A 56,805-nucleotide genomic window follows, 5' to 3' on the forward strand; every position below is an offset into this window, starting at 1 on the left:
GCCCTCCGCCCCCGCCGCGGCTCGCCCTCCCCCGGGGCCCCCCCCCCCGGCCCCCCCCCGCGCCGCCCCCCGCCCCCCCCCCCCCCCCCCCACCCCGCCCCCGCCGCCCCCCCCCCCCCCCCCCCCCCCACCCCTCAGTCCTGCACAGTCACCACTGCAAGCCCGGAACCACGCGCGCGACGCGCGCCGCGGGGGAGGGCAGCGCCATGAGCGGCATGATCACCGGCGCCAGCGCGGACAGCGCGCCGCCGGGCGCTTCGGCAGCGGGCGACGGATCGGCCGGACGGCGGTCCGAGCCGCCCCGCGCCGCGCGGGACTCCCCGAACAGCCGGAAGCCCTGGTGCATGATCTGACGCTTCACCGACGGCATCAGCAACTCGACCGCCTGGGCGAAGGTGCCGACGGGCGTGTCGATGCGATGCGGCCGGTCCTCCAGCGCGCGCACCACGATCGCCGCGGCCTGATCCGGATCCGGCACCGGAAGCGAGCGGTACAGGTCGGTCGGGGCGATCATCGGGGTCCGCACCAGCGGCATCCGCACCGAGGTGAACGTGATACCGGCATCCCGGTTCTCCACCGCCGCGATGTCGCTGAAGTTGTCCAGCGCCGACTTGCTCGCCACGTAGGCGGCGAACCGGGGCACCTTGGTCTGCACCGCGATCGAGGAGATGTTGACCACGTGCCCGAAGCGGCGCGCTCGCATCGACGGCAGCAGTCCCAGGATGAGCCGCACGGCGCCGAAGTAGTTCACCGCCATGGTGCGCTCGAAATCGTGCATCCGGTCGGTGGAGTTGAGCACGGAGCGGCGGATCGAACGGCCCGCGTTGTTCACCAGGTAGTCGACGTGGCCGTGGTCGTCGAGGACGCACTGCACGAGCTTCTCGACCGCTTCGGAGTCGGTGATGTCGCACGGGTAGGTATGCGCGACACCGCCCTCCGCGCGCACCGCCTCGGCGGCGGCCGCCAGGTCGTCGTGACCGCGGGCGACCATGAGGACCGTGGCGCCGCGCCGGGCGACGGCGTGCGCGGTGGCCAGTCCGATACCGGAGGACGCTCCGGTGATGAGCACGACCCGCCCGGCGAGCGGGTCACCGGTGACCGACACGCGGCCTCGCTGCGGGTCGAGGTGGTCGCGCCAGTACTGCCACAACCGCTCGGCGTAGCTGTCGAACGACGGGACGGTCAGACCGGAGCCGCGCAGCTGGGCGCGGGTCGAATCGCTGATGAACTCCGCGGAGAACGAGGTGTGCGGAGCGACTTCGGCCGGGATGCCCACCTGCTCGAGCAGGAAATCGCGCACGGTGGTGACGCCGGGGATGTGCGCGAGGCCGCTGAGCGCCAAACCGCTGCCCGGCACCGTTCCCACGCCGGTCGGGGCGCCCGCCGCGGCGGCGAGCGCGCGATACACCTCCCCGAAGGGCTGCGGCTCGGGGTTGACCAGGTGGAAGGTGCGTCCGTCCAGGCCGGGGCGACGGATCAGTTCGCTCATGGCGGCCGAGACGTAGTCGACCGGAACGATATTCGTGGCGCCGAGATCGGGCAGCGGCAACGGCAGATCGGACGGCAGCGTGGCCAGCCGCGCGATCGCGCCGAAGAAGTAGTAGGGGCCGTCGATCTTGTCCATCTCGCCGGTGCGGGAATCGCCCACGACGATCGCGGGCCGATAGACCCGCCAGCGCACGCCGCGCGCCTGGCGGACGAGTTTCTCGGCGGCGAACTTGGTGCGGTGATACGGCGAGGTCAGCTGCTGTCCGAGGTCGAAGTCCTCCTCGAAGAACTTGCCTTTGTGGTCGCCCGCCACCGCCACGGAAGACACGTGGTGCAGCACCGCGCCCAGCTCGCGAGCCAGGGCCAGCACCGAGCGCGTGCCGGTGACGTTCGCCGCGTGCGCGGTGTCCTCGTCGGCCGTCATGTCGTAGACCGCGCCCAGATGAACGATGTGGTCGGCCCGTGGCGCTTCGCACGCCAAACCGAGCCCTTCGGCGGTGAGATCGCCGATCAGTGCGTAGACCCGCTCGGCGCCGCGCCAGCCCGCCGCGATGTCGGTGAATTTGCCCAGTGACGTCTCACGCACCAGCACGTGGACGATCGCCTCGGCGTCGTTGTCCAGCAGGTCTTGCACAACCCGCCTGCCCAGGAAACCGGTCCCGCCCGTCACGATGTAAGTGGCCATCGCACTCTCCTGCTGTTCAGTCGAACCTTGTTGTCGCACAATTCATCCGGCATGCGGCAATGGATGCGGACAGCGTCGATTCGGCCCCCAGCGACAGACGTCGGGCCGAAAGTAGGAACACCTTCGTCCTGACTTATTACTCAACAGTAATCGACCGCGTGCGGCCCCGGCAAGCGATCATGACCCGTTCACCCTGTGGGACTGGTCACCGTCGGCGCAGGTCAAACGGTATGTGTTACAAAGATTTCCAGTTACCCGAGTTCTGGTCGAGTGTCCAGCAACTGGGCAGCGTCCGGTCTCGCTACTTCTTCTCGACGCGGGCGGGTGGCGTCTGCAGCGGAGGCTTGTCGCGCAGAAACGTCTCGAAGGCGTCCAAGTCGGTCGGGCCCACCGCGGTATCGGCTCCCTCGGTGAAGACGGTGAATCCGTCGCCTCCCGAAGCCAGGAAGTTGTTGGTCGTGATGCGATACGTCGCGACGGGATTCAGTGGCTGACCTGCGATGCGGACGCTGTCGGCGATCACCTTCGCGCCTGTGGGGGCGGTGTCGGAATAGGTATAGCTGATCCCCGCCGGAGACAGAATGGTCGATTTGCCGGAGTTGTTCCACTGCTGTTCCAGCAGGCGCAGGATCTGGCTGCCGGTCAGCGTGAGCGTGACGACCTGGTTGCCGAACGGTTGGACGGTGTAGAGGTCGCCATAAGTGACCGGCCCCTGCTTCAGATCGGCGCGCACGCCACCGGGGTTCATGAAGGCGGCGACGGCGGCGGCCGGACCCGCCGTGACCGACAGCATGGAATCGGCGATCACGTCGCCCAGGGGCGAGGTGCCCGCCGGTCCCGGGTCGTGCGGGAGGGCGTTCGCGGCCGCGCCGACGACGCGGCCCGCGCGCGGCCGGGACTGCTCGGTGTAGAAATCGATCAGCGCGGTCGTCTGAGCGTCGGGTGTCACCTCGCGGGTCACCACGCGGTTGACCGCCGAGGCCTGCACGCCGTCGCCGCCGAAACGCAGCGTGACGTCGGTGACGAGCCGCCCGTACGAGGCGGCCTGGGTGATCACCTTGCCGCCGATGGTGCACACATAGGGCTGGTGGCTGTGGGCGGTGAACACCGCCCGGACCGCGGGGTCGATCCGCTCGGCCAGTCCCGTCACGTTCGGGGTGACGTTCGCGCAGCCGTTGTAGTCCAGGGCCGCGTTCCGCTCCGGCCGCTGGGAACCGCCGTCGTGCACCAGCGCCACGATCGCTTCGGCGCCCGCCGCCTTCAACTCCGGCACGTAGCGATTGATCGCGGCGGCTTCGTCGCCGAAGTGGAAGCCCCGGATGCCTTCGGGCAGAACGATGCTCGCGGTTTCGGGCGTGACCGTGCCGACTACGCCGATCCGATGGCCGCCCACCTCGAGCATGGTCCACGGGCGCAGCGCGGGCGGTGGGTTGCCCTGCGCGTCGATGACGTTCGCCGCGAGATACGGAAATTTCGCGCCGGTGAACGGAGCGCCGGGAGAACATCCGTCGAAGGCGCACCCGCCTTGTTGCAAGCGCGCCAATTCCAGCACGCCGTCGTCGAATTCGTGGTTGCCGACCGCGGAGGCGGCCACTCCCACGTTGTCGAGGAAGTCGATCGTCGGCTCGTCGTGGAACAGGCTGGAGATCAGCGGGCTGGCCCCGATGTTGTCGCCGGCCGCCACCACCGCGCTGGACGGATAGGCGGCCTTCAGCCGGGCGAGATGAGTGGCGAGATACGCGGCTCCGCCCGCGTCGTATTGCGCGATCCTGCCGTTGGACCCGCTCGGCGGCTGCAGGTTGCCGTGCAGATCGTTGAAGCCGAACAGGTGCACCTCGTCCGGTTGCGCCGCACGCAGGTCGTTCGTCGAGATCAACGGCACGATCCCGGCCGCCGTCGAGGAGCCGGGACCGGCGCCGGGGTCGGACGTCGTGCCGCAACCCCCCACCAGACCGACACCGACAAGACCGGCAAGAACCACGGCGATGCGGCGACGCGCTCTCATATCACGACTGTCCCACGTCGGCGACGGTCGCGCACGACAGCCGAAATGCCGCCTGCCGCACGGCGATGCACCGCGCCCGATCCCGCTACTGCGCGGCCGGGAATTCCTCGGCGAGTTCCTCGAAGACCGCGGTGTTCATCGCGAAGGCGCGCCTGCCCTCGTCGAGCACGCGGCGGCGCTCCAGGTCGTCGAGCGGCAGCCGGTCGAGCAGGGCCCGGTATTCCCGCTTGAACGCGGCGGGATTGCCGACTCCGTCGAAGACGTAGAAGCGGACGCCGTCGCCGCGATGGGGTAGGTCCCACAGCTTCTCCGCGGTGCCGCGGATGACCTGTCCGCCCGACAGGTCGCCGAGGTAGCGGGTGTAGTGGTGGGCGATGTACCCGGCGGGCCAGTCGCGCGCGCACTCGTCGATGCGTTCGGCGTAGGCGGCGGTGGCGGGCAGCGGCTCCAAGCCGGTTCGCCAGCCGGCGCCGAGCAGATGTGTGAGGTCGCGCTCGAGTTCCGCGGTGCGGGCCAGCTCGGGCCGGATGAACGGCCCGGCCACCGGGTCGTCGGCCAGCGCCGCCCACCGCTGTTCGAGCGCGCGGTAGATGAACCAGAGCTGGCCGGTGTAGCGGTGATACGAGTCGACGCCGAGCGATCCGCCGAGCATGTCGCTCATGAAGCGGGAGTTCTCCGCCTCCGCGTGCTGTTGCGCGGTGGCGGTGCGGATCTGCGCCGAGAACGGTACTGCCTCCGACATGTCCGGACCACCTCACCTCACAGCGGGGCCGCCACCGAATCGCGGGCCCTGACCAGTTCGATAAGAGATTACCGGTCGGAAGTTGCGCGCGCATGCACCTCGCGGGTCAGTGCGCGGGCGTCGATCGGCGGCGGCGCCGGACGATCGGGCGGCGCAGCGAGCCGAACCGGCGCAGTATCCGCGGCCTGCGCACGGTGCGGTCGCACCATTCGCCGAGAGTCACGCCCGCCGCCAGCGCGCAGCCGATGCCGACGGCCGCGAGCAGCTGGTTGCCCCCGATCAGCAGTTCGTCGTTGAGCAGGGCGTAGAGGCCGCGGTAGACCTTGAGGCCGGGAAGCAGCGGAGTGATGCCCGCGACGGCGACGACCAGCGGCGGAGTCAGCGCGCGGCGGGCCATCAGGCCACCGGCCAGGCCGACCAGCGTCGCGGCGACGCCGGAGGAGATCACCGGGCCGAAACCCGCCTCCTGGATGAGCAGGAAGCAGATGATGCCCGCGGCGCCGCTACCCGCGGCCGCGGCCAGCGCCCGGCGTTCGGCGTAACAGGCGAGCGCGAACGCCAGGGCCGCCACCGCACCGGCCACGATCTTCACCGGCAGGTCGGTGATGTCGCGGGTGGAAGTCAGGTACACCGGGGGCACGGTGGCGTCGACGAGATCGGCGATGCGCAGGGTGAGCGCGATACCCGCGATGATGCCCCCGGTCATCATCATCACCTCGAGCATGCGGGCCGTGGCCGTGATGGGCGCGCCGGTGATCGCGTCCTGCACCGAGCCGACCAGTTGCAATCCGCTCAGCAACACGGTGATTCCGGCCGCGATGATCAGGGTCGGGTCGACGTCGATCCGCAAGCGCGCGGCGAGGCTCGCCAGCACGATGGCCGGGATCGCCGCGATAGCGCCGCCCACCATGTGCTGGAAGAAGAACGGCAGCCCGTAGCGATTGAGGACGCGATTGGTGCGGTCGATCGCCGCCGTGGTCGCGAAACTGACCGCGGCCACGAGGGCGCCGCCGCCGAGCAGCGCGGCGATCGCCGCCGCCATCAGCGACCACGCCGCGGTGGCGGTCCAGCGGTGGTACGGGTGCGGCGCCGAGGTGATCGCGTCGAGCGCGGCGCGGGCCTGAACCGGTGGGACCACTTCGTGGCGGATCCGGCGGGTCAGCCGGTCGACGGCGGCGAGCCGGGTGAAATCCAGGGCGCGGTAGTGCACGATCCGCATCGTGCTGGCCGGTGGCAGCGCGGCGCCACGGTCGGCCCAGATGCGGATGGCGTCGTAGGTGACGTCGATGCTGCACCGGGACAGCCCGTAGGTGGCGGCGATGAACCGCACCGTCGTGGTGGTGTCCACCACGCCGGTGCCGGAGGCCAGCACCACTTCGCCGACCCGGACCGCGAGGTCGAGGACTTCGGCGACCCTGGCGTCGTCGGTGAGGTCGATCGGCTGCAACGGCGTTGGCGCGGTGACGATGGTGTCCGCGGTCGCCTGCCGGTCCGCGACCAGCATGCCGACGGCCTGGGTGACGACCGGAATCGGCCGGGCACGCCGCAGGCGAAGCCCGCGACGCCAGCCGAGGTGATCCACCCGTCCGGTGGTGACATCGCCTACGGAAGTTGCCTCAGGACTCATGGAGGCGAACCTAGTCATCCGATGTCTTCTCGGCATCCGTGCGGGTCGCGGGGGGCGCGCCGGTCGCGATCACCCCTTGGTCGGACCGTCGGTTCGTGATAGAACTTGTTCTAATTTCGGCGATGGGAGCGTGCGGTGCGGTACGGAATCGTGTTGTTCACCAGCGATCGGGGCATCACCCCGGCGGATGCGGCGGTGGCCGCCGAGCGTGCCGGATTCGACACGTTCTATGTTCCCGAGCACACGCACATTCCGGTGGTCCGGGCCGCGGCGCACCCGCGCACCGGCGATGCGAGCCTGCCCGACGACCGTTATCTGCGGACTCTGGACCCGTGGGTCGCGCTCGGCACCGCCGCGTCCGTGACCGAGCGCATCGGCTTGTCCACCGCGGTGGCGCTGCCCGCCGAACACCATCCGATCACGCTGGCCAAGACCATCGCCTCGCTGGATCACCTGTCCGGCGGCCGGGTCAGCCTCGGCGTCGGATTCGGCTGGAACACCGACGAACTGGCCCACCACGGCGTGCCTGCGGGCAAACGCAGAACGGTGCTGCGGGAGCATCTGGAGGCCATGCGCGTGCTCTGGACCGAAGAGGAGGCCGGCTTCGACGGCGAGTTCGTCACCTTCGGCGCCAGCTGGTCCTGGCCGAAGCCGGTGCAGAAGCGCATTCCGGTCCTGCTCGGCGCGGCGGGTACCGAGAAGAACTTCACTTGGCTGGCGAAGTACGCCGACGGATGGATCACCACGCCCACCGAGGACGACCTGGACCCCAAGATCGCTCTGCTGCGCCGGATCTGGCGCGAGCAGGGGCGTGCCGACAATCCTGAGGTCATCGCGCTCGCCGGGCGGCACGACGCGGAGCAGCTGGCGCGCTGGGCCGAATCCGGTGTCACCGAAGCCGTTTTCGGACTGCCCGACCGTTCCGCGGAGGACGTCCGGGCCTACCTCACGCGCCTGGCGGGAAAACTGGGTATCAAGCACGCTGGGTGACACGCGCGGCGTGACCAACCGCGTCCGCGGATCACGACAAGGGCTCACCAGGGCACCGGCCACGACGATAGCGCCCGCCGCGACCAGCAGCCATCGTCGTCCCGGCTCCGCGCCCGCGCCCGCGTCGGCCGCCGGTGGCGGGGTGGTGCGCGCCGAAGACACCGTCCGCAAACGCCATCCGCCTAGACCGGTCCGCCCTCCTGGTCGCTGACGACCGTCAGGCTCAGCCGGATCGGCACCGGCGGCGCGCGTCCTTCGTCGGCAGCACGGCGTCGGCGCTGGTGTAGCGGCCACCGCCAGGGAGCGGCGCGGCCACGTTCGGCGAGCCACCATCGGTCACGGCAAATATCCTGTCGGCCGTTCGGTGCGGCCGGGCTGTGCCCACGCGCCGGGCGCAGCGAGCGCCGCCTCAGGCAGGCGGCGAGCCGAACGGCCCGCTGACGAGGAGTGGCCCGCGCGAACAGGTTCGCGCGGGCCACGGAGGACGCTGTCAGCGCAGGTCGCGGCTGCGGAATGCGGTGATGCCGACGGCGAGCAGCGCCGCGGCGGTCGCGAGCAGCCACAGCAGCGGCTGGGCCTGGAATTCGGCGCCGGGCACCTTCGGCGGGTGGACGAACGGCACGAGATCGAGCATCCAGTGCGGCAGGCCGTCGAGCGAGCCGACGAAGAAGATCACCACCATGGCGCTGAGCACGCCCCACGCGACCGGGGCGAACCGCGGAGCGAGACCGTAGAGCGCGACCGCGATGCCTGTGACGACCCACACCGCGGGCACCTGCACGGCGGCGGCGGCCGACGACTGGGAAAGTTTCGTCCCGAGGTCGCCGTCCGCCGCGCCGTAGACGATGCCGATCGCCACGCCCGAGACCAGCAGTGCGGCGGCGGGGCCGAGCAGCGCGAAGCCGATGTGGCTCAACGCGTAGCGGACGCGGCCGACGGCGCCGGACAGGGTGGCCTCGACCCGGGCGCTGGTCTCCTCGTCGTGCAACCGCAAGGCGGCGGAGATCGAGTAGGCGGACGCGGCCGCGGCGAGCATCGTGAGCGCGTAGGTGATGAAGGACTGCTGCAGCTGCTGTGAGCCGCCCATCCGGGTGACCATGTCCCGGAGGGACGCGCTGCCGTCGAGCATGTCGCCGACGCTGTTCACCGCGCCGCCGATCAGCAGGCCGTAGAGCGCGAAGCCCACCGTCCACGCCAGCAGGGTGCCGCGCTGCAACCGCCAGGCCAGACCGAACGGACCGGACAGGATCGCCGCCGCCGCGGACGGCCCCGGACGCTCGGCGATGAGCCCGGAACCGACGTCGCGGTTGCCGAGCAACGCGTACGCGACGCCGGTGCCCAGCACCGCGAGGGCGGTGAAGAGCAGCAGCACCCACCAGCGTTCCCCGGCGTACGGGCGGATCTGCAGCGACCAGCCGATCGGCGACAACCACGAAAGCACACCGTTTCCGGCGTCACCGACCGCACGTAGCGCGAAGGCCGCGCCGAGCGCGCCGAAGGCCACGCCGCGCGCCACCCGCGCACCGGCGCTGACCTGGGCGGCGACCGCCGCGACGGCCGCCCAGACGATGCCGGACGCGGCCAGGGCGGCGCCGAAGGCCACCGATCCCGCTCCGGGCAGGTCGATGCCGTAGAGCGACAGGGCGCACACGATCCCGGCGAGCAACGCGCCCGAATAGGTCATTATCAAGGTCGCGGTGAGACCGGCGAAACGCCCGATGCTGGTGGCGCTCACCAGTTCCGCACGTCCGGTCTCCTCCTCGACCCGGGTGTGCCGGATCACCGTGAGCACCGTGGCGATGGCGATCATGGTGTACATGGCGCCTGCTTTCCAGGTGCCGATCGACCCGAGCGCGGAGCTGAACACCGGGCCGTACATGGCGATCAGCGCGGGACTGTCGGCCGTGGTCCGCGCGAAGCTGTCCAGTGACGCTTGGTTGTCGTACAGACCCTTGATGCTGGCGACCTGGAACGCGGGCATCAGGCCGATGAGCAGCGTCCACAGCGGCAGCACGATCCGGTCGCGCCGCAGGTACAGCCGCAGCAATCGCCCGGTGCCCGCGAAGTCGCCGGATACGCCGAATACCTGCGCCGCCGTGGCGCGGCCGGCGATGGCGGTGGTCATGCTCGCACCTTCTCCCCGGTGGCCGCGCCGGACTCGGCGCCGTGGCCGTCGACGTGGTAGTGCCGCAGGAACAGCTCCTCGAGCGTGGGCGGCGTGCTGGTCAGGCTGCGCACGCCCGCGTCGCCGAGCACCCGGATGAGCTCGCCGAGGTGCTCGTTGTCGACCTGGCAGCGCAGCGTGTGGTTATCGAGTTCGATGTCCTCCACGCCCGGGATGCGGCTCAGATCGCCCGCGTCGCCGGTCAATTCGGCGGTGATCGACGTACGCGACAGGTGACGCAGGTCCGACAGCGACCCGCTCTCCACCGTGCGCCCGGCGCGAATGATGGTGACCCGATCGCAGAGCGCTTCGACCTCGGACAGGATGTGGCTGGACAACAGGACGGTCGCGCCGCGCTCTCGCGCCTCGTGCACGCACTCCCGGAAGACCTGCTCCATCAGTGGATCCAGCCCCGAGGTCGGCTCGTCGAGCAGCAGCAGCGGCGCGTCGGAGGCCAGCGCGGCGACCAGCGAGACCTTTTGGCGGTTGCCCTTGGAATAGGTGCGCGCCTTCTTGCGAGGGTCGAGATCGAAGCGCTCGATCAGCTCATCGCGCCGCTTCTCGTCGAGACCGCCCCGCATCCGGGAGAGCAGATCGATGGTCTCCCCGCCAGACAGCGACGGCCACAACGTGACATCGCCTGGCACATAAGCCAATTCGCGGTGCAATGCGACCGCGTCGGCCCACGGGTCGCGGCCGAACAGTCGAGCCTGCCCGCCGGTGGCGCGCAGGATGCCGAGCAGTACCCGGATGGTGGTGGACTTGCCCGCGCCGTTGGGGCCGAGAAAGCCGTGGATCTCGCCCTCGGTGACGGTGAGGTCGAGGCCGTCGAGCGCGGTGACGTGACCGAAAGTCTTGCGCAGATCGCGGACTTCGATGATGTCGGACATCACTTCTCCTTGGTGAATGTGTCCAAGATCGTGGGATCGGTGAGCAGCCCTTGGGTGTAGAACTCCAGGGCCGGTGGGGTGAGTTCTTCGCTGAGTTCGCGAATCGCCTTGCGGTAGTCGATCGTCTCGTCGCGGTGCTGGCGCATCTGCATGTACAGCATGGTTGCGCCGACGTTCAGCATCATCAGGTATCGGGCGCGCGCCGCCGGGTCGCGGCTGGGTTTGATCCTGCCCGCCTCGACCGCCTTCTCGAGGTATCCCTCGGCATCTGCGGCCATGTGCTCGAACAGTGATTCCGCCATCGGTCCGCCTGCCTGCAGGCTACGCACCATGTAGGCGACCAGCGGCGCGTACGACTCGATCTCGGCCAGGGCGTCGAGCATGCCCGCCTTCACCGACGACGCGGTGATCGCCTTGACCTTCTCGTCGCGGATCAACTGCAGCACCCGGTCGTCGCAGGCGGCGCGCAGGCCGTCCTTGGACCCGAAGTGATGGTTGACCAGGCCGGGGGAGACGCCGGCGGCGGCGGCGATCTTGCGGACTCCGACCTGGAATCCGTGTTCGCCGAACACCTCGATCGCGGTATCGCGAATGCGCGCCGCGGTGCTCAGATCGTCGGCGGATCCTTGCGGAACGGGCTGTTGGTTAAACACATGTTCAGTATATTAAACAGTCGTTCAACGGTCTAGCAAGACCTGTCGCCGACTTGTCGCGCATCACGGTTTGCCGCCCGTGTACGGGGCTATCGTCGAGACATGACTAGCGGCACGGCAACGACGGCGGACCACCTACGCGCGGCACTCGACGGCCCTTGGGCGGCCGTCCGGGACGAAGCCAGGACCTTGCTGGCCGGGGAGGAGTTCACCGCCGATCCCTACCAGGACTACAAGGCCGCCCGGGCGCGCGTGCTCGAGCAGATGAAGGCGATCTCCACGATGGGGTTCGCCGAGCGCGGCTTCCGCCGGGAGAACGGCGGTACCAGTGAGCCGGGCGCGGCGGTGGTCGGCCTGGAGATGCTCGCGTACGCGGATCTGTCGTTGTGGGTGAAGTCGGGCGTGCAGTGGGGTCTTTTCGGCGGCGCCGTGGAGAATCTCGGCACCGAACGGCACCGGGAGTTCATCGAGCGCTTGATCTCGCTGGATCTGCTCGGCTGCTTCGCGATGACCGAGTCCGGGCACGGCAGCGACGTCGCGAACCTGGAGACCACGGCGACCTACGACCCGCAGACCCAAGAGTTCGTGGTGCACTCGCCGACGCCGTCGGCGCGCAAGGACTACATCGGGGGCGCGGCCGAACACGCCAGGATGGCCGCGGTGTTCGCGCAGCTGATCACGCAGGGCGAGAACAAGGGCGTGCATTGCCTGCTGGTGCCCATCCGCGACGAGAACGGCGCCGACCTGCCCGGCGTGACCACCTATGACGACGGCCTCAAGGGCGGCCTGCCCGGCGTGGACAACGGGCGCATCGTCTTCGATCACGTGCGCGTGCCCCGGGAGAACCTGCTCAACCGCTACGCCGACGTGGCCCCCGACGGCACCTACAGCTCCGAAATCGACAACCCCAGCCGCCGGTTCTTCACCACGCTCGGCACCCTGGTGCGCGGCCGGGTGAGCGTCGGCGGCGCCGCGGCGGCGGGCGCGCGCGTCGCCCTGAGCATCGCGGTGCGCTACGCGCTGCTGCGCCGCCAGTTCTCTGACCCGGACACCGGGGTGGAAACCGTGCTGCTGGACTACCGCAGCCACCAGCGCCGTCTGCTGCCGCTGGTCGCGAAGTCGTATGCGCTCGCGTTCGCGCAGAACGACCTGGTGCGGCGGATGCACCTGGTGCAGACCGGCCAGAATCTCGAGCCGGGCGCACAGCGCGCGCTGGAGAAGCGCGCGGCAGGCCTCAAGGTCGCGCAGACCAACCACGCCACCCGCGCCATCCAGGAGTGCCGCGAAGCGTGCGGCGGCGCGGGTTATCTCACGGAGAACCGGCTGGTGACCTTGAAGGCCGACACCGACGTGTTCACCACCTTCGAAGGTGACAACGTGGTGCTCACCCAGTTGGTGGCCAAGGAACTGCTCACCGCCTACGCCGACGAGGTGCGCGACCTGGACGCCCTGGGCTGGGTGCGCTTCGCCGCGACCATGGCCGGTGACGTGGTGCGCAAGCGTTCGGGCGTGCGCCAGCTGATCCAGACCCTCCGTGACCGCGGCGACGATTCCATCGATGAGGGCGATCTGTCCCGCCGGGCGGTGCAACTGCAATTGTTCGCCGACCGTGAGGACTACCTGGTCCGCACCGCGGCGCACCGGCTGCGCGCCAGGGCCGAGGAGACCGGCCCGTTCGAGGCGTTCAACAATGCCCAAGACCACATCCTGGCAGCGGGCTCGGCGCACATCGACCGGCTGGTGCTCGAGGCGTTCATCGAAGGGATCTCCGACATCGAGGACCCGGCCGCGCGTGAACTCGCCGACTGGATGTGCGACCTGTTCGTCTACTCCACCATCGAGGAGAACCAGGCCTGGTACATCATGCACCGGTTCATGTCGGTGGACCGGGCGAAGGCGGTGCGCCGCGGCGTCAACGAACTGGTCGACCGGCTGCGTCCGCACGCTTCGACCCTGGTCGAGGCCATGGGCGTGCCGGAGCGGATGCTGCGCGCGGCCATGCTCGACGACGCGAGCGTCTTCCAGCGGGACCAGCCGATCTCGGCGTCGTCCTAGCGGCAGGGCGGTCGCCCCCGTCGGCGGCCGCTCAGCCCGGTCCGTACGCCGTGAGCGCGGTGACCACGAACCACACGACCCAGACGAAGGCGACGATCATGCCGATGGCCAGGACGGTGCGCATCACCGCGCGCCCGAAGTCGAGGTCGCCGGACTCGCGTGGATACAGCTTCCACGGGCTGTACCAGGGCGCCCGGATGACGAAGGCGGACGCCTGCGCTTCCCGCTCGGCCTGCGCGAGTTCCTCCGCGTAGGCCTCGGCCTGCGCCTGGTTGGGCCCACCATGCCAGAGCGTGATGTCGATCGGGCCGAGGAAGCCCTCGTTGAGCAGTTCCTGCGGCGCGGGCAGGTAGGGCAGGATGCCGAGACCGCGGAACGCGACGGCGACGTCGTTGGCCGTCCAGAGGAACTTCTCCTCCGTGGCGAGCGAGTCGAAGTAGTGCCGCAGCCGGCCCGGGTCGTCGCCGATGATCACGTCGAAACTCGGATCGGCCCACCGCTGTTCGAGTCGCAACTGGGCGCCCGACAGCGGGACGACCAGCGCGACGCCGTGCACGACCCGCTGCCCGAGTCCGCGGGCGGCCAGCCATTCCTGCAACGCGAAAGTGTGCTCGCGGGATTTGTCCAGCGGCGTGCTGCGGTCGCGGCTCTCCGTCGCCACCGGCTCGCCGTTGATCGTCCACTCGCCGTTGAGCGGGACCTCCAGCACGCCATCCTGGCGGGCGACCAGTGCATCGGCCTCGATCACCACGCAGCTGGTCGGGGTCCAGACCACGGCGTCGAATTGGTGCAGCCGATCCTTGTGGAACAAGCTGCAGGTGATCGTCGCGACACCATGCGGACTCCCGGGGTCCTTCCAGGTGCGCAGCCAATCGATCAGCACCCGCTCGGCATTGGTACCTGCGGCGTTCTGGACTCGCACGAGCATTGGCGGCCACCCTTCACGTCGACACTCGACAGTGGACAGGATACGAGGTGCCGCAACGGATTCGCCGCGCACGTGCCGACGGACGGCGTGTCGGGCGCGAGGCACGGCGGCCGGGCTACTCCGGTTCCTCGGCGGCGATCCGGCCCGCCCGCACGGCCCCGGCCAGTTCGGCGTGGTCGGCTTCGGTGCGGTCGGCGTAACGCACCGCGAACGCGGCGACCGCGTCGTCGAAGCGTTCGTCGCCGTCCAGATATCCCGACAGCAAGCGCGGATCCAGCGATCGGGAATGGGCCCTGGCAAGCAGCGCGCCCGCCAGCCGCCCGTAGTCGTCGAGGTCGTCCGCGGGCAGCTCGGCGGGATCGATGCCGCCCTTCATATTGCGGAATTGCCGGACGATGAACGGCATTTCGACGCCGTCGCCGACCGGGTCGAGGGACGTCCAACCGAGCAGGAGATCCGACTCGGACTGAACAAGCCTGGCGCCTCGCACGATTCGCTCACCCTCGTGCCGTACGGCGGACCTCGGCAGGAACGGGGCGAGCGCCGCTGCCGCGGCCTGCTTCACTTGCAGGACCAGCGCCTCGCCGTCGTTGCCGTGCAGCAGCGCGAGATAGCTGCGCAGCCCGACGCTGCCGGTCCCGACGATCCGGAACGCGATGTCGGACACGGCGAACCGGGCCAGGAGATTGCGCCGCGACTCGGGCAAGGTGTCGGCATAGCGCTCCAGCCCGCCGATCACCGCCTCCGCGACGCGCTCGTCCACGGCGGTCAGAATCGGCGGATCGTTGACGAAGCGGTGCTTGCGGATACCGGTCTGGTGATCCTCGAGGTGCTCGGTCCACTTGGCCACCACCTTGGCGCTGGTGTTCTTGCGCGCCTTCTTGGCCGCCTTCTTGAAGTCGTCGAGCAGGTCGTCGGCCTCAGCCCTGGCGAGCACCGACTCGTCGGGCAGTGCGGACCAGGACGCCATGAACGGCATCGCGGCCAGATCCGCCACGGCCAGGCGGTAAGAACGGGCGGCGTCGCGCGCGGCGGTGCGGCACTCGTCCTCGTCGGCGCCCGCCTCCCGCCCGGCCAGTACCAGGCTGGCCGCGAGGCGCTCCAGATCCCACTCCCACGGACCGGGCACGGTCTCGTCGAAATCATTGATGTCCATGATGATCTCGCCGCGCGCGGTGCCGTACAGGCCGAAGTTCGCCGCGTGCGCGTCACCGCACAGCTGGGCGGTGAGCCCACTGTCCGGGCCACCTGCCAGATCGGCCGCCATCAACCCCGCCGCGCCCCGATAGAAGGTGAACGGCGAGGCGATCATCCGCCCGATCCGCAGCGGTATCAGGTGCTCCAGCCTGCCCGCATTGCTCATCTCGACGAAATCGAACACGCTCGGACGCCGTACTCCGGTGGCCGCCCGATCCCTTGCGCTGACCGGAACCCGCTCACGCAACGCGCGTCCGCGGGCGCGCACCTCCTCCGCGGGCACGTAGGAGCGCAGATCGATACCACTGTCTGACACAACGGATCACGCTAGCCGCAGGCGACCGTTCATGCCGCGTGGTGTCGGCCTCACTTCACCTGGGTACGGGGCGGCGCGGGCTCGATCGGCAACCGCAGCGCGCCGGGCGCCTCGGCGGGCACCGCCGGTCGCGCGGGCGGCACCGGAGCGATGCGCCGGTAGGCCGACCCCAGTTCCGGCCGCGGGTCGGGTTCGTCGCGGTTGGGCCAGAACGCCATCGCGCGCTCGGCTTGCGCGGTGATCGTCAGCGACGGGTTCACGCCGAGATTGGCGGTCACCGCCGAGCCGTCCGCGACGTGCAGGCCGGGATGACCGTAGACCCGCTGGTACGGGTCGACCACGCCGCTGCGCGGGTTCTCGCCGATCACGCATCCGCCGATGTAGTGGGCCGTGGCCGGGATGTCGAACACGTCCATGATCAGCCCGTGGGTGTCGCCGTCGACCTTGGCGCCGAACCGTCTGCCGATGTCGTGGGCCAGGGGGATCCAGGTCGGGTTCGGCTCGCCGGTGCCCTGCCTGGTGCGCAGCCGCCCGCGCCGGCGGAACGCGGTCAGCGAGTTGTCCAGCGACTGCATGATCAGCAGGATCACCGACTTCTCCGAGGCGTGCCGTGCGTTCAGGCTGCGCAGGAACACCAGCGGGTGCAGCAGGATCGCCAGCAGGAAGCGCAGGAAGCGGAACGCGCCGCCGTCCACGATCGGCACCGACATCGGGAACAGCGCGTTCTGGCCCTTGCCGTAGTGACACACCTCGACGTGGGTGTCGGGCTCCGGGTGGATCGATGAGGTGATCGCGATGCCCTCGGCGAAGTCGCGGCGGGCGCGGCTGACCACGTTGAGGATGGCCTCGGAGTTGCTCCGGGTCAGTTCGCCGAGCCGGGGCGACAGGTGCGGCAGCACGCCGTCGTCCCGCATCTCGAGCAGCAGCTTCTGGGTGCCGAGCGCGGCGCCGGCGAACACCACCTGCTCGGCGGTGAAGGTTCTGCGCTGCTTGCGGATCCAGCGGCCGGACCGCTCGGTGTCGACGGCGTATCCGCCGCCGGGCAGCGGCCGCACGGCGGTGGCCGTGGTCAGCGGGTGAACCTGCGCACCGGACTGTTCGGCCAGGTAGAGATAGTTCGTGGTGGTGGTGTTCTTGGCGTTGTGCGGGCACCCGGTGAAGCAGCGCGCGCAGTGCACGCAGCCGTTGCGGCGGGGACCCGCGCCGCCGAAGTAGGGATCGTCGACCTCCGTGCCTGGATCGCTTTCGTTGAAGAACACGCCGACATCGGTCGGATGGTAGGTGTCGGCCACACCGAGGTCCTCGGCGATCTCCCGGATCACCTCGTCGGCCGGGGTCGTGCGCGGGTTGGGCGCGACGCCGAGCATGCGCTTGGCCTGGTCGTAGTACGGCGCCAGTTCCGCGCGCCAGTCGGTGATGTGCGCCCACTGCCGGTCGGTGTAGAAGTTCGGCAGGGGCTCGTACAGCGTGTTCCCGTAGATCAGCGAGCCGCCGCCGACACCGGCGCCGGAGAACACGGCGCACTTGCCGAGCAGGCTGATCCGCTGCGGACCGGTGAGACCCAGGCGCGGCGCCCAGATCGATTTGCGCACATTCCAATTCGTGCGGGGGATGTCCTCGGCGTTCCATCGGCGGCCTGCCTCGAGCACCCCGACGCGGTAACCCTTCTCGGTGAGCCGCAGGGCGCTGACGCTGCCGCCGAAGCCGGAGCCGATCACCGCCACGTCGTAGTCGAATGCGGACATGACTTCCTCTCGCTCACCGGCCACATAGTGAGAAATATTCCAAATCATTCTGTCACCGTCGCGCTGTGGCGGAAACCATCCTCGCACGGGCATGCCGCGTCGATATCCGGAAAATTCGGCCCGCGGAGATGGCGAGGAGCGGGGTCGGTGGGGTATGCACGGGGCGTGACAACCGAATCGGGCGCAGCCCAACCGGAGGAACGCGCCGCCGACGGCGGAGTGCGGGGAGTCTTCGCCGACCGCATCCTGACCGTGCCGAACGTGCTGAGCGTGCTGCGCCTGCTGGGCGTCCCGCTGTTCCTGTGGTTGCTGCTGATCGAGCGGGCCGATGGCTGGGCGTTCGCCCTGCTGGTCCTCAGCGGCGTCACCGACTTCCTGGACGGCAAACTCGCCCGGCTGCTCGGGCAGTCCTCACGGCTGGGAGCACTGCTGGATCCGTTCGTCGACCGGCTCTATCTGGTCACCACGCTGGCGGCTTTCGTGATCCGCGGGCTGATCCCGTGGTGGGTCGCGGCGATCCTGGTCGGCCGCGACCTCGTGCTGACCGCGACGTTGTCGGTGTACAAGCGCCGCGACCTGCCCCCGCCGGAGGTGATCTACCTGGGCAAGGCGGCCACCTTCGCGCTGATGTCCGCGCTGCCCTGGCTGCTGGCGGGGCAGATGGACTGGGCTGCCGCCGGTTTCGGGCGCGCCTTCGGCGGGGCCCTACTGATCTGGGGCACCGCGGTCTACGTCTGGACCGGCGTGCTGTACACCGGCAAAGCCATCGCGGTCGCAAGAGCGATACCGGCTGTGGGGCATCGGACGGCGTAGCCGATAGAGTTTGCGTGCAACGTTCAAACGAAAGGACGGCCTGTGACCCAGACCCCCGAGGATCTGCGCTACACCGAGGAGCACGAGTGGGTACGCCGGATCGCCCCGACCCGGGTGCGGGTGGGCATCACCGACTACGCCCAGTCTCAACTCGGTGACGTTGTGTTCGTGCAGCTGCCCGAGGCGGACGCGGAGGTGGTCGCCGCGGACAGCATCGCGGAGGTGGAGTCGACCAAGAGCGTGTCCGACATCTACGCGCCGCTGAGCGCGAAAGTCGTTGCGGTGAACGACTTGCTGAACTCGGAGCCGGAGACGTTGAACGCCGATCCCTACGGTGACGGATGGCTGTTCGAGTTGGAGGTGGGCGATGCGGCGAGTCTCGACGCGACGCTCGGTGAACTGCTGGATGCCGCAGGTTATCAAGGAGTTATCGGGGGCTGAAGCAGCCTTCCCAGTTCTACCTGCACGGGTGCGGCCCGGCAGGGTACGGTCAATGCCAACAGATGCACCCGGCGGCTGTGCCGGGAATCTAGTGACTCGACGGCAGGTCGTGGTACCAGAGGTATCACCTGCTTGCAGGGATAATCAGGTTCGAGGAGGAGAGAAACGGTGAGCGAGAACAAAGACCCGGGTTACGGGGAGACCGCGGCCGAGACGACGTCGGTCTTCCGCGCGGATTTCCTGAACGAGGTCGACGCGTCGCGCTCCGGAGAGCCGACCGGCGAACAGCCGGTCCAAGGGGTCGAGGGTCTGCCCGTGGGCGCGGCCCTTCTGGTCGTCAAGCGCGGCCCGAACGCGGGCTCGCGGTTCCTGCTGGATCAGCCGACCACGTCGGCGGGGCGCCACCCCGACAGTGACATCTTTCTCGACGACGTCACCGTCAGCCGTCGGCACGCCGAGTTCCGTCAGGACGACGACTCCTTCCAGGTCGTCGACGTGGGCAGCCTGAACGGCACATATGTGAACCGGGAGCCGGTGGACTCCTCCGAACTGCAGAACGGTGACGAGGTCCAGATCGGCAAGTTCCGGCTGGTGTTCCTCACCGGACCGCGCGCCCAGGTGACCGACTCGTCGGCGGGCGCGGGGAGTCTATGACGGCGTCGGTGCCGGGTCGCGCACTCATGAAAGGCTCGGAGTCATGAAGGACCTGGCGCTGTGACCGGTGCGGCGCAGTGGGCACGCGGAGGGATGTCGATCGGCTCCGTGCTCGACCTGCTGCGCCCCGACTTTCCCGACGTCACCATCTCCAAGATCCGCTTCCTGGAAGCGGAGGGCCTGATCCGGCCGGAGCGGACGCCTTCGGGCTACCGCAGGTTCTCCGTGGCGGATGTGGAACGGCTCCGGTTCGTATTGACCGCGCAGCGCGATCAATATCTCCCGCTGAAGGTGATCAAGGAGCAGCTCGAGGCAATCGATAGCGGTGCGGCGACGCTCGGCGTGCGGGAAGCCCGCGCCCGAGCGCACTCCGTCCGCCCTGGTGCGCCGGAGTCCGGGCGCGGCACGCCCGATGCGGAACCGGCCGTGCCGGCTTCCGAACGTGGCGTGCGCCCGGTGGCCGCGCCTCGTAGGCTCGGCGTCGTGCCGAGCGAGATCTCCCCGGACGATCTGCGGTTCGATCACGAAATCCGGGTCACCCGGGCCGATCTGCTCGACCAGGCCGGGATCGAGGAGAAGTTCCTTGGCGACCTCATCCGGGCCAATCTGATCACACCCGGCCCGGCGGGGTACTTCGACGCGGACGCGGTCACGCTGGCCAAGACCGCGCGGGCGATGGCCGAATTCGGTTTGGAGGCACGGCATCTGCGTGCGTTCAAGCTTGCCGCCGACCGGGAGGCCGCGCTCGTGGCGCAGATCGTCGCCCCGATCGCGAAGAGCCGGGACGCGGGTGCGCGCGCCCGCGCGGAAGAGACGGTGCGTGAACTGGCCGCGCTGTCGCTGACCCTGCACACCTGTCTGGTCAAGTCCTCGGTCCGGGGCTCGCTCGGGGGCTGACCCCCGAGGGGCCACGGTCCGTAGGTCCCGGCGAACCGACACCCCTGATTTCTGCTGTGCAGACGGATCGCTGGACCGGTGCGGGTTCGCCTAGACTCGTGGTACGGCGAGCTCTGCGGCGGTCATGCCGGGCCGGCGGCGAGTATGGGAGGCAGTGCGATGAGCGAAATGCGCGTGATCGGCATCCGTGTCGAGCAGCCACAGAACCAGCCCGTGCTGTTGCTCCGCGAAGTGGCGGGCGACCGGTATCTGCCGATCTGGATCGGGCAAGCCGAGGCGACGGCGATCGTCCTCGAGCAGGAGGGGGTGACCCCGATCCGTCCGCTGACCCACGACCTGATCAAGATCTTGATCACCGAGCTGGGGCACACATTGAAGGAAGTGCGGATCGTCGATCTGCAGGAGGGCACCTTCTACGCGGATCTCGTCTTCGAGAACGATCTGCGGATTTCGGCGCGGCCATCGGATTCGATTGCGATCGCCTTGCGGGTGGGTTGCCCGATCCATGCCGAGGAGTCGGTTCTCGAGGAAGCCGGTCTCGTCATGCCGGACGAGCGCGAGGACGAGGTGGAGAAGTTCAAGGAATTCCTGGAGTCGGTGTCTCCCGACGACTTCAAGGCGACCGATAGCTGAAGTAGAGGTCGAGACTTTCCCCGCGCGTCGCGTTTGGCTCGATGACGCCGCGGGCTGGACAATCGTGGGGAGTAATCTCGACAGTTGGGCCACGACCGTTTCGGCCGAATCCGCACCGATTCGGTCGGTGACGGCGCCGGGTCATCGATGAGGCTGGGAATGCGTCGGCGAAGCAAGGGAGTGGTCAGTGGCAGAGCAATCGCAGGATGTGGTACAGCCAGGACTGTTCCCCGACGATTCGGTACCTGACGACATGGTCGGCTATCGCGTTCCCAGTGCGTGCCAGGTGGCCGGAATCACCTACCGGCAGCTCGACTACTGGGCGCGCACCGGTTTGGTGGTGCCTTCCATCCGGAGCGCCGCGGGTTCGGGCAGTCAGCGGCTGTACTCGTTCAAGGACATCCTGGTCCTGAAGATCGTCAAGCGGCTGCTCGACGCGGGCATCTCGCTGCAGAACATCCGGATCGCCGTCGATCATCTGCGCAGCCGCGGCGTGCAGGACCTGGCGGGAATCACCCTTTTCTCCGACGGCACCTCGGTGTACGAGTGCACGTCGGCCGAGGAGGTCGTCGATTTACTGCAGGGCGGGCAGGGTGTGTTCGGGATCGCCGTGAGCGGCGCCATGCGCGAGCTGACCGGCGCCATCGCGAACTTCCCCGCGGAGCGCGCGTCGGCGATCACCGAGCGTCCGGAGGACGAGCTGTCGTTCCGTCGTAAGGCGCGGATGAACCGCAAGACGGGCTAGGATTCGCACAACGCTTTCACGGCCGGGCAAGGCGTGCAGCCTCCCCGGCCGTGGTGTGTGACAGCGCCGTCGGCGGCGGGCAAGGGCCGGGGCGGCAGCGAGAGGGGGCGCGGTGCAGGCACGCGATATCACCGGGCTCGTCGGGCCGATCGAGCGGATCGACGCGTTTCCGACCGTCGACGAACTGAATTCCTTCGCCGACGCTCTCGCGGCCGGTTACCCGGACCGGATCTCGATCACCGAGCTAGGACGTTCGCGCGGCGGTGACCCGATTCGGGAGGTGACGGTCGGATCCGGCGACCGGCATATCTTGGTCTTCGGCAATCCGCATCCGAACGAGCCCATCGGCATGGCCACGATTCGCCATCTGCTCGGCCGGATGGCCGCGGACGAGACGGTGACCGTGGGCGCCACGTGGCATTTCCTGCTGTGCGTAGATCCGGACGGAACGCGGTTGAACGAGGGGTGGTTCGCCGGACCGCACACCAGAACCGGCGTCGCCCGCGGCTTCTACCGGCCGCCCGCGGCCGAACAACCGGAATGGTGTTTCCCCACCGAATGGCGCGGCCGGCGCGTCGGGGTGCCGCTGCCGGAGACGAAGGCGATGATGGCGCTGATCGACCGCACGCGGCCCGCGCTGATCGCCTCCCTGCACAACGCGGAGTTCGGCGGCGGTTTCTTCTACACCTCCGGCGGTGATCCCGGGTACTGGTCGGCGTTGACCGCAGGCCTCTCCGCCGCCGGCGTGCCGATCTACCAGGGCGAACCCGACGCGCCGGGCGCCCGCACGCTCGCTCCGGGAGTCTTCGAGCTGCCGCTGTTCGAGGCGATGGCGGATCTGCTGGCGGCCCAGGGCCTCGACTCGGTCACCGCGCTGGGCGGGGGCGGCTGCCGGGACTACGCGGCGCGCTACGGCACGGCGATCCTGGTCTGCGAATTGCCGCTCTGGGTGGACTCGCGGATCGGCGACGGTTCGGCGGGCGACCGAGTGCTGGGCGACCTGCTCGACGCCACCGCCGCCGACTACCGGGCCATGGCCGAGGTCGCCTCCGAGGTGCTCGCTCGCGTCGACGGCGCATTGAGCGGTCGCAGCCCGTTCGAACGGTCGGTGCGTGCGCTGGTCGCCGGGCTGCCGGGTCTCGCCGTGAGCAGACAGTCGGTGCCGCAACGAAATCGGATCGCGACCCGGGGCGAGATCTTCGTCGAGCAGTACGACTGGACCGCGATGCTGCGCCTGCGGCTGGGCGGCATGCTGCTGCGCCTGCTGGAGGACGAATACGCGCTCGGCGGCGGTACGGCGCTGGCCGCCGAGCGCGACCGGTTCGCCGCGGTATTCGATCAATGGTGCACCGATGTAGAGCTGAACGCACCCGGTGTCGCGGTGCCGCTGGCCCGTCTGGTGGGCGTCCAAGCGGAGTCGATCGTGCTGGCGGCTGCGCGGCTGCGCGCCGGACTCGCCATCTGACGAGTGATGCCCGCTCGGTCCCCCGAGTGACCAGAACGACACGGTGCGCGCGGGGTCCGGTGGCGCGCTCCGGCGTGTCGTCGGCTTAGACTGACGGTGCGTCGCCGCCGTGCGGGAGAGCCTCGGTCCGGAAACGAGTCCGAGCGCCGAAGGAGCAGCACCTCCCCGTCAATCTCTCAGGCAAAAAGGACCGTGCGGGCTTCGACGCCTCTGGAAAGCGGCGGCTTCGAGCCGCCCGCCCATGGGGAAAGGGTCTCGGCCGCCGGTCGCGGGACCCGAATCTCTCAGGCGCCACGACAGAGGGGGAGGGCCGGTACCCGTCGACCGCCTGGTCGACCCCGCCCGACCTTGGGAGCTGTTGTGACTCGCTCGTTCGCCGACCGCCATATCGGACCCGACCGGGAGGAACTGGCCCGGATCCTGGACGTCGTCGGCGTGTCGTCGCTGGACGACCTGGCGGCCGTCGCGCTGCCCGCGAGCATCCTGGACGGCGACGGCCTGGCCGGGCTGCCCGCCGCGGGCTCCGAGCACGAGGTGCTCGCCGAACTCGCCGAGCTCGCCGGGACCAACACCGTGGCCACCTCGATGATCGGGCTGGGTTACTACGACACGCTGACCCCGCCGGTGCTGGTGCGCAACCTGCTGGAGAATCCGGCCTGGTACACCGCCTACACGCCCTATCAACCCGAGATCAGCCAGGGCAGGCTCGAGGCGCTGCTCAACTTCCAGACCATGGTGTCGGAGCTGACCGGCATGGACGTCGCCAACGCGTCGATGCTGGACGAGGCCACCGCGGCCGCCGAGGCCATGACACTGCTGCGCCGGGCGGGCCGATCGAAGTCTGCACGCCTGGTCATCGACCGCGACCTTTTCCCGCAGACCAGAACGGTGCTCTACACCCGGGCCGAGCCGCTGGGCCTGGAGATCGTGGAGGCGGACCTGTCCGCCGGAGAGCTGCCCGACGGAGAGTTCTTCGGTGTGCTGGCGCAGACCCCCGGGGCTTCCGGTCGCGTCGTGGACCTGACCGAGTTGATCGCCGCGGCACACGATCGGGGCGCGTTGGTCGCGGTCGGGGCCGATCTGCTGGCGATGACGCTGATCACGCCGCCCGGTGAGCAGGGCGCCGACGTATGCTTCGGCACCACCCAGCGCTTCGGTGTCCCGCTCGGTTTCGGCGGCCCGCACGCCGGATACCTCGCGGTGCGGCAAGCGCAGGCCCGCCAGTTGCCCGGCCGCCTGGTCGGCGTCTCGGTGGACGCGGACGGCTCCGTCGCCTATCGGCTCGCCTTGCAGACCCGCGAGCAGCACATCCGCCGGGAGAAGGCGACCTCCAACATCTGCACAGCGCAGGTGCTGCTGGCCGTCGTGGCCGCGATGTACGCCTCCTACCACGGTGCCGAAGGGCTGCGGGCGATCGCCCGCCGGGTGCACGCGCACGCCGCGGCGATCGCGGCCGGTCTGGACGGCGCGGTGGTGCACGACAGCTTCTTCGACACGGTGCTCGCGCACGTGCCCGGCGGCGCGGAAGCCGTTGTGGCGAAAGCGAAGTCGCGCGGCATCAATCTGCGCTTGGTGGACGCCGACCACGTCGGCATCGCCTGCGACGAGGCGACCACCGACGCGCATGTCGCGGCCGTGCTCGAATCCTTCGGCACCGCGGTGTCGTCCGAGCCGGGGGCGCCCGCGCCGGTCGCGGCGATCGAGAGCCGGATCTCGGAATTCCTGGCGCACGCCGCGTTCACGAAATACCGGACCGAGACCGCGATGCTGCGGTATCTGCGCGCACTGTCCGACAAGGACATCGCGTTGGACCGCAGCATGATTCCGCTCGGCTCCTGCACCATGAAGCTCAACGCCGCCGCGGAGATGGAGGCCATCACCTGGCCCGGTTTCGCGCGCGTGCATCCCTACGCGCCGGTCGAGGACGCGCCCGGCTTGCTGCGGGTGGTCGCGGACCTGGAACGGTGGCTGTCGGACATCACCGGCTACGACTCGGTGAGCTTGCAGCCGAACGCGGGCAGCCAGGGCGAGTACGCGGGGCTGCTGGCGATCCGGCGCTACCACCTCGATCGCGGCGACACCCATCGCGACACCTGTCTCATCCCGTCCAGCGCGCACGGCACCAACGCGGCGTCGGCGGCCATGGCCGGGCTGCGCGTGGAGGTGGTGAAGTGTCGCGCCAACGGCGACGTCGACCTCGACGACCTGCGCGCCAAGATCGCCGATCACGCCGATCGTCTGGCCTGCATCATGATCACCTATCCGTCCACGCACGGCGTCTACGAGCACGAGGTCGCGGAGTTGTGCGCGCTGGTGCACGACGCGGGCGGTCAGGTCTACGTGGACGGCGCGAACCTGAACGCCCTGGTCGGCCTCGCCCGGCCGGGCCGGTTCGGCGGCGACGTGAGCCACCTGAATCTGCACAAGACGTTCTGCATCCCGCACGGCGGCGGCGGTCCTGGCGTCGGTCCGGTCGCGGTGCGCGCGCACCTGGCGCGGTATCTGCCCGGCGACCCGCTGGAAGCGGGGTCGCACGCGGTGTCGGCCGCGAAGTACGGCTCGGCCTCCATTCTGCCGATCACCTGGGCCTACATCCGCATGATGGGCGCCGATGGGCTGCGCCGCGCCACGCTGTCGGCGATCGCTTCGGCGAACTACATCGCACGGCGGCTGGACGAGTACTTCCCGGTGCTCTACACCGGCGAGCGCGGCATGGTGGCGCACGAGTGCATCCTGGACCTGCGCGAGATCACCAAGCGAACCGGCGTCACCGTCGACGATGTGGCAAAACGCTTGGCGGACTATGGGTTCCACGCGCCGACCATGAGTTTTCCGGTGGCCGGTACGTTGATGGTGGAACCCACCGAGAGCGAGAACCTCGCCGAGCTGGACGATTTCATCGAGGCGATGATCGCGATCCGGGCGGAGATCGACCAGGTCGCCGCGGGCGTGTGGCCGGTGACCGACAACCCGCTGCGCGGGGCGCCGCACACCGCGGCGGCGCTGGTGGGGGAGTGGGAACACCCCTACAGCCGGGAAGTCGCCGTGTATCCCCGAGGTCTCGGGCATGCCAGGGCGAAGGTGTGGCCGCCGGTGCGCCGGATCGACGGCGCCTATGGCGACCGGAACCTGGTTTGCGCCTGTCCACCGCTGGAGGCGTACGCGGACTGACCGCCGGTCCGGTCGCGTATCGACCTCACCGCGTGGCGGCCACTTTTGCGTAGGTGTTCGCCAGGTCCGGCCAACCACCCGGACTGCCCACGGCTTCGTGCATGGACTCCCAGCCCGGTCCGTGCTTATCGAAACCGGAGTGCACCAGCGTGACGGCGGTGCGGTCGGGAGCGACGGCCGAGAAGGTGACATCCACGCGGCTGGCCCGCTCCGGATCGGGTTCGTGCTTCCAGTCCAGGCCGATCGCCCAGGAGAACGCGAAGTGGGTCGGCGGCTGCCACACCAGCACGGTGCCCCATGGACATTCGGTGCCGTCGTCCTCGCGACCGAGGCAACGGCCGCCCACGCGCGGCTCGATCACCTCCTCGGCGAGCCGGCCCGCGCCGATATGGTGCTCGCGCGGCCACCAGCTGTCGATGCCGGTGGTGAACACGTCGTAGGCGGTCTCGATGGGTGCGTCGACGACGAGTTCGACGCGTACGTCCTTGTCGCTGGCCCGCTGTGTCATGACTGCTCCTGGTCGGTAGCTCGTTCTTCGGCGGCCCTCCGGCCTGCTTCGTCCTGGAAAGCCGACATCGCGGTGGTCCAGAACCGCGTGAAGTACACGCGTAGCGCGTCGATACCGGTGGGATTCAAGCGGTACACCCGGCGGGTGCCGACCGCCTCGTGGGTCACCAATCCGGCCTGTTCCAGCACCCTGAGGTGCTGCGATACCGCGGGCCTGCTCACCGGCAGATCCGCGGCCAGCTGCCCTACCGCGCACGGCCCCTTGCCGAGGCGCTCGAAGATCGCCCGCCTCGTCGGGTCACCCAGCGCCGCCAGCGCCGCATCTCGGTAAGTCCCCACGAACCGTAAGTATAGACTTACCAATAGCGACTGTCTATAGTGCGAGACGGGAGTTCTGTCTTCGCACGGGCGGCGCGCTACGGCGTGGTGAGCGCCTGGACGACCGCGGAGCCGAAGCCGATGTCGTCGGAGGTGGCCAGGCGGGTGTAGTTCCCGCCGGTCTGCTGCGCCAGGGCCTGGAGGGTCTGGGTGCCGCTGCCGCCGACCACGATGACGTCGACGCGCACCGGCCGGGTGCGGTCGGTCGCCGCGGCGATGTCCGCGGCCAGTTGGGTGCCGGTGACCGTGGAATCGTCGTCGGGTCCGTCGGTGATCAGCAGCACCGAATTGGTGCGGCCCGGCGTGTACCCGGCGACGGCGCTCTTGTACGCCGCGATCAGGGACGGGTAAGCCTGATCCGACCGGCTCTCGCTCGGGCGCACCGCGGTCAGCGCGGTGCCGACCTTCGTGCGCTGGTCGGTGGTCAGCGGGGCGGTGGCGGCGGCCACCCGGTACGGAGTGGTGCCGTCGAGGTTCTTGCCGAAGGTCCACACGCCGAGTCCGAAGTCCGGCGGCATGACCGTCATCGTGGAATTCAGCGCCGCCAGAACGTTCGCCAGACGCGTCGTGGCGCCCTCAGCCGTCCCCATCGACGCCGACACGTCGACCAGGACGGTGGAGCGCACGCCGAGTACCGGATTCGCCAGCGTGGCGCGGACCTTGTCGAGCGCGCCACGGGGCGGGACGGCGGCCGCGGTCTGCGGCGCGGCGGCGAATCCCGCCGTGACGAAGGTCTGCGCCTGCTCGGGCTTGCGTAGATAGTCGGTGAACCGTCCGGCGATGAGGTTCTGCGTCTTGTCCACCCACGCGCCGGACATCAACGCGGCCGGGTAATCGGCCACGAGCGCGGACCCGGCGGGGCGGAACGCCACGACGCCGGGCAGACCCTTCAGTTGCTGCTCGGTAGCGGCTATCGCGTGCATGGGCGCGCCCTGCGCCGTGAGCTCGGTCAGCGCGGCCGTGGTGTCGGACGCCTCGGGAGCGTCGGCGGCGAGCCCGGAGATCGCGGCGACCACCTGACCGGACTGCGCCGCCTGCTCGCTGAGCGGTTCCGCGCCCGAGACCGCGGAGCCGACCGCCGTGGCCGCGGCGAGCGTGGCGTCACCCGCGGGCAGGGCCATCCGTAGCCCGCCCCATCCGTTCAGGCCGACATCGGCGAGCGAGCCCTGCTGCAACCGCGGCAGGTCGGCCCAGGACACGTCGGCCTGCTCCAGCGCGCGACGCAGCTCCTCGGGCACCGCGAGCACGATCGGGCTGGTGGCGATGGGTACCGGCGTGCCCTCGATCAGGCCGGGCACCCGCATGGACTCGATGGAACGGGTCGAATCGGCGATCCACAGCGCCGGCTGCGGGCCGAGCGCCTTGTCCCATGGCTTGCCGCTGGTGAACGCGGCGACGACGGCCGCGGACGGCTGTGCGGTCACCTCGACCCGCGCGCAGTGGTCGCGTACTTTCGGCCGGGTGGCGTTGTAGCTGTCCGCGGCGGCCCGCACCTGCGCGGCGATGCCGGGATCGGCCGTCACGGAGAGCGTCGCGGGCCCCTCGACGCATTCGGCCGCCGCCGCACTGTCCTGGTTCGCCGCGCGATCGCGCAACTGGAACCAGACGACGACGATCGCGGCCAGTAACGCAACGACGACCACTGCGATAACCGGACCTTTGCTGACGCCCCGGGATCTGGTTGCGCTGCGATGAGTGCCCACGCGGTCAGTGTATGGTCAGCGGCGCCGAACGAAGTCGGCGAGGCTCCCCGATACCGGCGCGGGTGCGCGCGGTCGTGTTGGCCCGCCGCCGTGCCGCACGGCACGACGGCGGGACCACTCAGTGGCGGATCACCCGTCCGCGGTCGAACTCGTGCCCGCCCCAGACGCCGGATTGCCCGGTGCGTGCGGCGAAGTCACCGCAGGCATCCCGGATCGGGCAGCGCGCGCAGACTTCCCGGGCGTAGTCGAAGTCCTGTGACGGGTACGGGAACCAGGCTTCGTGGTTCGGGTCGCCGCGGCAGGCCGCCCGGTGCCACCCTCGGGAATCCGAGAGCGGGAGCAGGTCGGCCAGGGTCGGCTCCGCGACGGCGGTGGTCTCGGCGCTCGTCATCTCGATCTTCTCCTTTCTCGGCTCGTGGTCAGGTCGCGGCGAGTTGCTTCCAGATCCGGCGCTGCTGCCGGATCCGATGGGTAGGGGCCTTCGGCTCCCAGAGCAGGCGCATGCCCGCCTCCTCCGGGGTGCGGTCCGCCTTGGCCGTGTTGCACGGCGCGCAGCAGGCCACGAGGTTGCCCCAGGTGTTCGGGCCGCCCCTCGACCGCGGCCGGATGTGGTCCACGGTGCGCGCCCACCCGGCGCAGTAGCCGCACCGGTTCCGGTCGCGACGCAGCACGCCCGCCAGGGTTGCCCTGCTCTCGTCGTGCACCAGCACGGCGTGCTCGAGGTAGACGTAGCGCAGCAACCGAATGGTCTGTGGCAGAGCGATTTCCACGTGCCGTGACCGGATCGGGAAGTGCGGCCTGCGGTCGGCCACGGTCTCCGCGGCGCCGGCGACCAGCAGCACGACGGCCCGGTCGGCTTTGATCTCGTCGAGCGCCTCGTAGGAGGCGTTCAGGACGAGTACGCCGCTGTGTATCCAGTTGTCTGCGGTTGTCGCCTGATCGGCGGCACGGCGGAACGTCATGGGAATCACCATGTTTCGTGCGAATTCGAGCGAAGGAGGAGAGCGATGCGGCGATCAGCCGAGGATCTGGGGGCGGCTGTCGACCGGTTCGCCGCGCCGTGCGCGCAACGGCCTGCCGATCGCGTCGCCCGCGGCCGACGATCGCGCCGCGAGGGTACTCATTCGCTTCGTCGTCTCCGGAATCACTGCCGCCCCTCCTCTCCACTGCTCGGCGGCCACCTCGAGGTGGTGGCCGGTGTCGAAACACATGGTGGCACAGCGCACCCGCCGTTGTCGGGTCATTTTTCGCCGGTGCTACGAAGGGTGATCCCGGAGGTCAGGCCGGTCGCAGTTCGGCGGCGCCGAAGGAGACGTTGAACCGGTCGCACCAGATCGCGACGCTGGTCAACCGGGCCAGGTCGGCGTCGGCGGGGATGGGGTAGTTCTGGTTGCCCTGGTTGCCTTTGAGCCTGCCCAGGTCGGTGTGACTGCCGTCGTCGAAGACGAACCACCCGTCGCGGCCTTCGCGCACCGGCGCGTCGGTGAGCCAGACGTGCAGGTCGGGGCCGTCGGAGGTGTCGAGGTCCTCCAGTCTCAGCACTCTGCTGCCGTCGGCCAGTCGCAGGATTGCGACGGTGCCCGCGGTGGCGTGCTCGTGCGAGATGAACCTGCCCCGGGCGATGGTGCGCGGCTGGGCTTCGGTCCCGCCCGGACCCGGCGCCGGGGATGCCGACGGCGCGGCCTCCTGCACGGTGGTGTCGGTGAACAGCCGCCATGGCTGGAAAACGGCCAGTCCCGCGCCCAGGCCCACGACCAGCAACGCAACGACGGCCCAGGTGATCGGCGATCGAGCGATGCCCCGTGCGGACGCCATGGATTCTCCTCGGAGTGTTCAGGGAAACTCGCCCCCATCCGATTATGGGGGCGAGCGGGCGTGGCGTCGACGGAAGAACGTCATCCGATCGGGGAGTGTCCGAGCAGGACGTGGCCCGTGAAGTGGGTCTGCTTGGCCCGCGGCAGCGGGTGGAACAGGCAGCCGTGCACGTCGCGGTAGCGCATCTCCAGCTCGCAGTCGCGCGAATAGCCGATTCCGCCGACGGTTTCGATGGCCAGGCGCACGGTGTGCACGAGTGCGTCCGCCGCGGCGGTCTTACGGCTGAGCGTCCGGCTCGCGTACTGATCGGTGTCGGCGAAGCGCAGGTTCTCCGATCCGGTGAACATGGCGTCGACGAGGTCGCCCGCGGTGGTGTGCGCGGTGGCCATCTCGCCGGCCAATTGGACGGTCGGCGCGTCGGCCCGCCCGGCGGCGAGCGTGGTCGCGATATCGACCGCGCCGTCGGCGATGCCGAGGTAGGCCGCCATGACCAGCGGCATCGCCGCGCCGATCACGACGTTCAGCAACGGCGGCCACACCGATGCCGGGCGGGTCAGCGATACCGCCGCGTCGGGCACGAACACATCCTCGAGCACCACGGTGTGCGAACCGCTCGCCCGTAAACCCAAAGTGTCCCAGGTCTTCTCGATCCGTACGCCGTCGGCGGTGAACGGGATGGCGCAATGCAGCACCTGCGGGCCGCTGGGTGCGTCGTCCCAGCGCACGCTGGTCACCAGGACGGTGCCCGCCTCGCATCCGCTGGCAGGCGCTTTGCGCGCGTGCACCCGGTAGCCGCCATCGACCCGCTCGGCGCGGCCGTTGGAGCCGACCCAGTCCGAGGCGCCGGTGCTGACCAGGATCGCACCCGCGACCACCTTGGCGAACAGTGGTGCGGCATCGATGCCGTGGTTGTGCCGCCACACCTGGGCGGCGACCAGGTGGGTGTGCATCGCGAAGGCGACCGCGGTGGAGGGGTCGTGGCGGCCCAGCTCGCGCAGGATCGCGCCCATCTCGCGGTGGGTGACCCCGCCGCCGCCGAACTCGGCGGGGACGAGCGCCGCGGACAGTCCGCTCTCGCGCAGGAGATCGAACGCGGCGAGAGAGATCTCGCCGGAGTGGTCGCGGGCGGCGACCTCGGGATGAAGAGCCTCGCCGACGCGGCGTGCGCGGGCGATCCAGTCGGTGGTGGTGTCGGTGGGGGCAGGAGCTGTAGTGGTCATGTTTCGAAGTTAGGAACGGCCGCGATAACCGGATAGTGCAGAAAGTGGACCGCCCCGGTCCAGAACCCATACCGCGTTCGCGAGGTGCCATGACGACTTCGACGCCGAGTTACGGCCAGTACTGCCCGATCTCCCGGGCACTCGACGTGGTGGGCGAGCGCTGGTCGCTGCTTATCCTGCGCGATCTGCTGCTGGGCACCACCCGGTTCAACGACCTCGCGCGCGGCCTGCCCGGCCTGTCGCGCAGCCTGCTGGCCAAACGCCTGCGGCAGTTCGAGCGAGCCGGGCTCGTGGAGAAACTGGTCGGCGAGTACCTGCTCACCGACGCCGGGCGGGAACTGGAGCCCATCCTGTTCGGCCTCGGCGAATGGGGTGCGCGCTGGACCTTCGGCACGCCGCGCGAGGACGAGCGTGACCCCGCTCTGCTGGTGTGGTGGATGCACACCAGGGTCGACACCTCGTCGTTCCCGGGCCGTCGCCACGTGCTGCACGTGCGTTTCACCGACGACCTGCGCCGATTCTGGATCGTGATCGAGGCGGGGGCGCCCTCGGTGTGCGAATCCGATCCCGGCTATCCCGTTGACGTCGCGATCAGCTCCGATGTCGCCTCGCTGTACCAGGTGTGGCTGGGGCGGCTGCCACTGGCGCACGCGCTGCGGACGGGCCGGGTGGCGTTCACCGGCACGCCCGCGCTCACCCGCCGGATGCCCTCGGTGCTGCGGCTCAGCCCCGTCGCCGGGTACGCGGACACGTCGCACCCGGACGCCGCTACTCGGCGCGCATCCTGAACTCCGGCGGCCTGCTCAGAGATTCCCGCCGACGCGCTCGAGGCGCTGGGCCACCAGTTCGCGGGCCTTCTCGCGCAGCGCGGCCGGTACCCGCTCGGATACACCGGGTCGCCCGGGGCGTAGTTCTTCGGTGCGGACGAACTCCGCGGCCGAGTCCAGCTTCCGCCGGTACTCCGGGTCGGCCTCGAAATCCCAAGCGCCGGTCAGCCTTTCGTGTCCCGCGCGGTACCGGTCACCACGCCGTCGAGCAAAGTGGTCGCGAGGATGTCGGCTATCTCGCCGGGGGAGCGGCCGCCGTGCGGGCGGTACCAGAACGACACCGTGTTCAACATGCCGAGCACGCTGTTGGTGACGACGTGGTCGTCGGTGCGCAACAACCCCTCGGTGTGACCGGCGTCGATGACGCGTTGCCAGCAGTGCTGCACCCGGTCGCGCAGGTCTTGCAGTTGCGCGGCGCGCTCGCCGGTGAGCGCGCCGACGTCGCGCAGCTGGATGGCCACCTCGCGCTGATGCCGCACGATCAGCCGCACGTGACTGTCGATCAGCTTGCGCAGCTTGGCGACCGGATCGCCGGGCCCGTCGGCGATCTGTTCGGCCTCGGTCAGCATGAGCTGCGTGTAGTCGCGCAGGATCTGCCAGAGCAGCTCTTCTTTGGAACCGATGTGGTAGTACAGCGCGCCGCGCTGCACGTCGGCGCGCTCGCCGACCTCGGCCACACCGGTGCCGTGGAAGCCCCGTTCGGCGAACAGGTCGATCGCGGCCCGCACGATCCGCGCCCTGGTGTCGCTCGCGGTCGATTCGGCCGCGGGCGGACGGCCCCGCCTACGGGACGGTGCGGTCATTTCGACGGGTCCAGCACGATCTTGCCCACCCCGTCGGCCCGCTCGGCGAACATCCGGTAGGCGGCGGGCCCGTCGGACATCGGAAGGTGGTGGGTGACCACCGCCTCGGGCCGCAGCCTGCCGCCCGCGGTGAGCTCGAGCAGCGCGGGCAGTTCGTACTGGATCGAGCACAGTCCGATGTGGAATTCGAGGTCCTTCACCTGCGCCGCCATCATGTGGAACGGATAGGCGCGGTTGTGGCTCACGCCGATCACACTGACCCGGCCGCCGTGCCCGACGGCGCTGATCGCCAGCTTGATGGTTTCGTCGGCCCCGACCGCCTCGATCGCGACATTCGCTCCGCCGCGCAGCGTTTCGCGGATCGCCTGCTTCGGATCGTCCGATTCGACCGGCTCCGCGCCGAGGTCGGCGGCGCGCTTGCGGCGTTCGGCCAGCAGGTCGACGCCGAGTACCCGCGCCGCGCCCATCGCGAACGCGGACTGGACCGCCATGAGACCGACCGGGCCGAGACCGATCACCACCACGGTGTCGCCCGGCGCGATCCGGGCGCGCCGGGCCCCGTACCACGCGGTGGGCGCGTTGTCGGTGAGCACGACGGCGGCGGTGTCGCTCACCTCGTCGGGCAACTTCGCCAGATTGCCCGCGGCGTGCGGGACGGCGAGCAACTCGGCCTGGCATCCGGCCAGTGCGCCGCCGAGCCCGTAGCAGGCATCCACCGGCAACGGATGGCGAGCGCACGCGGTGACGATCCCGGCGCGGCACTGCGCGCAGCTGTCGCAACCGGCCGAGGCGGCGACCAGCACGCGGTCGCCGACGGAGAACCCGCGGGTGTACGGCCCCACTTCCACGATCTCGCCGACGGCTTCGTGCCCGACGCCGTAACCGGCGCCGGCGACGAATCCGTGTCCGGCGTAGATGTGCAGATCGCTGCCGCAGATGCCCGCCGCGGTGACCCGGACGATCGCGCCGTCGGGGCCGGGCAGCGCGGGATCGGGCCGGTCGCCGTACGAGATCTGTCGCGGTCCGTCATAAGTCAGCGCCTTCATCGCCATCCTCCGTCGATCGGGAGGGTGGCGCCGGTGCAGAACGCCGAGGCCTCGGTGGCGAAGAACAGCGCCGCACCGACGATCTCCTCCGGCCTGCCGACCCGGCGCAGGGCATTGTGTCTGGTGAGTTCCGCGCGCAGCTCGTCCGGCCACGCCGTGGCGATGTCGGTTTCGAAAGGCCCGCACTGGATGGTGTTGACCCGCACGTTCGGCGCGAACGTCTGGGCCAGCCCTCCGGTCAGTGCGTTGAGACCGGCCTTGGCCGCCGAATAGGGGACCGCGAAGGGTTCCGGCCGGATCGCCTCGATCGAGGAGACGTTGATGATCGAGCCGCCGCCGTCGGCGGCCATCCGGCTGCCGATCAGAGCGGACAACCGGAACGGTCCTTTGAGGTTCACGCCGATGACCTTGTCGAACAGCGCCTCGGTGACCTGGTCCAGGCTGGGGTACAGCGGCGAGAGGCCCGCGTTGTTGACCAGCACGTCCACCCGGCCGAACGTGTCGTAGACGGTCTGCACCAGGGCGTCGCACTGCGACCAGTCGCTGACGTTGCAGGCCACCGGCAGGGCGCGGCGGCCGAACCGCTCGGTCACCTCATCGGCCAGCGCGGCGCAGCCGTCCAGCTTGCGGCTTGCGATCACCACGTCCGCGCCCGCTTCGGCGAACGCGAGCACCATCTGTTTGCCCAGCCCCCGGCTTCCCCCGGTGACGACAACGACCTTGTCGGTGAGTGGCACCTTGACTCCTGCATCTCCGAAAATGTTCCGATCAGTACATTAAATCCGGCGCGCGTTACGATCAAGGGGCTGTCCGGCCGACCGCCGACGGCTCACGACCCGCCGGGCGCAACGAACAGCTCACCTCGGCGTGGCGACGGATTCGGGCACAGGCATGGGCGACCCGGCGCGCGGTTACACCGCTACCCACGGGTAACATGACACTGTTTTCCCACTCGGTTTTCTCGGAAGTGAGGCAGTAGATGACAGAGCGGATTCAGGTCGGCGGGCTCCAGGTGGCACGCGTTCTCCACGAGTTCGTCGAGAACGAGGCGCTCCCCGGTTCCGGCGTGGATTCCGCCGCGTTCTGGGCCGGCGCCGAGCAGGTCATCAATGATCTCGCTCCGCGCAACCGCGCTCTGCTGGCCGAACGCGACGAGATCCAGGGCAAGGTCGACGCCTGGCACGCGGAGCACCCTGGCGCGAACTACGACAAGGCCGCCTACAAGAACTTCCTGACCGACATCGGCTACCTGCGGCCCGCGCCCGCCGATTTCCAGATCACCACCCAGAACGTCGACGAGGAGATCGCCGTGACCGCGGGCCCGCAGCTCGTGGTGCCGGTGATGAACGCCCGTTTCGCGATCAACGCCGCCAACGCGCGTTGGGGCTCGCTCTACGACGCGCTCTACGGCACCGACGCCATCTCCGAGGCGGGCGGCGCGGAGAAGGGCACCGGCTACAACAAGGTGCGCGGCGACAAGGTCATCGAGTGGGCGCGCAACTTCCTCGACGACTCGGTCACCCTGATCACCGGTTCGCACATCGGCTCGACGTCCTACAAGATCGTCGACGGCGAGCTCGAGGTCGGCCTGGAGGACGGCACCAGCATCGGTCTGGCCGACGCCTCCCAGCTGGTCGGCTACCTCGGTGATCCGGAGGCGCCGAGTTCGGTGCTGCTGAAGCACAACGGTCTGCACATCGAGATCCAGATCGACCCGCAGTCCCCGATCGGCAGCACCGACACCGCGGGCGTCAAGGACGTCGTGCTGGAGTCCGCGGTCACCACGATCATGGACTTCGAGGACTCGGTCGCCGCCGTGGACGCCGAGGACAAGGTGCTCTGCTACCACAACTGGCTCGGCCTGATGAAGGGCGACCTCGCCGAGAAGGTCACCAAGGGCGAGAAGACCTTCACCCGCACCATGAACCCCGACCGCGTGTACACCGCGCTGGACGGCGGCGAGCTGGCGCTGCACGGCCGTTCGCTGCTGTTCGTGCGCAACGTCGGTCACCTGATGACCTCCGACGCCATCTTGGACGCCGAGGGCAACGAGGTGCCCGAGGGCATCATGGACGGGCTGATCACCTCGCTGATCGCCAAGCACAGCCTGGCCGACGACGTGCAGCTGAAGAACAGCCGCACCGGCTCGGTCTACATCGTGAAGCCGAAGATGCACGGCCCGGACGAGGTCGCGTTCACCGACGAGCTGTTCGGCCGGATCGAGGACGTGCTCGGGCTGAGCCGCAACACGCTCAAGGTCGGCATCATGGACGAGGAGCGCCGCACCACGGTGAACCTCGCGGCCTGCATCCAGGCCGCCGCCGAACGTGTGGTGTTCATCAACACCGGCTTCCTGGACCGCACCGGCGACGAGATCCACACCTCCATGGAGGCCGGGCCGATGGTCCGCAAGGCGGACATGAAGTCCCAGCAGTGGATCCTGTCCTACGAGGACTGGAACGTCGACACCGGTCTCGCCGCGGGCCTGCCCGGCAAGGCGCAGATCGGCAAGGGCATGTGGGCCATGCCGGACCTGATGGCCGACATGCTCACCCAGAAGATCGGTCACCCGCGCGCGGGCGCGAACACCGCGTGGGTGCCCTCGCCCACCGCCGCGACCTTGCACGCGACGCACTACCACCTGGTCGACGTGTTCAAGCGGCAGCAGGAGATCGCCAAGGGCGGTCGCCGCGCCACCGTCGACGAGATCCTCGAGATCCCGCTGGCCGCCGCGCCGAACTGGACCGACGAGGAGAAGCGCCAGGAGCTGGACAACAACTCGCAGTCCATCCTCGGCTACGTGGTGCGTTGGATCGACCAGGGCGTCGGCTGCTCCAAGGTGCCCGACATCAAGGACGTCGCGCTCATGGAAGACCGTGCGACGCTGCGCATCTCCAGCCAGCTGATGGCCAACTGGCTGCGCCACGGCATCGTCAGCGCCGATGAGGTGGTGGCCAGCCTGGAGCGGATGGCCCCGGTCGTCGACCGGCAGAACGCGGGCGACCGGAACTACCGGCCGATGGCGCCGGACTTCGCGGGCAGCATCGCGTTCCAGGCGGCCAAGGAACTGATCCTGGAGGGCGCCAAGCAGCCCAACGGGTACACCGAGCCGATCCTGCACCGCCGTCGCCGTGAGGCGAAGGCGCTGGCCTGCGTCTAGTCTCCGTGTGTCGCGAATCCCCCGGTCCCGTCGGCCGGGGGATTCGCGCTTTCGCGGGCGACCAGGAGTTTCGACTCTTGTATATCGGTCCGTTACCCTGGGGGCCGCACGAGATCGTCGATTTGTGAGGAAGATTCATGGGAAGCGTTGTGCTCGACATCGTGGCATTGGTCGTTAATCGCGCGGCGATGTTCTGGAATTGGATGGCCACCGGATCGGCGGGCTTCCCTCCGCTGTGAACGTGCGGTCCACGATCTGCTGCGAGTAGTGAAGTCCCCTGGTCAGGTGTGCTGGCCGGGGGATTTTCTATTCCGGCCGGAATCGGGAAACGTTCCGAATTGTTTGTTTTCACACCGGTGGATCTCGCTGCCTGGTGAAGTGCGTAGTCATCGGTGCCGGAATTCGCCGGACATCTGGACCATGCGAACTCGGGCGCGGTCTCCGGAATTGGACCGCGCGAGCTTTCCGCCCGCTTCCCGCGTCGCTGTGATCGTCGGTGCCCCGGGGGATTTCGCCGCCGATCCCGCGCGCGAAGCTCCTGCCCCTCGTATCTTGAACACGTGAACTCCGCAGGGTCCGTGCGCACACGGTCGCGTATTCCTCGTTGGTTCGTTCTGTGGATGGGGCTCCTGACCGCCCTGGTCGCGCTCTGCTGCGCGGCGCTGTTCTGGCAACTCGCGGCGGAGGGCACGTTCCCGACCCTCGTCGTGCTCTGGGCGGTGCTCGGTGTGCTCGGCGGGATCGCCGTCCTGTTCGGACTGCTCGGGCTGCTGCGCTACCGTGCCGTGTTCCACAGCCTCGCCTCGCCCGTGCTCATCGCGGCCCTCGTGGCGTCGGCCCTCTACGACGTCCCGGAGGACACCGGCTGGGGCCTCTCCCGTGGGATCCTCGAAGACCAAGCCGTCGACTGCGCGCACTCCGGCCACCGCAGCCGCCTCGGCGTCTACACGATCACCTTCATCACGCCCCGCGACGGCGGCTGCCTGTTCTACACCCAAACGGGCGACTCGAATTCGGAGGGCTTCGCCTTCTTCCGCGACCCGGCCACCCCGCCGCACCTCGGCCCGCCCGCCACCAACGGCATCGAATACGCCGCTTTCGACGGCCAGTGGTACCGCTTCGTCGACACTCACTGAGCGCGGTCGGCAGATTCGGGGGACGGATCACCATTCGAACGGGAGCGGTCGGCGGGGCTCGATCCAGAGCGCTTCGGCGAGGGCACACAGCGTTCCGTCGCTTCGTGACAAGGCCACGCCGACCGTGTGCTTGCGGCCGTCCGATGAGATCGGCCACCCGTAGGACAGGTAGGGGTCGCCGGCGCGGACCGGTTCGAGCTGCGTGGCGGTGAGAGCGGCGGTGACCGCTCCGGGGCGCAGATCGCGCAGCGCCATCGCGGCCCAGCCGCCGGGGCAATCCAGAGCGGACCAGACGTTCTCGGTGGGCAGCAAGCCATCGGGTCCGGCGAGCGCGGGATCCGGTGTCCAGGCGGCGATGACCATGTCGTGCGTGGACATGGCCCAAGGCGACAAGCGCAATCCACGTCCGGGCGCGCAGGCCGCACCGCAGCCGTAGCAGTGGCTCATCTTGCGCAGCGCGCCTGCGGTCGCGCTCGCCGCTCGAGCCTGTTCCCAGCTGGGCGCGGGCCGCGGCGTGACCGTGACCGTCGATGGGGACGCTTCGGCGAGTACCGCACCGTCGAGGTCGGTGAGTGACGCGCCGCCGGAGCCGTCGGCCGCCAGTACCAGCGGAGTGTCCACGGACACGCCGCGGCGGAAGTCGACGCGCACCTGCGTGGCGCCGCTCGCGGCGGCGAGCAGTCCCGCTACATACCCGCCGAACGCCACACCCGGGTATCCGCGCACGTGCGCGGGCACCTTGATCGCATCGGTCCGAATCATCTGTTGCCCAACCTCTCCCGGCCGACGATCATGACCCGGTTCAGCCGACCATACCGTCGCGGTGTCGCCGGGCCGTCGCCGGGCCACCTGTCGACGCAGGTCGAGGGGACGACGGAATATCCGACGCTCCGCACGCTGTTGCGCCGACATGTGACGAACGCTGGAATGAACGTACTGATCGTGTACGCCCACCCGAAGCCGGACTCACTCACCGGCGCTCTGAAAGACGTTGCGGTGCGCCAGTTGCGGGCGGACGGGCACGAGGTGCGGATCACCGACCTCTACGCGATGGGGTGGAAGGCCGCCGCCGATACCGACGATTTCGGCGCGGCCGAGGAGCCCAACTTCATGCTGGCCTCGGGTGCGGCCTACCGCGACGGGACGCTGAGTCCCGACATCCGCGCCGAGCAGGAGAAACTGCTGTGGGCCGACGCCGTCGTCCTGCATTTCCCACTCTGGTGGTTCGGCATGCCCGCGATCATGAAGGGCTGGGTGGACCGGGTTCTCACCTGCGATTTCGCCTATGGAGCCGGGGGTAAGGCGTTGCCCAGATATGGGGCGGGCGTCCTGGCCGGGCGGCGCGCGATGCTGGTGGTCTCGGTCGGGGGCAGGCAGCCGTCCTACTCCGATCGCGGGATCAACGGCCCCGTCGAGGATCTGCTGTTCCCGATCCACCACGGCATCCTCTACTACACCGGCATGGACGTGCTGCCGCCGTTCGTGGTGCACGACACGATCCGCCTCGACGCCGCGCGCTTCGACGACGTCGCGTACGACCTGCGGCGGCGGATGTCGGAGCTGGCCGAACTGGAGCCGATCCGGTACCGGCCGCAGGGCGGCGGCGACTACGACCGGACTCTGCGTCTCGTGGCTGGTCGCGAAGCGCGGGGAGCGACCGGCTTCGGATTGCACGTGGCGTCGTAGCCGCCCGGGTGATCAGGGCGGCAGTGGGGTCGCTCCGCGCTGGGTGAGCAGCATGCCCATCACCCCCGCCTCTTGGCCTTGCCCATGGATCATGGAACGCGCGATCTCTTTGACCGGCCCGGAGCCCAGGAGACCGTCGGCGGCCTCGGCCATCGCGATACCGCCTTGGTGGTGGCGAAACATCAGTTGAAGGAACAGTATCTCCGCGTTCCGGCCATGTGCCGCTGCCAGATTGTCCAGTTCCGCCGTGCTCGCCATCCCGGGCATCAGGGGCGCCGTCTGCGCGGCCGTCGCCTGATGGCCATGCGCCGACGCGTCCGCGCCGTGCATCCACGCCATCGGGTGTACGGAGCTGGGCGGCGCGTCCGCCAGGCGCAGCCAGCCGAGCATGGTGCCGATCTCCAGGCGCTGTGTGCGGTCGAGTTGTTCGGCCAGCCGGGCGACCGCCGGATCGACCGAGCGATCCAGCCGCTGCACCATCAGCAGCGCTTGCTGGTGATGGGTGGTCATGTCCTGTACGAAGCCGATCTCGACATCGGTGAGCACCGGTGCGGCGGAACGACTTTCCGGAAACACCAGCGGCCGCAGAGCGGCGCCGAGCACGAGCAGCGCGAAGGCCGCCGAGACCAGGGCGGCGGTCGACATCCAGCGCCGCATCGCTACGACCCGACGATCGACCGCTGGTCCGCCGGTGGCGAGTACACGTCGTCGTCCAGTCGCAGCACCATGAACCCGTTGTCCGAGCATGCGACGTACAGCTGTGATCCGCGCCATTCCGGTGGTGAGAAGCACCAGTCGGTGGACACATCGCCGAAGGCGAGGCGGCCGGTGCGCGGGGTGGTGGCGTCCAGGGGGTTGAACTGTCCCTCCAGTACGGCGCGCACCGCCGGAGGGGTGCTCATGAGCGGAACGCCGATGAGCGAGGCGAGCGCGTGCGGCGAGTTCCACAGGCTCATGTTCTGCCCGGTGCGGGCGGGCGGGTTGTAGTAGGCGATCTCGCGGATGGCGTAGGGGTCGCGGATGTCGAACACCCGGATGCCGGAGGAGATCCATCCGCAGGCCAAGGCGGTCGGGTTGTCCTGCCGGTCGGCGGCGCAGTAGTGCGATTCGTAGGCGAAGGCGGAACCACCCATCGACGAACCGATATTGCTGTCGATGTGCTGCGGCAGGTTGATCTCGAGCTTGATCTTGTTGGCCACCCTGGGCGCCGTCTCGTCGGAGATATCGATGAGTTTGACGCCGCCGGAACCGCCTTCGTCGACGGTGTAGAGGTAGGGCTTGCCGTCGTAGAAGACCGGGATGCTGTGCTGGGTCGCCCAGCCGTCCGTCCAGAACACCCGGCCCAGATGGTGCACCTGCGGGTTCGGGTCGCGGCGCTGCACCGCGCTGACGTCGAGGACGGTGAATCCGCCGAGCGCGGAGATGTACATCCGATCGCCGTCCGGGCTGATGCCGAATCCGTGCGCTTCGATGCCCGTCAAGCCCTGCCACACCACGTGCGGGTCGGCGGGGTCGCTCAGGTCCACCGCGCTGACGAAGCCGGGCGCGACTCCGGAGGCCCAATAGGTGTTGCCGTCGGGGGAGAAGCCGCCCTCGTGCGTGGTGATCGGCAGCGGCATCGCCAGATTCGTCCCCGGACCGGGATTGAGCAGCCGCGGATGCGCGCAATCGGAGATGTCGTAGACCGACAGGTAGCCCACACCCTCGCCGACCGGCACGCCGGTGCCGACCAGCAACTTGCGCTCGGTGTTGACCTTGAGGCTCTCCCAGGTGCCCGCGAGCATCGCGGGCTCGGTCAAAGTCGCCGTCGGACGCGGATTCGCCGGATCGGACACGTCGAGCACCTGGACGCCACGGCCCTCGCTGATCAGGTCGCCGGGAAAGAACGAGCCCAGATAGGCGCAATGCTCGAAGCTGGTGGAGGTGATGCCCGCGCCGCGTCCCGCGTAGCCGCCGACGTAGGAGATGTTGCACCGGTAGCCCTGCGTGCTGCGCCCGCTGTCGCGGTCGGCGGCGGTGACATCGCCTTGCAGTCCGCTCTCGGGGGCGGCGCCGGGGCCGCAGTCGGCGCGGGGAACCGAAGTGCGCCCGACGTCGAGGAACTCCTCGACCGCGTTACGAACGTCCGATGGCGGATCGGCCGAAGCGCTCACGGGCAGCAGCACGGCCGTAACCATGCCGATGGTGAGCAGAGCCAGCGGTTCGGCACGGCACAGTCTGGCCAACGGGCGCATCGTCGCGACCCCCCAACTTCGTCGTCGAGATTGGCTACCCACGGTGACTGGGACAGTCACCGCTGAACTGACTGAATGGTAATGATTTCCGTCGGCCCGAGGGTGAGTTTCGTCGAATCGCAGACGATTCGCGAAGTTTTCCGGTCCGCGTGGTCAGCGCGACTGGGTCGGTCCGGTGCCGAGCGTGGCCGAATTCGGGTGCTCCGACAGGAGTTCGTCGCAGGCACCCAGGAAGACGCGTCGTAGTCCGGCTGCGCGTTCCGCCAACTCGGCCTGGGCGCGGACGTACTCCGCCCGCCCCGAGGGTGTCTCGATGCGAACCGGCTGGTAACCGAGGCCGGACAGGTCGTACGGGCTGGCGCGCATGTCCAGTTCCCTTGCGGCGCAAGCCAACTCGAAACAATCCAGGAGCAGCTCCGACGAGATCAGCGGGACCAGCTTGAAGCCCCACTTGTACAGATCCATATTCGCGTGCAGACAGCCCGGCTGTTCGCGACGCAGCTGGTCGGCTCGGGTGAGCGGCTCGGCGTTGCGGCCGACGGCGTCCGGGGTGAAGAAGCGGTAGGCGTCGAAATGCGTACAGCGCAGCGACATCGTGTCGAGCACGCTGTCGGTGCCCGCGCGTCCCAGCCGCAGCGGCACCCTCTGGTGGCGGATGTCGTCGGTGCGATACACCATCGCCCATTCGTGCAGCCCGAAGCAGGACAGATGAGCGGGCCGGGACGCGGTGGCACGCAGCAACTCCGCGACGAACGCGACGGTATCGCGGCGTTTGTCCAGGTATGCGGGATCGGCGGTGCAGAAGCCCGCAGCGCCGGAATCGGTGACCACGTGGTGATACCCGCGCGCATCGCGGTATTCGGCGGCATCGGCCATCCCGATGCCGTATCCCGGATGCCAGCGCCGCAACTGGGCGGGTTTGTGCCCGTAGTAGGTGAACAAGAAGTCGATCACCGGGTGCGACGAACCTTGCGCCCGCCGCTCGAGATAGGGCCCGACCAGATCGTCCAGCCGGACCCGGTGCGCGGCGGCGGACTCCCGCCATCGCGCACCGGACAACACCCGCATGGTCATCGCACCCCGCGCGGGCACGCTGCCCGAATCGTCATTCGCCCACCCGATGCGTTCCGTCTCGGACGGTGCCGACGAATTCCTCCACCAAGTCCTCCAAGGCGACGATGCCGGTGGTGTTGCCCCGGTCGTCGACCACGCGGCCGAGATGGCTGTTGGTGCGCCGCAGCCGCGCCAGCGCCTCGTAGAGCGTGGCGCCCATGCCCACCGTAGGCAGCGGGCGGATATCGGTGCGCGGTATCGGCGTCCCCGGACCGGCGCTCTCGTCGGCGACCTTGTCGAGCACGTCCTTGACGTGCAGGTAGCCGACCAGCGAGCCGTCGTTCGCCCGCACCGGGAACCGGGAGAAACCCGTCTCGGCGACTGCGGATTCGATGTCGCCGAGTGTGGTCCCGTTGCCGCGCAGCGGAATCGATCGGGTCGCGTCCAGCGGCACCATCACGTCGGCGACCACCCGGTCGCTGGTGCCGAGCGCCTGCGTGAGGCGGCGATGCTCCTCCTCGTCGAGCAGCCCCTCCGAGCGGGACTCGCCGATCATCTCGGCCAGTTCCACCGTCGACACGGTGGCCTCCAGCTCGTCCTTCGGCTCGACCCGCAGCAGGCGCAGCGACAGGTTGGCGGCCAGGTTGTACAGCGCGATGAGCGGGCGGGCCAGCCGCAGCCACATCAGGTGCACCGGCACCAGCAGCAGCGCGCTGCGCTCCGGCCCGGCCAGCGCGATGTTCTTCGGGATCATCTCGCCGAACAGGATGTGCAGGATCACCACGATGGTCAGCGCCAGCGCGAACGCCACCGGGTGCAGCAGTTGCTGCGGCAAGCCGAGTAGGTCGAACGGGCCTTCCAGCAGGTGCGCTACGGCGGGCTCGCCGACGCGGCCGAGCAGGATCGAGCAGATGGTGATGCCCAGCTGCGCGGCGGCGAGCATCATCGAAAGGTTCTCGCCCGCTCGGATGACGGTGTTCGCGTTGCGCTTGCCCTGCGCGGCCAGCGCTTCAAGCCGGTCGCGGCGGGCGGAGATGAGCGCGAACTCGGCGGCGACGAAGAACGCGTTGCCTGCCAGCAGCACGACGGTGAGCAGGACGCCGAAGAGGTCACCCATGGCTGTGCTCCTTGGTCGCGAGGGCGTCGGCGTCCACCGGGATCAACCGGACCCGGTCGATGCGCCGTCCGTCCATGCGCTCGACCCGGGCGATCCAGCCGCCGGAGCCGTGGTTCTCCGGCGCCGTCCACTGCTGCGAGCGAGGGTTGGGCAGCACGACTTCGTCGCCGGGCACCGGGATGCGGCCGAGCCGGGTCAGCACGAGGCCGCCCAGCGTCTCGTACTCGCCCTCCGGCGCGTCGTACCCGGTGGCCCGGGAGACCTCGTCGATACGCAGCAGGCCCGAGCAGTCCCAGCCGTCGGAGACGCGCCGTACGTCGCGCTCCTCCTCGTCGTGCTCGTCGCGGACGTCGCCGAGGATCTCCTCGATGATGTCCTCCATGGTGACCAGGCCCGCGGTCCCGCCGTACTCGTCCACGACGAGGGCGACCTGCATGCCGTCGGCGCGGACCCGTTCGAGCACCTCGTCGCCGTCCAAGCTGGCGGGCACGATCGGCACCGGCTGGGCGAGCCGGTAGAGGGGGGTCGTCCGGCGCGCGTGCACTGGGCGGGTGAAAGCCTGCTTGACGTGCACGAAGCCGAGGGTGTTGTCGAGATCGCCGTCGATCACCGGGAATCGGGAGTAACCGGTGCGGCCCGCCGCGTCGATCAGATCGGCGATGGTGTCGTCCTTGTCGAGCGACTCGATCTTCACCCGCGGAGTCATCAGTTCTTCGGCGCTGCGCTCGCCGAACTGCAGCGAGCGGTCCATCACCTGGGCGGTGGGCTGGTCGAGCGCGCCGCGCAGCGCTGACGTGCGCACCAGGGAGCCGAGTTCCTGCGGCGAACGGGCCGAGCGCAACTCCTCGGCGGGCTCGACGCCGAGCCTGCGAACCACCCAGTTGGCGGTGCTGTTGAGGAAATGGATCATCCACTTGAACACCACCGAGAAGCTGACCATCGGTCCGGCCGTGACGCGGGCGGTGGCCAGCGGCTTGGCGATGGCGATGTTCTTGGGCACCAGCTCGCCGTAGATCATCGACAGCGAGGTGGCCAGGATCAGCGCGAGCGTGAGCGCGACGCCGCCCGCGGCGGCTTCGCTCAGCCCGATGCCGGCGAACACCGGATGCAGCAGCCGGGCCAGTACCGGCTCGGCGATATAACCGGTAATCAGCGTGGTGATGGTGATGCCGAGCTGGGCGCCGGACAGCTGGAACGACAGCGTGCGATGCGCCTTGCGGACCATGCGGGCGCGGACGTCACCGGTGCGGGCGTGCGCCTCGACGGTGCTGCGCTCCAGGGCGGTAAGGGAGAATTCCGCGGCGACGAACAGGGCCGTGCCGACGGTGAGTGCGATGAATCCGATCAGGCTGAGCGCGGTGAGCGCGACGGACATGGTCAGCACCACCCGAACGGTGCTGCGTGACGGCCTGTGCGGAATGGGACTACTGCGGGGAGGGGGACGCCGGGTCGGTCACCCGGCTCGATAGAGGAGCCCTCCTGTGCGGCGCCCTCGGACGCGGGTGACAACTGGATCCTTTCGCAAACGAGTCGTGGTGCCGGTGTCCGGCAACCACCATGCTACCGGCCCACGTGCCGAGTGGCGTGGGCCGGTGCCGGTGCGATGCGTGTGTCGGCGCTCACCAACCGCTGGGCAGCGGGCGGCCTTCGGCGAATCCGGCCGCGGACTGCACGCCGAGCACGGCCTTGTCGTGGAATTCGGCGAGCGTCCGTGCTCCCGCGTAGGTGCACGCGCTGCGCACACCGGAGCAGATGTGGTCGATGAGGTCCTCGACGCCGGGACGCTCGGGGTCCAGCCGCATCCGCGAGCTGGAGATGCCCTCTTCGAACAGTCCCTTGCGCGCTCGGTCGAATTCGCTGTCGGAGGCGGTGCGGGCGGCGACGGCCCGCTTGGAGGCCATGCCGAAGCTCTCCTTGTACGCGTTGCCGTCGCGATCGACCCGCAGGTCGCCGGGGGACTCGTAGGTACCGGCGAACCAGGAGCCGATCATCACGTTGGACGCGCCCGCGGCCAGCGCGAGCGCCACGTCGCGGGGATGGCGCACGCCGCCGTCGGCCCAGATGTGCACGCCGAGTTCCGCGGCGGCGGTGGCGCATTCGGCCACCGCGGAGAACTGCGGGCGGCCGACGCCGGTCATCATCCGGGTGGTGCACATGGCGCCGGGGCCGACACCGACCTTGACGATGTCGGCGCCCGCCGCCGCGAGATCCCTGGTGCCCTCGGCGGAGACGACGTTGCCCGCGACCAGCGGGACTCCGAGCCCGAGATCGCGCACGGCGGTGAGCGTTTCGAGCATCTTGGCCTGGTGTCCGTGCGCGGTGTCGATGACCAGCAGGTCGGCGCCCGAATCCACGAGGGACTTGGCCTTGGCGGCCACGTCGCCGTTGATGCCGACCGCGGCCGCGACGCGCAGCTTGCCCGCGGCGTCGACGGCGGGCTGGTAGATGCCCGCGCGCAGGGCGCCGGTGCGGGTGAGTACGCCGGCCAAGGTGCCGTCCTCGGCGGTGAGCACGGCGAAGTCGGCGTGCTCGGCGTGCAGCAGGTCGAACAGGTCACGCGGGGTGGTGGTCGCGGGGGCCCGCACGAAATCGGTGACCGCGACCTCGCGGAGCCGGGCGAAGCGGTCGACGTCGGCGCAGGCGGCCTCGGTCACCACGCCGACCGGGCGTCCTTCGTCCACCACCACGACCGCGCCGTGCGCGCGCTTGTGCATCAGGGCGACCGCCTCGGAGACCGAACGGTCGGAGGCGAGGGTGACCGGGGTGTCGGCGGTGAGCGAGCGGCTCTTGACGAAGGCGATGGTGTCGGCGGCCGCGGTGATCGGCAGGTCCTGGGGGAGGACCACGATGCCGCCGCGGCGGGCCACCGTCTCGGCCATTCTGCGCCCGGCCACGGCGGTCATGTTCGCCACGACGATGGGGATGGTGGTGCCCGACCCGTCGGTCGTCGACAGATCGACGTCGAAGCGCGACGCGACGTCCGTCCGATTCGGGACGAGGAAGATGTCGTCGTAGGTCAGGTCGTACGGCGGCTGATGACCGGGAAGAAAGCGCACTCGACCGATGATATCCGCGCGCCGACCGGTGTGCGCCGTTCTGCCCGGGGCTCGACAGTGCGGATATGCGGTGCGTCGTCTGTCCCGTCGGTCTTTCTTCGCCTGTGGGCTCAGGCGGCGGCTTGCGAGCGGGAGAGCATGATCGTCGCGGCGGCCATGACGAGCACCGCGCCTCCGGTGATGACCAGTCCCGCGGTGTCCGTCCGCAACCGCTCGTCCAGCACGGCGATGCCGATGAACGCGGCGGCCAGTGGCTCGACGACCGTGACGGCGGGCAAGGAGGCGGTCAGCGGTCCCGCGTGATAGGCGCGCTGCTGCAGGTAGACGCCGGTGACACCGGCCCCGATGAGTGCCCAGGTCTGCCAGCCGCTGAGCACATCCCCGAGACCGTGTTCGAACAGGTCGGTGACGTAGTCGGTGAGCGCGGCGGCGAGTCCGTAGAGGGCGCCGCTCGCGGCGCCGATCAGCAGCGCGCGCCACGCCGGGTCGCGCGCGGTGATGCCACCGGCGGTGGCGGCGGCGATCAGGCCGAGCAGGATGCCCAGGGGCACGAGCCAATCTCGCAGTGGCGCATCGGTGTTGCCCTCGGTCGGATTGCCGACGAGCAGGAAGCAGGCCAGCGCGGCGGTCAGCGCGAGGGCGGTCGCCCAGGTGCGCGGCGCCACGCGGCGGTCGTTGAGCCGAGCGGACATCGGTAGCGCGAACACCAGCGCGCTCACCAGGATCGGCTGCACCAGCAGCACCGCGCCCAGGGTGAGCGCGACGACCTGCATGGCGTATCCGCCCGCGTCGCCGACGACGCCCGCCCACCAGCGCGGGGTACGCATCAGCGAGCGGATCAGCGACGCGCCCTCCGGCACCGCGGCCGCCGCGTGCTGTTGCGCGACCGCGGCGACCGCGAACAGCAGCGCAGCGAGCAGGGCGCAGAGGACGGCGGCTGCCGCGTGAGTCGACACGTTCTAGTTTGCTCCGCGATTGCCCCGCTTCGGTGACTGCTGCGCGCGTACGGCGCGTCGCCGTGTCCGGCCCGGCGTGTCGCCGGAGGCGTGCCCTGCGGCGCGTCCGGAGAATCCGCCCGCCGTAGCGGAACGGCGGTGGGACGCACCCTCGACCGAACCCGCACTGTGCCCGGCGGAGCTGCCGGTGGCGGGCTTCCCGGCGACTTTCGCCTGGCCGCGACGACGCCCCGGCGCGGTGACCGATTCACCACCACGGCTCGGCACCGAGCCCGACCGGGACTGCTTCGCCGCACCGGCGCCGCGGCCACCGGCCTGAGCTGTCTCCGCACGCCGGTTCGCTTGACGCCGTGCGGGTTTCGTCGCCGGGGTGGTCGCGGGCGCGGCGGAAGCCGGAACCACCGGAGTTCCGGACGGGCGGCGGGCACCGGTGATCTCGACCAGGGTGCGGTCGCCGGGACGGACCGCGACTCCGTCCACTTCGACACCCGCCTTACGGGCCATCGACTCGACGTCGCGGCGCTCTTCGTCCATCACCAGCGTGACGACCACGCCGTCCTCACCCGCGCGGGCGGTGCGCCCGGCCCGGTGCAGATAGGCCTTCGGCTCCGGCGGCGGATCGACATGCACGACGAGGGAGATCCCGTCGACGTGGATGCCGCGCGCGGCGACGTCGGTCGTGACCAGCACCGGCACCGAGCCGTCGGCGAACGCGGCGAGGGTGCGGGTGCGATTGTTCTGCGCCTTGCCGCCGTGCAGCGCGCCCGCGGCGATGCCCGCCCCGCGCAGCTGTTTGGCGAGCCGGTCGGCGCCGTGCTTGGTACGGACGAACATGATGGTCAGCCCGTCGCGGGCGGCGATCTCGGTGGCGACCGCCCGCTTGGTCACCTTGTCGCCGACGTAGAGCAGGTGATGCGACATCGTGGTGACCGAGGCCGACGGCGGTGCGGTGGAATGCGTGACGGGAGAGCGCAGGTAACGCTTGACCAGCTTGTCGACCTCGCCGTCCAGCGTGGCCGAGAACAGCAGGCGCTGACCGTCGCGCGGCGTGCGGTCGAGCAGCTTGGTCACCTGCGGCAGGAAACCCATGTCGGCCATGTGGTCGGCCTCGTCGAGCGCGGTGATCGTCACGTCGGACAGATCGGCGGATCCCTGGGTGAGGAGGTCGGCGAGCCGTCCGGGCGTGGCGATGAGCAGGTCGACGCCGCGGGCGAGCCGGTCGGCTTGGCGTTTGATCGGGGCGCCGCCGACCACCGCGGCCACGCGCAGGCCGAGCGAAAGCGCCGGTTCGTCCAGTGCCCGCTCGATCTGTGCGGCCAGCTCGCGGGTCGGCACCAGGACCAGTCCGCGCGGGCGGCCCGGCTTGGCCGCGGCGCCGGCCAGCCGGGTGAGCATCGGGAGGCCGAAGGCCAAGGTCTTTCCGGAACCGGTCGGCCCGCGGCCGAGCACGTCCTTGCCTGCCAGGACGTCGGGCGTCGTGGCGGCCTGGATCGGAAACGGCGTCTCGATGCCGTCGCGTCGCAGTGCCTGGACGAGCACGGCGGGCAGGCCCAGACCCGCGAAGGTCGCGGGGGGCGCCGCGGCGACGGTGGTCGAGGGGGTCACGAGGAGGATGTGCCTTTCGTCGCACGGCGCGTTCCACGCGGATCGCGCTGTTCGGTGGGATGGAGAACGGTGCGCGATGCGGTTTCACCGCGCGGTGGCGCGGGCGATGACGCGCGCCGGGTAAAGCGAGAGGATGCGGCCGACCGGAGGCGGGCCGAAGGTTCAGGATACGTGCCGGGGAGTCAGCCGTGGAACAGCCGACTCAGTTCCACGAGCCAGGGTACGGCCACGGCCTGCGTCGGCACCACCAAGATGGCGGCCGAGCCGAGGTAGGCGGCCGTGGCGATGCGCAGGTCCCCGATCCGGCCGCTCAGCCGCTGGATGCGGATGAGCGTGGTGGGGCCGCCCGCGGCGAGCGCGCCTTGCGGCGCGGTGGACTTCGCGCAGGCGACGAGGGCGCGGGCCAGCGGCTTCGGTCCGGTGACCTTGACCGCCGAGTCGTCCGCGAGCAACTCGATGAGCAGTTTCACCGAGCCGAGCGCCGCCTTGCTGCGCACCACCCGGGGGAACGCCTCGTGCACGGCCGTGAACGCCTCCAGCACGAGATCGTGCCTGGCCCGCAGGTGCGAACGTTCGTGGCTGACGATGGCGGTGACCTCGGCGTCGGCGAGATTGGTCAGAGTGCCTTCGCTGAGCACGACGCGCTGGCGCAGGCCGGGCAGGCAGTAGGCGATGGGCTCGGTGGCGGCCAGCACCCGGATGTCGGCCGCGCGCCGGTGCGGACCGCTCTGGTCCAGCAGGTCGACGAGCATGCGGTGGCGCGACCGCCGCCTGCGGGTGTGCACGCCGACCCGGATGATCGCGTAGATCAACCGGGCGCCGATCAGCAGCGTGAGCGCGAAGACGAACACGTACGCCAGCCACAGCGGCAGGCCGAGCGCGTCGATCTCCCTGGTCGGCGCGGTGGTCGGGCGGCCGTCGGGACCGGGCACGAGAAGCTCGGCGGCGATGGCCAACCCGGAGCCGAACGCGCTGAGCACGGCTGCGAGCGCGATGGCCTGCCAGAGCACCAGCGCTGCTCGGGGCGTCCGGTAGGTCCAGGTCGCCCGGCTGAGCAAGGCCGGGGCAGGCCCCGCGAGAAGCAATGCCAGTCCGGCGAATACCGGCGCGGTTGCGTTCATCGACTCAGCTCACTGCGTTGTGGGGCCAGGGCGCCCGAGGAGTCTACTGCGGCGGGGGCGGCGAGTCCTCGGTTGCTTCGAGCTTAGCGAGTGCTTCGCGCAGAGCGGCAGCCTCGTCCTTGCCGACCTGTTCCACGAAGTGCACCAGGGCCGCGGCACGGCTGCCCGCCGCGTCGGCCTGTTGCAGGGCGTCGACCATCAGGCTGGCCACGAGTTCGTCGCGGGTGTGCACCGGCGCGTAGCGGTGCGCGCGGTCGTCGCGCCGCTGGACCACGAGGTTCTTCTTCGCGAGGCGTTGCAGCACGGTCATCACCGTGGTGTACGCGAGCTCACGGCGTGCGGCGAGCGCCTCGTGCACCTGCCGGACCGTTTGTGGTTCGTCGGCCGACCACAACTGGTCCATGACCGCTTTCTCGAGTTCACCAAGACCTGCCATTCCCTAATTTTAGGTACTCAACGACGAGGATGCGTACTACAGGGTGTCGTAACTATGGAATAGCTGGTGTGTCATTTCTCATACGGCGTGGTCTCGGGCGTTGTGGCAGCCGGTCCGCCCACCTTTCCGCGCACGTGCCTGGCGCCGATCGGCACGATCATCGGGCGGCCCGACACCGGGTCCTCGAGCACCCTCGCGTCCAGGTCGAACACTTCGCGCAGCAGCTCGACCGACACCACCTCGCCGGGGGCGCCCGCGGCGACCACGCGTCCGTCGCGCATGACGACCAACTGGTCGCTGTAGCGGATCGCGAGATTGAGATCGTGCAGCACCATCACGACGGTGCGGCCGAGATCGGCGTGCAATCGGTCCACCAGGTCGAGCACCTCGATGGAGTGCGCCAGGTCCAGATAGGTGGTCGGCTCGTCGAGCAGCAGGATGTCGGTGCCCTGGGCCAGTGCCATCGAGATCCAGGCGCGCTGGCGCTGGCCGCCGGACAGCTCATCGAGCGGCCGGCCGGCGAGGTCGGCGATCCCGGTTTTTTCCAGCGCGGTCGTCACCTCGGATTCGTCGGTTCCCGACCACTGCCGGAACCAGGACTGGTGCGGGTGGCGTCCGCGGGCGACCAGATCGGCGACGGTGAGCCCTTCCGGCGCGATCGGCGACTGCGGCAGCATGCCGACGACGCGGGCGATGTCCTTGGTCTTCATCGTCGAAATAGCCTTGCCGTCCAACAACACTCGGCCTTCTCGCGGGCGCAGCAGGCGGCCGAGCGAACGCAGCAGGGTGGACTTCCCGCAACCGTTGGGCCCGATGACGGTCGTGACGACGCCGGGAGTGACGGTCAAGCTCAGCCCGTCGACGATCACCCGGTCGCCGTAGCCGAGTGTGACCGCCTCGGCGCCGAGCCGGTGCGCAGGAGCGCTCGCTCGCTCCGTGGCGTCAGGGGTGGTGATGTCCGCGATCGTCATGACAGCGTCGCCTTCCGGTTCATACGCACGAGCAGGTACAGCAGGAACGGCCCGCCGAATGCCGCGGTCACGACGCCGAGGGGAAGGTCGACCGGAAACGCCGTGCGGGACGCGGCATCCGCGCCGACCACCAGGATGGCGCCGGTGACCGCGGCGCCGACCAGCGGCTCGCCCGGTGTGCGCAGCAGGCGTCGTGCGATCTGCGGCGCGGCGAGGGCGACGAAACCGACCGGCCCGACGGCGGCGGTGGCCACCGAGGCGGCCACGACCGCCGCTCCGATCAGGACGGCCTGCTGGGTCTGGATGCGCACCCCGAGCGCACGCGTGGTGTCGGACCCGAGGCGCAGCGCGGCGAGCGTGCGGGCGCAGGCGAGCGCGACGAGCGCGGCGATTCCCGCGGCGATCGCCGCGGGACCCAGGCGCGCGTTGTCGGCCGCGTTGAGCGATCCGTTCAGCCACAACTGCACGCGCTGGGCATCCGCCAGGCTGGCGCGGGTGAGCAGCCAGCTGATCCCGGCGGTCAGCAGGGCGTTCACGCCCACGCCGATCAGCACCAGCCGCAGCCCGGTGGCGCCGTACGCGCCGGTGGCGGTGCGTCCCCAGGCGAGCAGGTAGATGGCGACGGCGGTGAGCAGCCCGCCTGCCAGGGCCGCCACCGGCGCGCCGACCGAAGCGGCCAGGCCGGTGCTCGCGCCTCCGGTGCCGACCAGCACCGCGACCGCCCCCAGGCTCGCGCCCGAAGTGATGCCGAGCATGTCCGGCGCGGCCAGCGGGTTGTGCAGGATGGACTGGGTGACGGCGCCCGCGAGCCCGAGCGCGAGTCCGACCACGAGCGCGGTGAGCGCGCGCGGCAGCCGGGACTGCAGCACGATGAACCGCTGAGCCTTGGTGCCGCCGCCGGTCAGGACGTCCAGCACGCGCCCGAGCGGTAGATGGGACTCGCCCACCGCGACGTCCAGGCACAACAGTGCGAGCGCCAGCGCGATCAGGACCGCGACGATCAGGATCATCCGCGGTCGCAGCACCGTCGACACCGGCCCGACGCGCAGCGCGGGGCGGGCACTCGAGGCTCGCAGCGAGATCGTCACAGGTTCACCAGCTTTCGCCTGCGCGCGAACGCGAGGAAGAACGGCACGCCGAGCAGGGCCACCACTACGCCGACCTCCAGTTCGCCGGGGCGAGCCACCACCCGGCCCGCCACATCGGCGATCAGCAGTAGCAACGCGCCGAGCAGCCCGGAATAGGGAATCAGCCAGCGATGGTCGGGCCCGGTGATCGTCCGCGCCAGATGCGGGACGACCAGGCCGAGGAAGGCGATCGGCCCGACCGCCGCCGTCGCCGCGCCCGCCAGCAGCACGACGGCCGCCAGGCCGAGCGCGCGGCTGCGGCCGACATGCACGCCGAGCCCACGCGCGACGTCGTCGCCGAGGCCGATCAGATTCAGTCCGGGCGCCGCCAGCACCGCCAGCAACATGCCCACGGCCAGGAACGGCAGTACCTGCCAGAACACCGCGGCGTCGCGGCCGGCGACGGCGCCGATGACCCAGAACCGGTAGGTGTCCAGCGCGGCGGCGTCGAACAGCACGACGGCGTTGGTCATGGCCTGCAGGAACGCGGTGACCGCCGCACCCGCGAGCACGAGGGTCAGCGGGCTCGCCTTGCCGCCGCCCACGGACGAGGTCGCGAACACCGCCACCCCCGCGATCAGCGCTCCGGCCAGCGCGAACCAGATGTATTGCTCCGGCGCGGCGAAGGCGAACAGGTACACGCTCAACGCGGCCAGGAACGCCGCACCCGCGTTCAGTCCGAGCAACCCGGCGTCGGCGAGCGGATTGCGGGTGTAGCCCTGGACGAGCGCGCCCGCGATTCCCAAGGCCGCCCCGCAGACCAGTGCCAACGCGGTGCGCGGCAGCCGCAGCCCTCGCACGATCTCTTCCTCGGTGGAACCGGCTGCGCAGGTGAAGGGTCCGCCGGGGCAGGTGAGCGCATGATGCACGGCGTCGTAGACGGTCCCGGGCGTGAGCGAGCGGGCGCCCACCGCCACGCCGGCCAGCACGGCGAGCAGCAGCAGGACGGTCGAGACGAGAAGTCCGGAAAGACGTCGCCGCCTCACGGTGGCAAGAGAAGTCACGGCGACGAGCTGCTCCTGAGATCAGCGGTACGGTTGCTAGGTCTGGTAAGCCTAACCTATCTTCTCGGACAGGCGGGCATGGCCGAATGTCCGCCGCGCCGCGCGACGGAGCCGATCCCCAAGGAGGTTCGATGACCGAGCTCATCACCACGCCACATCGCTCGACGACGGCGTTCGGACGCGCCTGTGCCCGGCTGCGCGCGCTGCAACCGGAGCACCCGCGGGTCTATGCCGTCGCCGCGATCGCCGAGCAGGGCAAACGACGCTGGTGGCAGCTGGCGGACGGAGTGCGGGAGGGGCGCGTCGAACTCATGTACCGGCGGCATGCCGCGGAGATGATCAGTGCCGGCATCGCGGCGGAAGTGGTTGCCACGGCGCTGATCCACGCGATAGCCGGTCGGGTGGTCGCGCTGCTCGTGGCGGAAGGGCGGGCCTGGGATCCGGGCTTGGAGAACCTCTGGATCCATACCGACAACGACGGCGGAATCGACTGGGCGGGCTTGTCGGACACCACGATTCGCGTGATCGACGGTGATCCGCTTGCGGGCGGTCCCGGTGTGGTCGCCTTGCCGTGCCCGGAGGCGATGTACGTCTGGCTCGCGCATCGCTGCGAGCCCGCGCTGACCGTCGTCCAGCGGAACCTGACTCGCTGCTCCGGTTTGAGCGCCGGGCGGTTCTGGTCCCTCGTCGGTGAATCCGTCGCGGGCGCTTCGACTTACGTGCCCGATCTGGCGCGGACCGATTCCGTCACCGGCGCGCGTCGTGGCCAGGCGCTCTTGGCGGCGATGGCCGAGCGCGGGCTGCCCGTGCGGCGATCGGGTTCTTGCTTAGTTAGGTAAGCCTGACCTATACTCACCTCCGGCGTACGGATCGCGCGAGAGTCCCGAGGGCTGCGGTGACCCCCGATCCCGTGCCGCGGCGGGCTCCACTTCCGGTGGGGCCCGCCGCTCTGTGTCGATCTCTTCGGCGGGGCACCGCCCTGGCCTGCGGATGAGGCCGCGGCGTTGCGCGCAGGGTGCTGTGCGACAGTGAATACATGACACAGCAGGAGACTCGCCAGTTCGGCTCCCTGGCGGACGTCACGCCCGAGCAGATGAACGCTTACAGCGAAGGCACCTTCGCCGACCTGATCGGCCTGCGCTACACCGAGCTGAGCCCCGATCGCGTGCGCGGCGAGTGGGTCGTGAAACCGCATCTCTACCAGCCCGCAGGCATCCAGAACGGCGGCGTGTACTGCACCGTCGTCGAGACGCTCGCCAGCATCGCCGGCGGCGTCTGGTTCGGCGACCAGGGCACGGTCGTCGGCGTGAACAACAACACCGATTTCCTGCGGGCGGTGCGCGAGGGCACCCTGACAGGCGAGGCGACCCCGCTGCATCGGGGCAGGCTGCAGCAGCTGTGGCAGGTCGTCATCACCGATGAGCAGGGCCGCGCCGTGGCGCGCGGTCAGGTGCGACTGCAGAATCTGCCGCATCGGTCCTGACCGCTCGACCGGCGACGGCGGAACGGGCGTGCCAGAATGTGCGTCACCCGTCACTGT

General features: G+C 69.8%; 51 protein-coding genes and 1 riboswitch. Of the genes, 16 read left to right on the forward strand and 35 right to left on the reverse strand.

All coding sequences use genetic code 11. The features are described from left to right. Nucleotides 1-148: 148 nt before the first annotated feature. The 4 genes from ACIA5H_RS07230 to ACIA5H_RS07245 all read right to left on the reverse strand — a co-directional run bounded on the left by ACIA5H_RS07230 (nt 149) and on the right by ACIA5H_RS07245 (nt 6,424). Entirely contained in the window at nt 149-2,173 is a 2,025-nt protein-coding gene (locus ACIA5H_RS07230; RefSeq protein ID WP_355078512.1) for an SDR family oxidoreductase, read from the reverse strand. 301 nt (nt 2,174-2,474) lie between these two features. Continuing rightward, nucleotides 2,475-4,178, reverse strand: a complete 1,704-nt coding sequence (locus tag ACIA5H_RS07235; protein WP_379255783.1) for a bifunctional metallophosphatase/5'-nucleotidase — start codon at nt 4,176-4,178, stop codon at nt 2,475-2,477. Nucleotides 4,179-4,263: 85 nt separating this feature from the next. Next, nucleotides 4,264-4,920, reverse strand: a complete 657-nt coding sequence (locus ACIA5H_RS07240; RefSeq protein WP_397074540.1) for a heme oxygenase (biliverdin-producing) — start codon at nt 4,918-4,920, stop codon at nt 4,264-4,266. Nucleotides 4,921-5,026: 106 nt separating this feature from the next. Further along, the gene (locus tag ACIA5H_RS07245) at nt 5,027-6,424 is read right to left on the reverse strand and encodes a threonine/serine exporter ThrE family protein (RefSeq protein WP_397075035.1); all 1,398 of its coding nucleotides are present in this window, start codon (nt 6,422-6,424) and stop codon (nt 5,027-5,029) included. Nucleotides 6,425-6,682: 258 nt separating this feature from the next. Here ACIA5H_RS07245 and ACIA5H_RS07250 point away from each other — a divergent pair, with 258 nt between their 5' ends. Then, nucleotides 6,683-7,537 (forward strand): LLM class F420-dependent oxidoreductase, encoded by an 855-nt coding sequence (locus tag ACIA5H_RS07250; protein WP_397074542.1) that lies wholly within the window; start codon nt 6,683-6,685, stop codon nt 7,535-7,537. 490 nt (nt 7,538-8,027) lie between these two features. Here ACIA5H_RS07250 and ACIA5H_RS07255 read toward each other — a convergent pair whose 3' ends face one another. Genes ACIA5H_RS07255 through ACIA5H_RS07265 form a run of 3 tightly spaced genes read right to left on the reverse strand, consistent with a single transcriptional unit; the run spans nt 8,028 to nt 11,244 of the window. Continuing rightward, the gene (locus tag ACIA5H_RS07255) at nt 8,028-9,662 is read right to left on the reverse strand and encodes an ABC transporter permease (RefSeq protein ID WP_397074544.1); all 1,635 of its coding nucleotides are present in this window, start codon (nt 9,660-9,662) and stop codon (nt 8,028-8,030) included. Further along, on the reverse strand, nt 9,659-10,591 hold the full coding sequence (locus ACIA5H_RS07260; RefSeq protein ID WP_379255780.1) for an ATP-binding cassette domain-containing protein: 933 nt from the start codon (nt 10,589-10,591) through the stop codon (nt 9,659-9,661). The genes ACIA5H_RS07255 and ACIA5H_RS07260 overlap by 4 nt, the downstream gene beginning before the upstream one ends. Continuing rightward, nucleotides 10,591-11,244: a TetR family transcriptional regulator gene (locus ACIA5H_RS07265; protein WP_356968613.1), complete on the reverse strand. Its 654-nt coding sequence runs from the start codon at nt 11,242-11,244 to the stop codon at nt 10,591-10,593. The genes ACIA5H_RS07260 and ACIA5H_RS07265 overlap by 1 nt, the downstream gene beginning before the upstream one ends. A 102-nt stretch (nt 11,245-11,346) precedes the next feature. Here ACIA5H_RS07265 and ACIA5H_RS07270 point away from each other — a divergent pair, with 102 nt between their 5' ends. Continuing rightward, the gene (locus ACIA5H_RS07270; RefSeq protein WP_356968611.1) at nt 11,347-13,299 is read left to right on the forward strand and encodes an acyl-CoA dehydrogenase; all 1,953 of its coding nucleotides are present in this window, start codon (nt 11,347-11,349) and stop codon (nt 13,297-13,299) included. A 31-nt stretch (nt 13,300-13,330) separates the two neighbouring features. Here the strand turns inward: ACIA5H_RS07270 and ACIA5H_RS07275 are convergent, their stop codons facing one another. From ACIA5H_RS07275 to ACIA5H_RS07285, 3 genes are all read right to left on the reverse strand, one after another. Continuing rightward, nucleotides 13,331-14,227: a nuclease-related domain-containing protein gene (locus ACIA5H_RS07275; protein ID WP_379255778.1), complete on the reverse strand. Its 897-nt coding sequence runs from the start codon at nt 14,225-14,227 to the stop codon at nt 13,331-13,333. 115 nt (nt 14,228-14,342) lie between these two features. Continuing rightward, on the reverse strand, nt 14,343-15,740 hold the full coding sequence (locus tag ACIA5H_RS07280) for a DUF2252 domain-containing protein (RefSeq protein ID WP_397074547.1): 1,398 nt from the start codon (nt 15,738-15,740) through the stop codon (nt 14,343-14,345). Between the two features lie 50 nt (nt 15,741-15,790). Further along, nucleotides 15,791-17,485, reverse strand: coding sequence for a GMC oxidoreductase (locus ACIA5H_RS07285; protein ID WP_397074549.1), 1,695 nt, complete (start codon nt 17,483-17,485; stop codon nt 15,791-15,793). A 219-nt stretch (nt 17,486-17,704) separates the two neighbouring features. Between ACIA5H_RS07285 and ACIA5H_RS07290 the strand changes: the two genes are divergently transcribed. From ACIA5H_RS07290 to gcvP, 8 genes are all read left to right on the forward strand, one after another. Beyond that, nucleotides 17,705-18,298: a CDP-alcohol phosphatidyltransferase family protein gene (locus tag ACIA5H_RS07290; protein ID WP_379255828.1), complete on the forward strand. Its 594-nt coding sequence runs from the start codon at nt 17,705-17,707 to the stop codon at nt 18,296-18,298. A 42-nt stretch (nt 18,299-18,340) separates the two neighbouring features. Next, nucleotides 18,341-18,739 carry a glycine cleavage system protein GcvH gene (gcvH, locus tag ACIA5H_RS07295; protein ID WP_355078501.1) on the forward strand — a complete coding sequence of 133 codons (399 nt, stop codon included), beginning with the start codon at nt 18,341-18,343 and terminating at the stop codon, nt 18,737-18,739. 168 nt (nt 18,740-18,907) lie between these two features. Next, nucleotides 18,908-19,393, forward strand: coding sequence for an FHA domain-containing protein (locus tag ACIA5H_RS07300; protein WP_043690204.1), 486 nt, complete (start codon nt 18,908-18,910; stop codon nt 19,391-19,393). A gap of 93 nt (nt 19,394-19,486) precedes the next feature. Next, complete coding sequence (locus tag ACIA5H_RS07305; protein WP_356968651.1) at nt 19,487-20,290, forward strand: MerR family transcriptional regulator; 804 nt, start codon at nt 19,487-19,489, stop codon at nt 20,288-20,290. A 159-nt stretch (nt 20,291-20,449) separates the two neighbouring features. After that, nucleotides 20,450-20,923 (forward strand): bifunctional nuclease family protein, encoded by a 474-nt coding sequence (locus ACIA5H_RS07310; protein ID WP_039797829.1) that lies wholly within the window; start codon nt 20,450-20,452, stop codon nt 20,921-20,923. Nucleotides 20,924-21,110: 187 nt separating this feature from the next. Next, nucleotides 21,111-21,668 (forward strand): MerR family transcriptional regulator, encoded by a 558-nt coding sequence (locus tag ACIA5H_RS07315; RefSeq protein WP_067811025.1) that lies wholly within the window; start codon nt 21,111-21,113, stop codon nt 21,666-21,668. Between the two features lie 112 nt (nt 21,669-21,780). After that, entirely contained in the window at nt 21,781-23,133 is a 1,353-nt protein-coding gene (locus ACIA5H_RS07320; RefSeq protein ID WP_397074552.1) for a M14 family zinc carboxypeptidase, read from the forward strand. Between the two features lie 102 nt (nt 23,134-23,235). Beyond that, a riboswitch (glycine riboswitch) is annotated at nt 23,236-23,336 on the forward strand. A 157-nt stretch (nt 23,337-23,493) separates the two neighbouring features. Continuing rightward, entirely contained in the window at nt 23,494-26,304 is a 2,811-nt protein-coding gene (gene gcvP, locus ACIA5H_RS07325; protein ID WP_397074554.1) for an aminomethyl-transferring glycine dehydrogenase, read from the forward strand. A gap of 25 nt (nt 26,305-26,329) precedes the next feature. On the opposite strand, the gene ACIA5H_RS07330 is transcribed toward gcvP, so the two are convergent. From ACIA5H_RS07330 to ACIA5H_RS07365, 8 genes are all read right to left on the reverse strand, one after another. Further along, entirely contained in the window at nt 26,330-26,812 is a 483-nt protein-coding gene (locus ACIA5H_RS07330) for an SRPBCC family protein (protein WP_397074556.1), read from the reverse strand. Continuing rightward, entirely contained in the window at nt 26,809-27,150 is a 342-nt protein-coding gene (locus ACIA5H_RS07335; RefSeq protein WP_379255772.1) for an ArsR/SmtB family transcription factor, read from the reverse strand. The genes ACIA5H_RS07330 and ACIA5H_RS07335 overlap by 4 nt, the downstream gene beginning before the upstream one ends. Before the next feature lie 77 nt (nt 27,151-27,227). Beyond that, on the reverse strand, nt 27,228-28,832 hold the full coding sequence (locus ACIA5H_RS07340; RefSeq protein ID WP_397074559.1) for a VWA domain-containing protein: 1,605 nt from the start codon (nt 28,830-28,832) through the stop codon (nt 27,228-27,230). 178 nt (nt 28,833-29,010) lie between these two features. Beyond that, complete coding sequence (locus tag ACIA5H_RS07345; protein WP_355078495.1) at nt 29,011-29,283, reverse strand: WhiB family transcriptional regulator; 273 nt, start codon at nt 29,281-29,283, stop codon at nt 29,011-29,013. Between the two features lie 28 nt (nt 29,284-29,311). After that, nucleotides 29,312-29,854: an HNH endonuclease gene (locus ACIA5H_RS07350; RefSeq protein WP_355078494.1), complete on the reverse strand. Its 543-nt coding sequence runs from the start codon at nt 29,852-29,854 to the stop codon at nt 29,312-29,314. Nucleotides 29,855-29,908: 54 nt separating this feature from the next. Then, nucleotides 29,909-30,136 (reverse strand): hypothetical protein, encoded by a 228-nt coding sequence (locus ACIA5H_RS07355; protein WP_397074562.1) that lies wholly within the window; start codon nt 30,134-30,136, stop codon nt 29,909-29,911. A gap of 34 nt (nt 30,137-30,170) precedes the next feature. After that, nucleotides 30,171-30,707, reverse strand: a complete 537-nt coding sequence (locus tag ACIA5H_RS07360) for a DM13 domain-containing protein (RefSeq protein ID WP_397074564.1) — start codon at nt 30,705-30,707, stop codon at nt 30,171-30,173. Nucleotides 30,708-30,787: 80 nt separating this feature from the next. Beyond that, on the reverse strand, nt 30,788-31,927 hold the full coding sequence (locus ACIA5H_RS07365; RefSeq protein ID WP_397074566.1) for an acyl-CoA dehydrogenase family protein: 1,140 nt from the start codon (nt 31,925-31,927) through the stop codon (nt 30,788-30,790). A gap of 89 nt (nt 31,928-32,016) precedes the next feature. Between ACIA5H_RS07365 and ACIA5H_RS07370 the strand changes: the two genes are divergently transcribed. Then, nucleotides 32,017-32,715, forward strand: a complete 699-nt coding sequence (locus ACIA5H_RS07370; RefSeq protein ID WP_397074568.1) for a winged helix-turn-helix transcriptional regulator — start codon at nt 32,017-32,019, stop codon at nt 32,713-32,715. 203 nt (nt 32,716-32,918) lie between these two features. On the opposite strand, the gene ACIA5H_RS07375 is transcribed toward ACIA5H_RS07370, so the two are convergent. From ACIA5H_RS07375 to ACIA5H_RS07385, 3 genes are read right to left on the reverse strand one after another with little or no spacing between them, the layout of a single operon-like run. After that, the gene (locus ACIA5H_RS07375) at nt 32,919-33,557 is read right to left on the reverse strand and encodes a TetR/AcrR family transcriptional regulator (protein ID WP_397074570.1); all 639 of its coding nucleotides are present in this window, start codon (nt 33,555-33,557) and stop codon (nt 32,919-32,921) included. After that, nucleotides 33,554-34,603, reverse strand: coding sequence for a zinc-binding dehydrogenase (locus ACIA5H_RS07380; protein ID WP_397074572.1), 1,050 nt, complete (start codon nt 34,601-34,603; stop codon nt 33,554-33,556). The genes ACIA5H_RS07375 and ACIA5H_RS07380 overlap by 4 nt, the downstream gene beginning before the upstream one ends. Then, nucleotides 34,600-35,340: an SDR family oxidoreductase gene (locus ACIA5H_RS07385; protein ID WP_364436637.1), complete on the reverse strand. Its 741-nt coding sequence runs from the start codon at nt 35,338-35,340 to the stop codon at nt 34,600-34,602. The genes ACIA5H_RS07380 and ACIA5H_RS07385 overlap by 4 nt, the downstream gene beginning before the upstream one ends. A 242-nt stretch (nt 35,341-35,582) precedes the next feature. Between ACIA5H_RS07385 and ACIA5H_RS07390 the strand changes: the two genes are divergently transcribed. Together ACIA5H_RS07390 and ACIA5H_RS07395 are read left to right on the forward strand one after the other, a co-directional pair. Beyond that, a complete protein-coding gene (locus tag ACIA5H_RS07390) occupies nt 35,583-37,763 on the forward strand; it encodes a malate synthase G (RefSeq protein ID WP_397074575.1) in 2,181 nt (726 codons plus the stop codon). A gap of 620 nt (nt 37,764-38,383) precedes the next feature. Continuing rightward, complete coding sequence (locus tag ACIA5H_RS07395; protein WP_397074577.1) at nt 38,384-38,899, forward strand: hypothetical protein; 516 nt, start codon at nt 38,384-38,386, stop codon at nt 38,897-38,899. 27 nt (nt 38,900-38,926) lie between these two features. Here ACIA5H_RS07395 and ACIA5H_RS07400 read toward each other — a convergent pair whose 3' ends face one another. Beyond that, complete coding sequence (locus ACIA5H_RS07400; protein ID WP_355078483.1) at nt 38,927-39,661, reverse strand: hypothetical protein; 735 nt, start codon at nt 39,659-39,661, stop codon at nt 38,927-38,929. A 165-nt stretch (nt 39,662-39,826) separates the two neighbouring features. Between ACIA5H_RS07400 and ACIA5H_RS07405 the strand changes: the two genes are divergently transcribed. After that, the gene (locus ACIA5H_RS07405) at nt 39,827-40,585 is read left to right on the forward strand and encodes an NAD(P)H-dependent oxidoreductase (RefSeq protein ID WP_397074579.1); all 759 of its coding nucleotides are present in this window, start codon (nt 39,827-39,829) and stop codon (nt 40,583-40,585) included. 12 nt (nt 40,586-40,597) lie between these two features. Here ACIA5H_RS07405 and ACIA5H_RS07410 read toward each other — a convergent pair whose 3' ends face one another. The 13 genes from ACIA5H_RS07410 to ACIA5H_RS07470 all read right to left on the reverse strand — a co-directional run bounded on the left by ACIA5H_RS07410 (nt 40,598) and on the right by ACIA5H_RS07470 (nt 55,265). Continuing rightward, the gene (locus ACIA5H_RS07410) at nt 40,598-41,230 is read right to left on the reverse strand and encodes a DUF305 domain-containing protein (protein ID WP_397074581.1); all 633 of its coding nucleotides are present in this window, start codon (nt 41,228-41,230) and stop codon (nt 40,598-40,600) included. Nucleotides 41,231-41,244: 14 nt separating this feature from the next. After that, complete coding sequence (locus ACIA5H_RS07415) at nt 41,245-42,819, reverse strand: LVIVD repeat-containing protein (protein ID WP_397074583.1); 1,575 nt, start codon at nt 42,817-42,819, stop codon at nt 41,245-41,247. 153 nt (nt 42,820-42,972) lie between these two features. Continuing rightward, nucleotides 42,973-43,887: a 3-methyladenine DNA glycosylase gene (locus ACIA5H_RS07420; protein WP_397075038.1), complete on the reverse strand. Its 915-nt coding sequence runs from the start codon at nt 43,885-43,887 to the stop codon at nt 42,973-42,975. Nucleotides 43,888-43,924: 37 nt separating this feature from the next. Continuing rightward, nucleotides 43,925-44,989: a hemolysin family protein gene (locus ACIA5H_RS07425; RefSeq protein ID WP_355078479.1), complete on the reverse strand. Its 1,065-nt coding sequence runs from the start codon at nt 44,987-44,989 to the stop codon at nt 43,925-43,927. Beyond that, the gene (locus ACIA5H_RS07430) at nt 44,982-46,364 is read right to left on the reverse strand and encodes a hemolysin family protein (protein ID WP_355078547.1); all 1,383 of its coding nucleotides are present in this window, start codon (nt 46,362-46,364) and stop codon (nt 44,982-44,984) included. The genes ACIA5H_RS07425 and ACIA5H_RS07430 overlap by 8 nt, the downstream gene beginning before the upstream one ends. A gap of 244 nt (nt 46,365-46,608) precedes the next feature. Continuing rightward, the gene (locus tag ACIA5H_RS07435) at nt 46,609-48,045 is read right to left on the reverse strand and encodes a GuaB1 family IMP dehydrogenase-related protein (RefSeq protein ID WP_397074585.1); all 1,437 of its coding nucleotides are present in this window, start codon (nt 48,043-48,045) and stop codon (nt 46,609-46,611) included. Nucleotides 48,046-48,155: 110 nt separating this feature from the next. After that, on the reverse strand, nt 48,156-49,001 hold the full coding sequence (locus tag ACIA5H_RS07440) for a DMT family transporter (protein WP_397074587.1): 846 nt from the start codon (nt 48,999-49,001) through the stop codon (nt 48,156-48,158). Nucleotides 49,002-49,004: 3 nt separating this feature from the next. Further along, nucleotides 49,005-50,606 carry a DEAD/DEAH box helicase gene (locus ACIA5H_RS07445; protein ID WP_397074589.1) on the reverse strand — a complete coding sequence of 534 codons (1,602 nt, stop codon included), beginning with the start codon at nt 50,604-50,606 and terminating at the stop codon, nt 49,005-49,007. Nucleotides 50,607-50,788: 182 nt separating this feature from the next. Continuing rightward, nucleotides 50,789-51,727, reverse strand: a complete 939-nt coding sequence (locus ACIA5H_RS07450; protein WP_355078475.1) for a M56 family metallopeptidase — start codon at nt 51,725-51,727, stop codon at nt 50,789-50,791. Nucleotides 51,728-51,770: 43 nt separating this feature from the next. Further along, a complete protein-coding gene (locus ACIA5H_RS07455; protein ID WP_043690252.1) occupies nt 51,771-52,163 on the reverse strand; it encodes a BlaI/MecI/CopY family transcriptional regulator in 393 nt (130 codons plus the stop codon). A 71-nt stretch (nt 52,164-52,234) separates the two neighbouring features. Further along, on the reverse strand, nt 52,235-53,134 hold the full coding sequence (locus ACIA5H_RS07460) for an ABC transporter ATP-binding protein (protein ID WP_397074592.1): 900 nt from the start codon (nt 53,132-53,134) through the stop codon (nt 52,235-52,237). After that, nucleotides 53,131-54,222: a FecCD family ABC transporter permease gene (locus ACIA5H_RS07465; protein ID WP_397074594.1), complete on the reverse strand. Its 1,092-nt coding sequence runs from the start codon at nt 54,220-54,222 to the stop codon at nt 53,131-53,133. The genes ACIA5H_RS07460 and ACIA5H_RS07465 overlap by 4 nt, the downstream gene beginning before the upstream one ends. Beyond that, complete coding sequence (locus tag ACIA5H_RS07470; RefSeq protein ID WP_397074596.1) at nt 54,219-55,265, reverse strand: FecCD family ABC transporter permease; 1,047 nt, start codon at nt 55,263-55,265, stop codon at nt 54,219-54,221. Before ACIA5H_RS07470 ends, ACIA5H_RS07465 begins: the two co-directional genes overlap by 4 nt. Nucleotides 55,266-55,396: 131 nt before the next feature. On the opposite strand from ACIA5H_RS07470, the gene ACIA5H_RS07475 reads away from it, so the two are divergent. After that, complete coding sequence (locus tag ACIA5H_RS07475) at nt 55,397-56,104, forward strand: hypothetical protein (RefSeq protein WP_356968562.1); 708 nt, start codon at nt 55,397-55,399, stop codon at nt 56,102-56,104. A gap of 254 nt (nt 56,105-56,358) precedes the next feature. Beyond that, a complete protein-coding gene (locus ACIA5H_RS07480) occupies nt 56,359-56,748 on the forward strand; it encodes a PaaI family thioesterase (RefSeq protein WP_379255825.1) in 390 nt (129 codons plus the stop codon). The last annotated feature ends 57 nt before the right edge of the window (nt 56,749-56,805 follow it).

Source organism: Nocardia sp. NPDC051900 (assembly GCF_044452545.1).
GTDB classification, from domain to species: Bacteria; Actinomycetota; Actinomycetes; order Mycobacteriales; family Mycobacteriaceae; genus Nocardia; species Nocardia sichangensis.

What these genes read in the sequence shown, in the direction of transcription:
- ACIA5H_RS07260 (WP_379255780.1), bottom strand. Translation starts at nt 10,591, where the DNA reads ATGTCCGACATCATCGAAGTCCGCGATCTGCGCAAGACTTTCGGTCAC.
- ACIA5H_RS07345 (WP_355078495.1), bottom strand. Translation starts at nt 29,283, where the DNA reads ATGACGAGCGCCGAGACCACCGCCGTCGCGGAGCCGACCCTGGCCGAC.
- ACIA5H_RS07460 (WP_397074592.1), bottom strand. Translation starts at nt 53,134, where the DNA reads ATGACGATCGCGGACATCACCACCCCTGACGCCACGGAGCGAGCGAGC.
- ACIA5H_RS07245 (WP_397075035.1), bottom strand. Translation starts at nt 6,424, where the DNA reads ATGCTGGTCGCGGACCGGCAGGCGACCGCGGACACCATCGTCACCGCG.
- ACIA5H_RS07380 (WP_397074572.1), bottom strand. Translation starts at nt 34,603, where the DNA reads ATGAAGGCGCTGACTTATGACGGACCGCGACAGATCTCGTACGGCGAC.
- ACIA5H_RS07270 (WP_356968611.1), top strand. Translation starts at nt 11,347, where the DNA reads ATGACTAGCGGCACGGCAACGACGGCGGACCACCTACGCGCGGCACTC.
- ACIA5H_RS07355 (WP_397074562.1), bottom strand. Translation starts at nt 30,136, where the DNA reads ATGACCCGACAACGGCGGGTGCGCTGTGCCACCATGTGTTTCGACACC.
- ACIA5H_RS07285 (WP_397074549.1), bottom strand. Translation starts at nt 17,485, where the DNA reads ATGTCCGCATTCGACTACGACGTGGCGGTGATCGGCTCCGGCTTCGGC.
- ACIA5H_RS07240 (WP_397074540.1), bottom strand. Translation starts at nt 4,920, where the DNA reads ATGTCGGAGGCAGTACCGTTCTCGGCGCAGATCCGCACCGCCACCGCG.
- ACIA5H_RS07405 (WP_397074579.1), top strand. Translation starts at nt 39,827, where the DNA reads ATGAACGTACTGATCGTGTACGCCCACCCGAAGCCGGACTCACTCACC.
- ACIA5H_RS07395 (WP_397074577.1), top strand. Translation starts at nt 38,384, where the DNA reads ATGGGGCTCCTGACCGCCCTGGTCGCGCTCTGCTGCGCGGCGCTGTTC.
- ACIA5H_RS07400 (WP_355078483.1), bottom strand. Translation starts at nt 39,661, where the DNA reads ATGATTCGGACCGATGCGATCAAGGTGCCCGCGCACGTGCGCGGATAC.
- ACIA5H_RS07310 (WP_039797829.1), top strand. Translation starts at nt 20,450, where the DNA reads ATGAGCGAAATGCGCGTGATCGGCATCCGTGTCGAGCAGCCACAGAAC.
- ACIA5H_RS07330 (WP_397074556.1), bottom strand. Translation starts at nt 26,812, where the DNA reads ATGACACAGCGGGCCAGCGACAAGGACGTACGCGTCGAACTCGTCGTC.
- ACIA5H_RS07430 (WP_355078547.1), bottom strand. Translation starts at nt 46,364, where the DNA reads ATGTCCGTCGCGCTCACCGCGCTCAGCCTGATCGGATTCATCGCACTC.
- ACIA5H_RS07410 (WP_397074581.1), bottom strand. Translation starts at nt 41,230, where the DNA reads ATGTCGACCGCCGCCCTGGTCTCGGCGGCCTTCGCGCTGCTCGTGCTC.
- ACIA5H_RS07475 (WP_356968562.1), top strand. Translation starts at nt 55,397, where the DNA reads ATGACCGAGCTCATCACCACGCCACATCGCTCGACGACGGCGTTCGGA.
- ACIA5H_RS07425 (WP_355078479.1), bottom strand. Translation starts at nt 44,989, where the DNA reads ATGGGTGACCTCTTCGGCGTCCTGCTCACCGTCGTGCTGCTGGCAGGC.
- ACIA5H_RS07375 (WP_397074570.1), bottom strand. Translation starts at nt 33,557, where the DNA reads ATGACCGCACCGTCCCGTAGGCGGGGCCGTCCGCCCGCGGCCGAATCG.
- ACIA5H_RS07415 (WP_397074583.1), bottom strand. Translation starts at nt 42,819, where the DNA reads ATGCGCCCGTTGGCCAGACTGTGCCGTGCCGAACCGCTGGCTCTGCTC.
- ACIA5H_RS07305 (WP_356968651.1), top strand. Translation starts at nt 19,487, where the DNA reads ATGTCGATCGGCTCCGTGCTCGACCTGCTGCGCCCCGACTTTCCCGAC.
- ACIA5H_RS07350 (WP_355078494.1), bottom strand. Translation starts at nt 29,854, where the DNA reads ATGACGTTCCGCCGTGCCGCCGATCAGGCGACAACCGCAGACAACTGG.
- ACIA5H_RS07450 (WP_355078475.1), bottom strand. Translation starts at nt 51,727, where the DNA reads ATGAACGCAACCGCGCCGGTATTCGCCGGACTGGCATTGCTTCTCGCG.
- ACIA5H_RS07455 (WP_043690252.1), bottom strand. Translation starts at nt 52,163, where the DNA reads ATGGCAGGTCTTGGTGAACTCGAGAAAGCGGTCATGGACCAGTTGTGG.
- ACIA5H_RS07390 (WP_397074575.1), top strand. Translation starts at nt 35,583, where the DNA reads ATGACAGAGCGGATTCAGGTCGGCGGGCTCCAGGTGGCACGCGTTCTC.
- ACIA5H_RS07480 (WP_379255825.1), top strand. Translation starts at nt 56,359, where the DNA reads ATGAACGCTTACAGCGAAGGCACCTTCGCCGACCTGATCGGCCTGCGC.
- ACIA5H_RS07255 (WP_397074544.1), bottom strand. Translation starts at nt 9,662, where the DNA reads ATGACCACCGCCATCGCCGGCCGCGCCACGGCGGCGCAGGTATTCGGC.
- ACIA5H_RS07360 (WP_397074564.1), bottom strand. Translation starts at nt 30,707, where the DNA reads ATGGCGTCCGCACGGGGCATCGCTCGATCGCCGATCACCTGGGCCGTC.
- ACIA5H_RS07275 (WP_379255778.1), bottom strand. Translation starts at nt 14,227, where the DNA reads ATGCTCGTGCGAGTCCAGAACGCCGCAGGTACCAATGCCGAGCGGGTG.
- ACIA5H_RS07230 (WP_355078512.1), bottom strand. Translation starts at nt 2,173, where the DNA reads ATGGCCACTTACATCGTGACGGGCGGGACCGGTTTCCTGGGCAGGCGG.
- ACIA5H_RS07370 (WP_397074568.1), top strand. Translation starts at nt 32,017, where the DNA reads ATGACGACTTCGACGCCGAGTTACGGCCAGTACTGCCCGATCTCCCGG.
- ACIA5H_RS07235 (WP_379255783.1), bottom strand. Translation starts at nt 4,178, where the DNA reads ATGAGAGCGCGTCGCCGCATCGCCGTGGTTCTTGCCGGTCTTGTCGGT.
- ACIA5H_RS07365 (WP_397074566.1), bottom strand. Translation starts at nt 31,927, where the DNA reads ATGACCACTACAGCTCCTGCCCCCACCGACACCACCACCGACTGGATC.
- ACIA5H_RS07420 (WP_397075038.1), bottom strand. Translation starts at nt 43,887, where the DNA reads ATGCGGGTGTTGTCCGGTGCGCGATGGCGGGAGTCCGCCGCCGCGCAC.